50 protein-coding genes (2 of these 50 cut by a window edge) are annotated in these 57,168 nt (G+C 69.6%); 11 read left to right on the top strand and 39 right to left on the bottom strand.

What is annotated here, in order from left to right; all coding sequences use genetic code 11:
- From ACFWE1_RS01610 to ACFWE1_RS01640, 7 genes are all read right to left on the bottom strand, one after another.
- On the bottom strand, positions 1-871 hold the 5' portion of the coding sequence (locus ACFWE1_RS01610) for a chlorohydrolase family protein (protein ID WP_376931808.1). It extends 611 nt beyond the left edge of the window; the window shows 871 of its 1,482 coding nt (coding positions 1-871); the start codon lies at positions 869-871; the stop codon falls past the left edge of the window.
- Positions 868-1,734, bottom strand: a complete 867-nt coding sequence (locus ACFWE1_RS01615) for an ATP-binding cassette domain-containing protein (protein WP_376931809.1) — start codon at positions 1,732-1,734, stop codon at positions 868-870. Before ACFWE1_RS01615 ends, ACFWE1_RS01610 begins: the two co-directional genes overlap by 4 nt.
- Positions 1,731-2,585, bottom strand: a complete 855-nt coding sequence (locus ACFWE1_RS01620) for an ABC transporter ATP-binding protein (RefSeq protein ID WP_376931810.1) — start codon at positions 2,583-2,585, stop codon at positions 1,731-1,733. Before ACFWE1_RS01620 ends, ACFWE1_RS01615 begins: the two co-directional genes overlap by 4 nt.
- Positions 2,582-3,472, bottom strand: a complete 891-nt coding sequence (locus tag ACFWE1_RS01625; RefSeq protein WP_376931811.1) for an ABC transporter permease — start codon at positions 3,470-3,472, stop codon at positions 2,582-2,584. The genes ACFWE1_RS01620 and ACFWE1_RS01625 overlap by 4 nt, the downstream gene beginning before the upstream one ends.
- Positions 3,469-4,419, bottom strand: a complete 951-nt coding sequence (locus tag ACFWE1_RS01630; protein WP_376931812.1) for an ABC transporter permease — start codon at positions 4,417-4,419, stop codon at positions 3,469-3,471. The genes ACFWE1_RS01625 and ACFWE1_RS01630 overlap by 4 nt, the downstream gene beginning before the upstream one ends.
- A gap of 4 nt (positions 4,420-4,423) precedes the next feature.
- Positions 4,424-6,052 (bottom strand): ABC transporter substrate-binding protein, encoded by a 1,629-nt coding sequence (locus ACFWE1_RS01635; RefSeq protein ID WP_376931813.1) that lies wholly within the window; start codon positions 6,050-6,052, stop codon positions 4,424-4,426.
- A gap of 62 nt (positions 6,053-6,114) precedes the next feature.
- The gene (locus tag ACFWE1_RS01640) at positions 6,115-7,209 is read right to left on the bottom strand and encodes an amidohydrolase family protein (protein WP_376931814.1); all 1,095 of its coding nucleotides are present in this window, start codon (positions 7,207-7,209) and stop codon (positions 6,115-6,117) included.
- A gap of 104 nt (positions 7,210-7,313) precedes the next feature.
- Between ACFWE1_RS01640 and ACFWE1_RS01645 the strand changes: the two genes are divergently transcribed.
- From ACFWE1_RS01645 to ACFWE1_RS01655, 3 genes are read left to right on the top strand one after another with little or no spacing between them, the layout of a single operon-like run.
- A complete protein-coding gene (locus ACFWE1_RS01645) occupies positions 7,314-7,991 on the top strand; it encodes a FadR/GntR family transcriptional regulator (protein WP_376931815.1) in 678 nt (225 codons plus the stop codon).
- On the top strand, positions 7,984-9,240 hold the full coding sequence (locus tag ACFWE1_RS01650) for an MFS transporter (protein ID WP_376931816.1): 1,257 nt from the start codon (positions 7,984-7,986) through the stop codon (positions 9,238-9,240). Before ACFWE1_RS01645 ends, ACFWE1_RS01650 begins: the two co-directional genes overlap by 8 nt.
- Entirely contained in the window at positions 9,237-9,992 is a 756-nt protein-coding gene (locus ACFWE1_RS01655) for an ankyrin repeat domain-containing protein (RefSeq protein WP_376931817.1), read from the top strand. Before ACFWE1_RS01650 ends, ACFWE1_RS01655 begins: the two co-directional genes overlap by 4 nt.
- 39 nt (positions 9,993-10,031) lie before the next feature.
- Here the strand turns inward: ACFWE1_RS01655 and ACFWE1_RS01660 are convergent, their stop codons facing one another.
- From ACFWE1_RS01660 to ACFWE1_RS01670, 3 genes are all read right to left on the bottom strand, one after another.
- Positions 10,032-11,009 carry a cytochrome b/b6 domain-containing protein gene (locus ACFWE1_RS01660; protein ID WP_376933050.1) on the bottom strand — a complete coding sequence of 326 codons (978 nt, stop codon included), beginning with the start codon at positions 11,007-11,009 and terminating at the stop codon, positions 10,032-10,034.
- 88 nt (positions 11,010-11,097) lie between these two features.
- Positions 11,098-11,682, bottom strand: a complete 585-nt coding sequence (locus ACFWE1_RS01665; RefSeq protein WP_376931818.1) for a YdeI family protein — start codon at positions 11,680-11,682, stop codon at positions 11,098-11,100.
- 48 nt (positions 11,683-11,730) lie between these two features.
- Positions 11,731-13,221 carry a PLP-dependent aminotransferase family protein gene (locus ACFWE1_RS01670; RefSeq protein WP_376931819.1) on the bottom strand — a complete coding sequence of 497 codons (1,491 nt, stop codon included), beginning with the start codon at positions 13,219-13,221 and terminating at the stop codon, positions 11,731-11,733.
- A 65-nt stretch (positions 13,222-13,286) separates the two neighbouring features.
- Between ACFWE1_RS01670 and ACFWE1_RS01675 the strand changes: the two genes are divergently transcribed.
- Positions 13,287-14,231 (top strand): EamA family transporter, encoded by a 945-nt coding sequence (locus ACFWE1_RS01675; protein ID WP_376931820.1) that lies wholly within the window; start codon positions 13,287-13,289, stop codon positions 14,229-14,231.
- Here ACFWE1_RS01675 and ACFWE1_RS01680 read toward each other — a convergent pair.
- Positions 14,188-15,072 carry an endo alpha-1,4 polygalactosaminidase gene (locus ACFWE1_RS01680; protein WP_376931821.1) on the bottom strand — a complete coding sequence of 295 codons (885 nt, stop codon included), beginning with the start codon at positions 15,070-15,072 and terminating at the stop codon, positions 14,188-14,190. The genes ACFWE1_RS01675 and ACFWE1_RS01680 overlap by 44 nt on opposite strands.
- A 267-nt stretch (positions 15,073-15,339) precedes the next feature.
- Here ACFWE1_RS01680 and ACFWE1_RS01685 point away from each other — a divergent pair, with 267 nt between their 5' ends.
- On the top strand, positions 15,340-16,176 hold the full coding sequence (locus ACFWE1_RS01685) for a BtpA/SgcQ family protein (RefSeq protein WP_376931822.1): 837 nt from the start codon (positions 15,340-15,342) through the stop codon (positions 16,174-16,176).
- A gap of 120 nt (positions 16,177-16,296) precedes the next feature.
- Complete coding sequence (locus ACFWE1_RS01690) at positions 16,297-17,037, top strand: GntR family transcriptional regulator (protein WP_376931823.1); 741 nt, start codon at positions 16,297-16,299, stop codon at positions 17,035-17,037.
- Here ACFWE1_RS01690 and ACFWE1_RS01695 read toward each other — a convergent pair.
- The 16 genes from ACFWE1_RS01695 to phnD all read right to left on the bottom strand — a co-directional run bounded on the left by ACFWE1_RS01695 (position 17,034) and on the right by phnD (position 30,985).
- Positions 17,034-18,371 carry an MFS transporter gene (locus ACFWE1_RS01695; RefSeq protein WP_376931824.1) on the bottom strand — a complete coding sequence of 446 codons (1,338 nt, stop codon included), beginning with the start codon at positions 18,369-18,371 and terminating at the stop codon, positions 17,034-17,036. The genes ACFWE1_RS01690 and ACFWE1_RS01695 overlap by 4 nt on opposite strands.
- Before the next feature lie 86 nt (positions 18,372-18,457).
- Entirely contained in the window at positions 18,458-19,429 is a 972-nt protein-coding gene (locus ACFWE1_RS01700; RefSeq protein WP_376931825.1) for a nucleoside hydrolase, read from the bottom strand.
- 94 nt (positions 19,430-19,523) lie between these two features.
- Positions 19,524-20,201, bottom strand: a complete 678-nt coding sequence (locus ACFWE1_RS01705; RefSeq protein ID WP_376931826.1) for a substrate-binding domain-containing protein — start codon at positions 20,199-20,201, stop codon at positions 19,524-19,526.
- On the bottom strand, positions 20,198-20,863 hold the full coding sequence (locus tag ACFWE1_RS01710) for a class II aldolase/adducin family protein (RefSeq protein WP_376931827.1): 666 nt from the start codon (positions 20,861-20,863) through the stop codon (positions 20,198-20,200). Before ACFWE1_RS01710 ends, ACFWE1_RS01705 begins: the two co-directional genes overlap by 4 nt.
- A complete protein-coding gene (gene otnK, locus ACFWE1_RS01715; RefSeq protein WP_376931828.1) occupies positions 20,860-22,086 on the bottom strand; it encodes a 3-oxo-tetronate kinase in 1,227 nt (408 codons plus the stop codon). Before otnK ends, ACFWE1_RS01710 begins: the two co-directional genes overlap by 4 nt.
- A complete protein-coding gene (locus tag ACFWE1_RS01720) occupies positions 22,083-22,751 on the bottom strand; it encodes a hypothetical protein (RefSeq protein ID WP_376931829.1) in 669 nt (222 codons plus the stop codon). Before ACFWE1_RS01720 ends, otnK begins: the two co-directional genes overlap by 4 nt.
- On the bottom strand, positions 22,748-23,554 hold the full coding sequence (locus ACFWE1_RS01725; protein WP_376931830.1) for a hydroxypyruvate isomerase family protein: 807 nt from the start codon (positions 23,552-23,554) through the stop codon (positions 22,748-22,750). Before ACFWE1_RS01725 ends, ACFWE1_RS01720 begins: the two co-directional genes overlap by 4 nt.
- Positions 23,551-24,537, bottom strand: coding sequence for a phosphoglycerate dehydrogenase (locus ACFWE1_RS01730; protein ID WP_376931831.1), 987 nt, complete (start codon positions 24,535-24,537; stop codon positions 23,551-23,553). Before ACFWE1_RS01730 ends, ACFWE1_RS01725 begins: the two co-directional genes overlap by 4 nt.
- Entirely contained in the window at positions 24,534-25,319 is a 786-nt protein-coding gene (locus tag ACFWE1_RS01735; RefSeq protein ID WP_376931832.1) for an NAD-dependent epimerase/dehydratase family protein, read from the bottom strand. Before ACFWE1_RS01735 ends, ACFWE1_RS01730 begins: the two co-directional genes overlap by 4 nt.
- A gap of 25 nt (positions 25,320-25,344) precedes the next feature.
- Entirely contained in the window at positions 25,345-26,115 is a 771-nt protein-coding gene (locus tag ACFWE1_RS01740; RefSeq protein ID WP_376931833.1) for an MBL fold metallo-hydrolase, read from the bottom strand.
- 109 nt (positions 26,116-26,224) lie between these two features.
- Entirely contained in the window at positions 26,225-26,848 is a 624-nt protein-coding gene (locus tag ACFWE1_RS01745) for a GntR family transcriptional regulator (RefSeq protein ID WP_376931834.1), read from the bottom strand.
- Positions 26,849-26,988: 140 nt separating this feature from the next.
- Complete coding sequence (locus tag ACFWE1_RS01750; RefSeq protein ID WP_376931835.1) at positions 26,989-27,633, bottom strand: TetR/AcrR family transcriptional regulator C-terminal ligand-binding domain-containing protein; 645 nt, start codon at positions 27,631-27,633, stop codon at positions 26,989-26,991.
- Positions 27,634-27,647: 14 nt separating this feature from the next.
- Positions 27,648-28,409 carry a tyrosine-protein phosphatase gene (locus tag ACFWE1_RS01755; RefSeq protein WP_376931836.1) on the bottom strand — a complete coding sequence of 254 codons (762 nt, stop codon included), beginning with the start codon at positions 28,407-28,409 and terminating at the stop codon, positions 27,648-27,650.
- Complete coding sequence (gene phnE / locus ACFWE1_RS01760; protein WP_376931837.1) at positions 28,406-29,275, bottom strand: phosphonate ABC transporter, permease protein PhnE; 870 nt, start codon at positions 29,273-29,275, stop codon at positions 28,406-28,408. Before phnE ends, ACFWE1_RS01755 begins: the two co-directional genes overlap by 4 nt.
- Positions 29,262-30,077 (bottom strand): phosphonate ABC transporter ATP-binding protein, encoded by an 816-nt coding sequence (gene phnC, locus ACFWE1_RS01765; protein ID WP_376933051.1) that lies wholly within the window; start codon positions 30,075-30,077, stop codon positions 29,262-29,264. The genes phnE and phnC overlap by 14 nt, the downstream gene beginning before the upstream one ends.
- Before the next feature lie 5 nt (positions 30,078-30,082).
- On the bottom strand, positions 30,083-30,985 hold the full coding sequence (phnD, locus tag ACFWE1_RS01770; RefSeq protein WP_376931838.1) for a phosphate/phosphite/phosphonate ABC transporter substrate-binding protein: 903 nt from the start codon (positions 30,983-30,985) through the stop codon (positions 30,083-30,085).
- 670 nt (positions 30,986-31,655) lie between these two features.
- On the opposite strand from phnD, the gene ACFWE1_RS01775 reads away from it, so the two are divergent.
- The 5 genes from ACFWE1_RS01775 (at position 31,656) to ACFWE1_RS01795 (ending at position 35,856) form a co-directional block, all read left to right on the top strand.
- Complete coding sequence (locus ACFWE1_RS01775; RefSeq protein WP_376931839.1) at positions 31,656-33,404, top strand: sodium:solute symporter family protein; 1,749 nt, start codon at positions 31,656-31,658, stop codon at positions 33,402-33,404.
- Complete coding sequence (locus tag ACFWE1_RS01780; protein ID WP_376931840.1) at positions 33,401-33,529, top strand: putative transporter small subunit; 129 nt, start codon at positions 33,401-33,403, stop codon at positions 33,527-33,529. Before ACFWE1_RS01775 ends, ACFWE1_RS01780 begins: the two co-directional genes overlap by 4 nt.
- Positions 33,530-33,631: 102 nt before the next feature.
- Positions 33,632-33,928, top strand: coding sequence for a DUF2277 domain-containing protein (locus ACFWE1_RS01785; RefSeq protein WP_243568041.1), 297 nt, complete (start codon positions 33,632-33,634; stop codon positions 33,926-33,928).
- Between the two features lie 39 nt (positions 33,929-33,967).
- Positions 33,968-34,402, top strand: a complete 435-nt coding sequence (locus tag ACFWE1_RS01790) for a VOC family protein (RefSeq protein ID WP_376931841.1) — start codon at positions 33,968-33,970, stop codon at positions 34,400-34,402.
- A gap of 83 nt (positions 34,403-34,485) precedes the next feature.
- Positions 34,486-35,856, top strand: coding sequence for an MFS transporter (locus tag ACFWE1_RS01795; protein WP_376933052.1), 1,371 nt, complete (start codon positions 34,486-34,488; stop codon positions 35,854-35,856).
- A gap of 52 nt (positions 35,857-35,908) precedes the next feature.
- Here the strand turns inward: ACFWE1_RS01795 and ACFWE1_RS01800 are convergent, their stop codons facing one another.
- From ACFWE1_RS01800 to ACFWE1_RS01855, 12 genes are all read right to left on the bottom strand, one after another.
- Complete coding sequence (locus ACFWE1_RS01800) at positions 35,909-36,967, bottom strand: restriction endonuclease (protein WP_376931842.1); 1,059 nt, start codon at positions 36,965-36,967, stop codon at positions 35,909-35,911.
- 474 nt (positions 36,968-37,441) lie between these two features.
- Complete coding sequence (locus ACFWE1_RS01805; protein WP_376931843.1) at positions 37,442-38,401, bottom strand: nucleotidyl transferase AbiEii/AbiGii toxin family protein; 960 nt, start codon at positions 38,399-38,401, stop codon at positions 37,442-37,444.
- Positions 38,398-38,988 carry a hypothetical protein gene (locus tag ACFWE1_RS01810; protein WP_376931844.1) on the bottom strand — a complete coding sequence of 197 codons (591 nt, stop codon included), beginning with the start codon at positions 38,986-38,988 and terminating at the stop codon, positions 38,398-38,400. Before ACFWE1_RS01810 ends, ACFWE1_RS01805 begins: the two co-directional genes overlap by 4 nt.
- A 206-nt stretch (positions 38,989-39,194) precedes the next feature.
- Entirely contained in the window at positions 39,195-41,477 is a 2,283-nt protein-coding gene (locus tag ACFWE1_RS01815; protein WP_376931845.1) for an AAA family ATPase, read from the bottom strand.
- Between the two features lie 12 nt (positions 41,478-41,489).
- The gene (locus tag ACFWE1_RS01820; protein ID WP_376931846.1) at positions 41,490-42,956 is read right to left on the bottom strand and encodes a hypothetical protein; all 1,467 of its coding nucleotides are present in this window, start codon (positions 42,954-42,956) and stop codon (positions 41,490-41,492) included.
- Between the two features lie 5 nt (positions 42,957-42,961).
- On the bottom strand, positions 42,962-46,120 hold the full coding sequence (locus tag ACFWE1_RS01825) for a DEAD/DEAH box helicase family protein (RefSeq protein WP_376931847.1): 3,159 nt from the start codon (positions 46,118-46,120) through the stop codon (positions 42,962-42,964).
- Between the two features lie 4 nt (positions 46,121-46,124).
- Positions 46,125-48,224, bottom strand: coding sequence for a site-specific DNA-methyltransferase (locus tag ACFWE1_RS01830; protein ID WP_376931848.1), 2,100 nt, complete (start codon positions 48,222-48,224; stop codon positions 46,125-46,127).
- A 9-nt stretch (positions 48,225-48,233) separates the two neighbouring features.
- On the bottom strand, positions 48,234-48,887 hold the full coding sequence (locus ACFWE1_RS01835) for a DUF4391 domain-containing protein (RefSeq protein ID WP_376931849.1): 654 nt from the start codon (positions 48,885-48,887) through the stop codon (positions 48,234-48,236).
- A complete protein-coding gene (locus ACFWE1_RS01840; RefSeq protein WP_376931850.1) occupies positions 48,884-52,150 on the bottom strand; it encodes a helicase-related protein in 3,267 nt (1,088 codons plus the stop codon). Before ACFWE1_RS01840 ends, ACFWE1_RS01835 begins: the two co-directional genes overlap by 4 nt.
- Positions 52,151-52,360 carry a helix-turn-helix domain-containing protein gene (locus ACFWE1_RS01845; protein ID WP_376931851.1) on the bottom strand — a complete coding sequence of 70 codons (210 nt, stop codon included), beginning with the start codon at positions 52,358-52,360 and terminating at the stop codon, positions 52,151-52,153.
- Positions 52,361-52,476: 116 nt separating this feature from the next.
- Positions 52,477-55,911 (bottom strand): MobF family relaxase, encoded by a 3,435-nt coding sequence (gene mobF, locus ACFWE1_RS01850; protein ID WP_376931852.1) that lies wholly within the window; start codon positions 55,909-55,911, stop codon positions 52,477-52,479.
- A gap of 818 nt (positions 55,912-56,729) precedes the next feature.
- A protein-coding gene (locus tag ACFWE1_RS01855) for a tyrosine-type recombinase/integrase (protein ID WP_376931853.1) crosses the window boundary here: on the bottom strand, positions 56,730-57,168 show its 3' end. It continues 767 nt past the right edge of the window; 439 of the gene's 1,206 nt are visible here — the last part of the coding sequence; its start codon lies off the right edge, out of view; it ends in the stop codon at positions 56,730-56,732.

The following is a 57,168-nucleotide window of genomic DNA, read 5'->3' on the forward strand; positions in this document are numbered from 1 at the left end:
GCACGTCGAGGTAGACCCCGTGGGCGAGGATGAGGCGCTCGTTGAGCAGGCCGGCCCGCTCGATGAGGCCGAGCGGCGTCGTGCCGCTGGCCGCGGCGATGAGTTCGCGCTCGGCGTGGTCCTGGAAGGCGTGCACCCGGACCCGGACACCTCGTTCGGCCGAGACCCGGCCGGTCTCGTGCAGCAGCTCCTCCCGCACCGTCTCGATCCGGCACGGCGCGAGGATCCCGGTGACGAGCGGGTCGCCGAGACGCTCGACGGTGTCGAGGAAGCGCACCGCGTCGGCGAAGCCGGCTCGGCCGAGCTCGTCGTCCCAGTGGATCGCCGCCACGCCCCGCTCGTCGGTCACGTGCACCCCTGAGCGGTAGCTCGGGCCGAGGAAGGCGCGCAGCCCGAACTCCGAGGCGGTCCGCGCGACGTCGAGGAGATCGTCGTGGTGCTCGGCCCAGGCCGAATGCACCTCCGAGGCGATCGGCGCGAAGCTCGTGATGCCGTGCAGCGCGAGCTGGGCGAGCGCATACCGCCGCATCGTCGAACGGTCCGCTGCCGAGAGCACCTCGCGCCGGCGGTGCCTGGCGTAGTCGGCCGACCAGCCGAGGCGCTGCTCGTGGGCGGGGTCGCCCCAGGCGTCGAGCTGGAGGTGGTCGAGGTCGGCGAGCGCGTCGAGGTCGATGAGGCCCGGCATGAGGACGCTGCGGCCGAGTTCGATGCGCTCGTCGGCGGGGCCGGTCAGTTCGGCGTCGTCGGCCCGGCCGACGGCCGCGATCCGCTCGCCGACGACCAGCACGGCGCCGTCGCGCAGGATGGCGGTCCGCTCCCCCTCCCTGGTGACGACCCAGTCGGCGGTGAGGAGCGTCCGGCGCGCGCTCACGAGGCCAGCCGTTCGCGCCGCACCGGACGCCAGCCGGGGCGCGGGACCGCGGCCCGGAGCGAGCGCGTGTACGGGTGGACCGGCTCGGCGAGGAGCTGCGCGGTCTCGCCGTGGTCGACCACCCTGCCCTGCTCCATCACGATCATCCGGTCGGAGATCTGGTTCACGACGGCGAGGTCGTGGGAGATGAAGAGATAGCTGACCTCGCGGGCGGCCCTGATGTCGGCGAGCAGATTGAGGATCTGGGCCTGGATGGAGACGTCGAGGGCGGCGACGGCCTCGTCGAGCACGATGACCGCGGGGTCGGCGGCGAGCGCCCTGGCGATCGCGACGCGCTGGCGCTGGCCGCCGGACAGCTGGTGCGGATGCTTCGCGGCGAAGCCCTCGTCGAGGCCGACGCTCTCGAGGATCTCCAGCGCGCGCCGCGGCGCGGATCGGCGTGCCGCCGCATCGCCCGCGTGCAGCGCGACGCTCGTCGCGACGATGTCGCCGATGCGTTGACGGCCGTTCAGCGAGGAGTAGGGGTCTTGGAAGACGTACTGCACCTCGCGGGCCCAGCGTCGGCGGTCGGCGAGCCGCTTCACGCCGCCGGCGCGCGACTCCCCGCGCACCGTGAGCTCGCCCGCGGTGACCGTCTCGAGGCCGACGAGCATGCGGGCGACCGTGGTCTTGCCCGAGCCCGATTCTCCGACGATCGCGAGGCACTCGTTCGGGAAGAGCTCGAAGGAGACGTCGTCGACGGCGACGACGGGCTCGTCTCCCGCCCGGCCCGGGAAGATCTTGCGCAGCCCACGGGCGACGACGATGGGCTCGCCCAGACCGCCCGTCGCACGGTCGGTTCCCAGGGGCTCGTTGGGGGTCATGAGGCCTCCGCTTTCAGCAGTTCGTGAGTGGCTCGGTCGTAACGCAGCACCGGCAGCCGCTCCACGCGGCGCTCGATGCTCGGCCGCGCGCCGAGCAGTTCGATCGTGTACGGGTGCGTGGGCGCCTCGTAGACGTGCGCGCCCTGCTCGACGATCTCGCCGGCGTACATGACGGCGAGGCGGTCGCAGCAGGCCGCGGCGAGCTCGAGGTCGTGGGTGATGAACAGCAAGGAGAGGCCTCTGGCCCGCCGCTGCTCGTCGAGGATCGCCATGACGTCGGACTGCGCGGTGACGTCGAGCGCGGTGGTGGGCTCGTCGGCGAGGATGAGCTTCGGTTCGGCGAGCAGCACGCTCGCGATCATCACGCGCTGGAGCAGCCCGCCCGACAGCTCGTGCGGATACTGGCGGAGCCGCTGCTCGGGGTTTCGCACCCCGACCTCGTCGAGGAGTTCGACGGCGCGCCGCTCGGCCGCTCGCCGGTCGACGCCGCGGTCGCGCACGAGCGCCTCGGTCAGGAAGTCGCCCACCCGGTGCACCGGGTTCACGTGCGCCCTCGGGTCCTGGAAGATCATGCCGACATCCCGCTGCCGGTAGCGGCGGAGCGCCTGCGCGTTCATCCGCGGCACCGAGGCACCCTCGAAGGCGATCTCGCCCGTGACGCGGAACGCCGGGTCGAGCATCCGGGTGATGGCCCGGGTCGTGAGCGACTTGCCCGATCCGGACTCGCCGACGAGGCCGAGCGCCTCCCCCGCGCCGATCGTGAAGCTCACGCCGCGCAGCAGCTCCTGCTCGCCGCCGCGCAGGCGCAGGGTGGCCCGAACATCGTCGAGCCGCAGCAGTGGTTCGGTCATCGCATGCTCCTTGCACTCGAGGTCAGGCGGTCGCCGATGACGGTGACGCACCAGACGATCAGGACGATGAGGCTGCCGGCGGCGATCGCCTCGGTCGGCTGGCCGCGCAGCACCGAGTCGAAGCCGCTCTTGACCATGAGCCCGAGGTCCGCCGTCGGCGGTTGCACGCCGAGCCCGAGGAACGACACGGCGGCGAGGTCGATGACCGCGAAGCCGAGCGACGACACCGCCTGCGCGACCACGATCGGCTGCACGTTCGGCAGGATCTGCGTGAAGGTGATGCCGGCGCCCGACTGGCCCTGCAGCCAGGTGGCCGACACGTAGGGCATGTTCCGCTCGCGCAGCGCCGCGCCCCGGACCACCCGGGCGACGTAGGGGACGTAGGCGATCGCGAGTCCGCAGACCACGGTGATGAGGCTCGGGCCCCAGATCGCGACCGCGATGAGGCCGAACACGATCCCGGGCACGGCGAACAGCACGTCGAGCAGCCAGCTGATGGCCGTGTCGATGCGCCCGCCACGCCAGGCCGCGAGGAGCGCCAGCAGGGTGCCGACGACGGTCGCGATCAGGATTACGAGCCCCGGTCCGGCGAGCGTGATGCGGGCACCCCAGATGAGCCGGGACAGGATGTCCCGGCCGAGCGCGTCCGTGCCGAGCAGGTGCGCGGGGCTCGGCCCGGCCAGCGAGGCGAGCAGGTCGGGGTAGTCCGGGTCGTACGGGGCCACCACGGGGGCGAACGCCGCGGCGAGCGCGATGACGAGCAGCAGGGCGGCGGCGATGCAGCCGACGACGCCGAGCCGGTCCCGTGTGGACCGGGCGAGCCCGGCGCCGCGCCGCTCCCGCGCGACCCTGGCGACGGCCAGGCTGGTGGTCGATGGCGTGGTCATTTCCGGCTCCCCAGGGCGATCCGCGGGTCGATGAAGGTGTAGAGCACGTCGACGACGGCGTTCACGAGGACGAACGCGACGACGAGCACGAGGATGACGGCCTGCACGACGGCGAAGTCGCGCTGCAGGATGGCCCGGACGAGCAGCGAGCCCAGGCCGTCGAGGGCGAAGACGTTCTCGACGACCACGGCCCCCGCGATCAGCGTCGCGATCGTGAGCCCGAGCACCGTGACGATGGGCACGAGCGAGTTGCGCAGCACGTGGTGGCGCACGATGTAGCCCGGCGCGAGCCCGCGCACCGTCGCGGTCTGCACGTGCTCCCGGTCGCGCTCCTCGAGCACCGAGGCCCTGGTGATCCTCGCGAGGTACGCGGCGCTCGCCACGGAGAGCGCGATGGCCGGCAGGGTGAGGTGCACGAGCGTGTCCGCTCCCCCGGAGCCCGAGCCGAAGGTCGGGAACCAGCCGAGCGCGACGGCGAAGACGCTGATGAGCGCGACGCCGATCACGAACGACGGGGTGGAGAGCCCGATCGCCGCGAGCGTGGAGGTGAGCTGGTCGGTCCAGCCGCCGCGGAGCGCTGCGAGCGTCCCGGCCGCGATGCCGACGACCGCGATGATGAGCGCGGCCATCGACACCAGGGCGAGCGTGGTGCCGACCCGGCTCGCGATGAGCTCCGAGACATCCTGCCGGTACACGATCGAGTAGCCGAGGTCGCCGCGGAGCAGGTCGCCGAGCCAGGCGACGTACCGCACGAAGAACGGATCGTTCAGGTGGTACTGCGCCGTGACCGCCGCGATCTGCTCCGGGGTCCCGCCGCGGGGGCCGAGGATGAAGGCGAGCGGACTCCCGGGCGCGAGGTAGAGCAGCCCGAAGACGATGAAGGAGGTCACGAGGAGCACGAGCAGCAGGCCGCCCGTGCGTCGTGCCAGATAGCCGCCGAGGGACATCCGGCTACTCCACCCCGCCGATGGTGGCCGCCCACGGCGCGTAGAGGTAGGCGAACGAGGCGGTGGCGCCCGAGATCCGGTCGTTCTGCACGAGCGTCACGGGCTCGTAGGCGAGCGGGATCCACGGCAGCTGCTCGGTGATGATGCGCTGCGCCTCGATGACGAGCTCGGCACGGGCCGCGTCGTCGGTCTCGGCGCGGGCCGCGAAGAGCGGCTCGTCGGCCTGGTCCCAGCCCGTGTAGTTGTGGCTGTCGGTGCTCGCGAAGAACTGGTACACGTCGAGCGCGTCGGCGAAGCTGCCGTAGTTCGTCGTGAAGAAGCCGTCGATGCCCTCGCGTGCCGCGGGGTCGAAGTAGAGGTTGCCGAACTGCTCGACGGGGATCACCTTGGTCTGGATGTCGAGGCCGATCGCCTGCCCCGCGGCCTGGATGACGTTCGCCGTCTGCTCGTGCACGGCGGAGCTGCCCTGCACGGCGAGGACGATGGGGGCGACGGTGCCGGCCTCGGCGACGAGCGCCTTGGCCGCGGCGAGGTCGGGCTCCGCGGAGAACTCGCCGGCGGCTTCTTCGAAGGCCTCGCGCTCGTACCCCCAGTAGTCGGGGCCGGCGAGACTCGTGGCCGGGATTCCGGCGCCCTGGAACACGACCTTGGTGAGCGCCTCGCGGTCGATGGCGAGCGACAGCGCCCGACGGATCCGCTCGTCGCCGAGCGCGCCGTCGAAGTCGGTCGTCGTCATGGTCCAGAAGACGAGCGACTTGCCGTAGGTGGTGGTGACGTCGTCGCTCTGCTCGAGCTGGGTGAGGCCGGCCGGCGGCAGGTAGAAGAACTGGCCGTCCACGTCGCCGGACCGGAGGGCGTTCACCGCGGTCGACTCGTCGGCGATGAAGCTGAACTCGAGCTCGGCCGCCTTCGGCGCGAGTGCGGCGTCCCAGTACCCGGGGTTCGCCGCGAGCCGGAGGTTCTTGCCCGAGCTCCAGGACTCCAGCGAGAACGGGCCGGTGCACTGGAGGCCGCCGCTCGGCGTGCCGAACGCCTCGCCCGCCGATTCCGCAGCCTGCTTCGACACGATCGCGCCGGCGGCGGTCGCCATCGCCTGGGTGAACAGCACGTCCGGCTGGGTGAGCGTCACCGTGACCTCGTTCGGCGCGGTCGCGGTGATCGAGGCGACGTTCTGGAAGTAGCTCGCGAAGTAGCTCGTCGTGGTCTCGCCGGTCTGGCGCTGCAGCGAGTAGACGACGTCCTCCGCGGTGAGCGGCGTGCCGTCCCAGAAGGTGACGCCGTCACGCAGGGTGTAGACGACGGTGGTGTCGTCGGGCTGCGTGACCGCTGACGCGAGGCCGGGCTCGGTGCTGAGATCCGGCTTCATGCGCACGAGGCTGTCGCAGAGGTTGGCCACGACGGTGTTCTCGGCGTAGTTGAACGTGTACATGGGGTCGAGCGACATCGGCTCGTACGGGAGGTTCCACTTCACGAGCTCGACGGGCGCGGTGCCCGGCTCGGTCGTCGTGGCGAGGTTCGAGAGGTCGACCTCGAGGCCGCCCTCCCCGGTCGCGGGTTGCGCGGTGCAGCCGGTGAGGGCGAGCCCGGCGGCGGCCAGGGCTGCGGTCGCGAGGGTGATGCGGCGTCGGGACACGGGAACTCCTTTGTCGGTGTGTCGGTTTCGATGGGGGATGGAGCGAAACGGATCGCGCCGGCTCAGCTCGCGGGGACGGTCCGTCCGTCGCGGACGACGCGTTCTGGGGCCGGGCGGTCGACGACGAGCTGGGCGAGCGATTCGCCCGCGAACTCGAGGCGGGTCGGCGAGTCGGCGGTGGCCGGGACGGACAGTTCGGGGATGCCGAGGAGGCGGCCGCCGTGCTCGGAGGCGATGCGGTAGGCGCGCTCGAGTTGGGCGTCGGTCATGGCGCCGGTGCGGTAGGCGAACAGGTGGGCGCGATCGACCATGCTGCCGGTGCCGAACGGCGTCCAGGAGTCTCGGACGCCGTCCGAACCGAGCGCGAGCTCGACGCCGTGCGCGTCGAGCAGCTCGGGGTCGAGCACGGGGTCGTCGCCGAGGGCGCAGGTGGTGACCCAGAGTCCGGCCTCCGCGACCCGGTCGAGCGTCTCGCGGAGCGACGGGGCGTTCCGGTCGGCGAGCGCGAAGGCGTGGCTCACGGTGACGCGGCCCTGCATGCCCCGCGCGACGGTGCGCGCGGCGATCTCGCGGATCTGGGCGAGGCCGGGCTCGCCGCCGTCGTGGAGGTGGATGTCGAGGTCGCGACCGCTGCGCTCGGCGAGGCCGAACACCGCGTCGAGGTGGCCGGCGACGTCGCCCTCGAGCCCGAGCGGGTCGATGCCGCCGACGAGGTCGGCGCCAGCGTCGAGCGCGGCGGCCATGACGTCGAGCGTCCCGGGATTCGTCAGCAGGCCGAACTGCGGGAAGGCGACGATCTGCACGCGCAGCCACGGCGCGAGCCGGGACGCCGCAGCGCGCACGCCCTCCACGTTGCGCAGGCCGAGCTCGCTCGACACGTCGACGTGGGCGCGCATGGCGAGGGTGCCGTTCGCGAGCGCCGTGCTGAGCAGGGCGTGCGCACGCTCCTCGACGCTGCGGGCGTACCCGCGCTGCGTCGCGAGGTCGTTCGCGATGATCTCCGGCAGCCCCGCTGCCGCGGTCCGCGACATCCAAGGGCCGCCCCAGCTGGACTTGTCGGGGTGGATGTGCGCGTCGACGAGGCCGCCCGCGACGACGAGGCCGGGCGAGCTCGGGCGCGGCTCGTGCGCGTGGGGGCCGGTGGTGGCGTCGGTCATCCCTGCTGAACTCCTTCGTTCCCGCGATTCCCCGCGTGGCGGTCGCGAGCGTGAATTGTCAGATGTATGATAACCATACATTCACGAGAGAAGAGAATGGAATCGTGAAACCCATCCAGCGCCGCTCACTCGTCGACACCGTGGTCGACCGCCTGCACTCCGAGATCACCTCCGGGTCCTGGCCGGTCGGCACACGCATCCCGACCGAAGCGGAACTCACCGAGCAGCTCGGCGTGAGCCGCCCCTCCGTCCGCGAGGCGGTGCGCTCGATCGTGCAGCTCGGCCTACTCGAGACCCGCCAAGGCGACGGCACCTACGTCGTCGCGGACGATCCCACCGAGGTCGCGCTCCGCCGCACCATCGACGTCGCCGACGCGCGCGAAGTGCTCGCCGTCCGCCGCGCCCTCGACATCCTGGCTGCCCGCGAAGCGGCCAGCCATCGCGACGACGACGACCTCGCCGCGCTCGCCGACGCCCTGGCCGGGCGCCGCGCCGCCATCCAGGCGGAGGACGTCGACGCCTTCGCCGACCACGACGTCGCCTTCCATCTCGGCATCGCCGGCGCCTCCCACAACCGACTCCTCGTCGGGCTCTACGCGAGCTTCGACGCCTCGCTGCGCCACTCGGTCGCGCAGAACTCCTGCCTCTCGAACAATGCGGACCCGAACACCGCCGACCTGCACGAGGCGCTCTTCCTCGCCATCGAACGGCGCGATGTCGACGCCGCGTCGGCGGCGGCCGTCGGCGTCCTCGACCAGAGCGAGCAGTCGCTCGATGGCTGAGCGGCGCGCCGGACTCGGCGCGCCGATCGCGGCCGGCGCCCTCGTCGTCGGCATCGGCCTCTCCGTGCGCTCGCCCATCACGAGCGTCGCCGCCCTGCTGCCCGAGCTCGAGCACGACTTCGAGCTGGGCGCGAGCGGCACGGCCTGGCTCAGCACCATCCCCGTCCTGCTCTTCGGACTCGCGGCGCCGCTCGCTCCCCCGCTCGCCCGCCGCTTCGGCGCCGACCGTGCCGCCGCCGGGCTGCTGACGACGCTCGCGATCGCGATGCTGCTGCGCCCGCTCGGCACGGCCCCGCTCCTCATCGGCACCGTCGTCGTCGGCGCGAGCATCTCCCTGCTCGGCATCCTCACGCCGCAGCTCGTGCGCACCCACCTCGTCCGACGCCAGGGACTCTGGTCGGGCGTCTACACGGCGGCCTTCGGCGCGAGCGCCGCGCTCGGCGCCTCCCTCGCCGTGCCACTGCTCGGTCCGAGCGGCGGCAGCGCTGCCGTCGCGGTGGGCCTCTGGGGACTGCCCGTCGCCGCCGCGGCCCTCCTCGCCTGGGCGGTCTCGGGGCGACTGGCCCGCGCAGCCGGACGCCTGCCCGAGCTCGCGGCCCCACAGCTGCCCGGCTCGATCCTGCGCGCCCCACGGATGTGGTCCGTGACCGGCTTCTTCGCCGCACAGGCGCTCATCTACTTCGCCTTCACCGCTTGGCTGCCCACCATCGCCGTCGACCGCGGGCTCGCTCCGGCCCAGGCCGGCCTCCTGCTCGCCTGGTTGAGCGTGGCCGGCATCCCGGCGGCGCTCGTCGCGCCCGCCGTCGCGGCCCGGTTCCGCAGCCAGTCCGGGGTCATCGCGGTCGTCTCCGGCTGCTCGGTGTTGGGCGTCCTCGGCCTCGCCGTCGCCCCCATCGCACTGGCCCCCGCCTTCGTCGCCGTGCTCGGCGTCACCCAGAGCGCCGCGTTCGGTCTCGCCGTCGGCCTCATCGTCGCGCGGGCGCCCGACATCGCCCGCACCTCCGCGTTCTCCGCCGTCGCCCAGGGGGTCGGCTACGCGGTCGCAGCGCTCGGCCCGCTCGTCCTCGGCCTGCTCTCCTCCGCCGGGGTGCCCTGGACGCCGCTCATCGCGGGGCTCGCCCTCGTCGCCCTGGCGCAGCTCGCCTTCGGGGTCGTCGCCGGCCGTCCGGCTGTCCACCGCCCGACCCTGCCGGCCGAACCGCCGGATCCGTCCATCGAACGGGCCACGACCCGGAGGTCCCTGACATGACGCGCACCCGTGCCGCAGTGGGCGCCGCCGTCGCGACCGCGGCCGTGCTGGCGCTCGCCGGCTGCACAGCCCCCGCGGCGAGCCCGACGACTCCCCCGCCCACCATCACCGCACCGACCGAGGAGGCCACGCCCATGCCCACGACCCCGACCCTGCCGCCCGCCGAGGCGACCGCCCTGCTCGTCTCCGCGACCGCCGCCGGCGACCTCGCAGAGGTGCAGCGCGCACTCGAGCAGGGCGCCGACCCGAACTCGCGCGACGCCGAGTCGCGCCCCGTGCTCGTCACCGCGACCCGGGCGGAGCGCGCCGACCTCGCCGAGGCGCTGCTCGAGGCGGGCGCCGACCCGAACGCGAAGGACGCCATCGAGGACTCCGCCTTCCTCTACGCCGGCGCGGAGGGCCTGAACGAGATCCTCCGGCTCACCCTCGAGCACGGGGCGGATGTGGCGAGCACGAACCGCTACAACGGCACGGCGCTCATCCCGGCGAGCGAGCACGCGCACGTCGAGACGGTGCGCATCCTGCTCGCAGCCGGAGTCCCGGTGAACCACGTGAACCGCCTCGGCTGGACGGCGCTGCACGAGGCCATCGTGCTCGGCACCGGCGGCGCGAAGCACGTCGAGACCGTGCGCCTGCTGCTCGCCGCGGGTGCCGACCCCTCGATCCCCGACGGCGACGGGGTGCTGCCCCGCCGGCTCGCCGAGCAACGCGGGTTCACCGCGATCGTCGCAGAACTCGACGCGGCCGGCTGAGCGGCCGGCCAGGGCGCGCGAAGCCGTGCTCGCCGCACGTCAGTCGCGCGGCGGCGCCGGCTTCGCGGGCGGGGGCGGCGGCATCCGGCGCAGTTGACCGAAGCGGCCGGCGACGCCCGCCAGCAGGAGCGGGCGCGCGAGCACCCAGGCGCCGACGAGAGCAAGCACCGAGACCGCGAAGATCGCGAAGCCGAGCCAGTCGCTCGCGTCCCGCGAGGCGTACATGTGGTTGAGGTTGCGCAGGGCGCCGGTCGCGAGCACGAGCACGACGTGCACGAAGGTGAAGAGCAGGAAGAACAGCATCACCGGGAAGTGCAGCGCGCGCGCGAGCTTCTCGGGAAACGCCCGGGCGAGCCGGCCCTGCATCGGCCAGACCGGCGAGAGCCGCAGCCCCGTGAGCACCGCGAGGGGCGCGGCGAGGAAGACGACGGCGAAGTAGGAGAGCACCTGGGCGTCGTTGTAGGCGACCCAGGAGTTCTCGACGGGCCAGTCGAGCGAGAGATACTGCAGCACGACGGAGATCGTGTTCGGCACGACGTCCCAGCTCGTCGGCACGATGCGCAGCCACTGCCCGGTCGCGAAGAGCAGCACGACGTAGACGAGCCCGTTGAGCACCCAGAGCGCATCGACGACGAGGTGCAGCCACACCGAGATGCCGAGCCGGCGCGGCGCGCCCTTCGTGCGCGGCCAGCGCGTGTTGTCCCGCGTCCAGAACGCCGGCGGTCGCGCCTTGGACCGGATGATGAGCCCGGTGCGCACGAGCAGCACGAGGAAGAACGCATTGAAGAAGTGCTGCCAGCCGAGCCAGGCGGGGATGCCGACCGGCGCGCCCTCCGGCAGCGGGCTGTGACCCGGGTAGCTCGCCACGAAGGCCTCGACCTCGGGCAGCGTGCGCAGCCAGCGTGCGAGGAGCACGGCGAGCCCGAGCAGCACGACCGCGCCGACGGCCACGATCACGAGGCGCTTCGGCGAACGGAGATCGAGCGCGGAGCGCGGGGAGGACGGCACGGTACTCAGCGTGCCGAAACTGCCCGGCGGGTGCAACTCGGTCGCGTCACACGCCGCCCCGATGTCGCGGGCCGGCCAGGACGCCCCCAGGGCCGGCTCACTGCGGGTACGGTGTCTCGCCGCGCGCGAGCATGCCGACGAGCTTCTCGAGGCGGTTGCGCCGGCTCGTCTCGCTCGGGGCGGTCGCGATGCGGTGCAGCACGGCGAAGCGGTTCGTGGCGTTCAGCCGGGCGAACAGCTCGGCGGCCGCCGGCTCCGCGTCGAGCGCCGCCCGGAGATCGGGCGGCACCTCGGCGGTCCGGGAACCGGCGTAGGCGCGGTCCCAGCGGCCGTCGGCCTTCGCCCGCGCGATCTCGGCTTCGCCGCGCGGCCGCATGCGGCCCGCCTCGATGAGCGCGGCGACGAGCCCGATGTTGCGCTGCGACCAGAGCGAGGCGCGCCGCCGTGGGGTGAAGCGCTGCAGGAAGGTGGCCTCGTCGTAGCTGCGCTTCTGTCCGTCGATCCACCCGCTGCAGAGGGCTTCGTCGAGCGCGTCAGCGTAGCTCAGCGAAGTGGGATGGGTCGTGCCCTTCTTGGCGAGCAGGAGCCACACCCCGTCGGACTCGTGCTCGTTCGCATCGAGCCAGGCGCGCCAGGCTGCGGCATCGGCGACGACGAAGGGCTCGGGGGTCTCTGCTGGCACGCCCCCACGATAGCGACGACCGCCGACGTGATTCCGATATCGAGGGGGTCACTTTCCGGCATCCGCGCCCGCGACCCCCCGATCGGATGTCGGAATCCGACCCCCTCGGAGGGGGCGCAGCACCCGGGCGATCGTCGCGACCGCCTGTTCGAAGCGGGCGGGATGCTCCGCCGCGTAGTGCACGATGAGGCCCGGTGGGCCGGGGCGGTGCCGCTGGGCGCTGAGCGGCTGCACGAGCACGCCCAGTTCGCGCGCCGAGGCGGCGACCCGGGCATCGTCGACCCCGTCGGGCAGCTCCAGCAGCAGGTGGAGGCCCGCGGCGACGCCGCGCACGCGAACCCCCGGCAGCTGCGCGCGGACCGCCGCGACGGCCGCGTCCCGCCGGAGCCGGTGCCGTGCCCGCATCGCCCGCAGATGCCGTTCGAGCGCGCCGGTGTCCAACAGCCGCGCCAGCGCGAGCTGCGGCAGCGCCTGTGAGCCGAGTCCGCTCGCCCACTGCCGTTCGACGAGCTCCTCGACGAGCCGCGCGGGCGGCACGAGCCAACCGAGCCGGAGGGCGGGCGCGAGCGTCTTCGACAGGCTCGAGGTGTAGGCAACGCGCTCGGGCGCGAGCGGCTGCAGCGCGCGCACGGGGCGCCGGTCGTAGCGGTACTCGGCGTCGTAGTCGTCCTCGATGATGAGCCGGCGGGCCTGTTCGTCCGCCCACGCCACCAGCTCCCGCCGCCGCCCGGGGGCGAGCACGACGCCGCTCGGGTACTGGTGCGCGGGCGTCACGAGGACGACGTCCGCGTCGCGCCGCCGGAGCTCGTCGACCACCAGGCCGTCCGCGTCGACGGACACGGGCTCGACCCGCGGCATCCAGTACTCCAGGATCAGGCGGTTGCCCGTCGCGCCCGGATCCTCGAGCGCCACCGAGACGTGCCCCTCGCCCAGGAGCGCCCCGGCGAGCAGCGCAAGCGCCCCGGTGACGCCGGCGGTGACGATGACGCCGCCCGGTTCAGCGACCACCCCGCGCGAGCGGGCGAGCCACGCCGAGAGCGCGGCGCGGAGCGCCGGGGCGCCGGCCGGGTCCTGATAGCCGAGGGTGCGCCGGGACGCCTCGGCGAGCACCTCGCGCTCCGCGCGCAGCCAGGCCGCGCGGGGGAACGCCGTGAGCTCGGGCAGGCCGGCGGCGAGGTCGATCGGCTCGTGCACCGTGCCCTGCGGCGAGTGCGGCGATGCGACGCGCCCGGCGCCGCGCGGTGAGGTCGTGCGCGGCGACGCCGTGCGCATGCTGCGCGCGCTCGCGGCGGCGACCACCGTGCCGACGCCGACGCGGGGCTCCACGAGGGCCTCCTCCGCGAGCCGGCGGTACGCCTCGGCGACGGTGTTCCTGGCGAAGCCGAGTTCGCCCGCGAGCACCCGGCTCGCCGGCAGCCTGGACTCCGCGGGCAGGGCGCCGCCGGCGATGGCCGCACGCAGTTCGCCGGCGAGCCAGTCCGCCCGACGTCCGCGCGGCACCGCGGTCGAATCCAGCAGGAGGAATCCGTCGCCCGGCATTGGCCCAATCTATCCATCATCGATCGCACCTGTCGATGGTCCATTCGAGCGGGCAGGCTCGCGGTATGACCGCCGCCTCTCCCACTGCGACCGTACCGTCCCGCACCGCCGGGCTCGGCTGGTGGGCGCTCTGGCCCGGGCTCGCCGCGATGGCGCTGCTCGGCAGCAGCGTCGCGGTCATCGACGCGACGCGCACCCTGCCGGTGTTCGCCCTGCAGTCCGCCCGCTACGCCGTCGCGGTCGCGGCCATCGTGGTGTTCGCGCGGATCCTCCGGGTGCGCCTCGTGCTGCCGCGACTGCGCGATCTGGGCTGGGTACTCGGCGGGGCGGCGACCGGCCTCGTCGGCTTCAATCTCGCGACGATCGTCGGCACCGCCCACGCCGAGCCCGCGTTCCTCGGCGCCGCGGTCGGCTGCATCCCGCTCGTGCTCGCGCTCGCGGCTCCGCTCGCAGCGGGCCGGCGGCCGTCGTCCCGGCTCGTCGTCGGCGCCGTCGTCGTCAGCGTCGGAGCGATCGCCGTGACCGGCTGGGGCCGCGCGGACCCGCTCGGGGCGCTGATGGGCCTCGCCCTCGTGGCGGGCGAAGCGGGCCTCACGCTGTTCGGCGCCCGGGCGCTGCCGCGGATGGGCGCCTGGAGCTACTCGGCCGCGACGTGCGCCGTCGCCGCGATCGCGTTCGGCGTGCTCTCGTCGTTCACCGAGCATCCGGAGCCCGCAGTGCTCGCCTCACCGACCGCGCTTGGCGCGATCGCCTACCTCGGCGCGATCGCCACCGCGCTCGCCTTCGTGCTCTGGTTCACGGGGGTCGACCGGATGGGCGCCGCCGCGGCCGGCCTGTGCGCGGGCACCGCCGCCCCGGCCGCGGCCCTCATCGCTGCGGCGCTCGGCGCCCCGCTCCCCTCGCCCGGCGCCTGGCTCGGGATGACGGCCATCGCCGCCGGTCTCATGATCGGCTTCGCCCCGCGCCTCAGCACGCCTCGAAGACGTACGCGGCATCGCCCGGCACGGTGAGCTGCCGGTCGCGCAGCACCATCGAGCGCGGTGCGCTGGGCGCGCGGCAGAGCTCGGCGAAGGGCAGCGGCAGCTCGTCGCGGTACTCGATGTCGATGACCTGGTCGCCGTAGACCGCGGTGTAGGCGCCGCACTCCTCGTACGCCGCGCACTCCTCGGTCACCGCGAAGTCGAAGCCGGCGCGCTCGCGGAGCGCCGCGGCATCCTCGGCGGCGTTCTTCTGCCCGGCGGCGAGCCCGGCGTCGTGCGCGGCGGCGACCAGCAGCCGGGCGAGCTCGACCGCCCCGTCGAGCGCGAGCGCACCGTGCGAGCGGGTGTAGCTGTCGAGGTTGTCGAACTCGACGGCGTCGTAGCCCGCCGCCGCGCAGCCCGCGATCCAGGGCGCGACGATGGCCGCGATGGCCTCGCGACGCTCGGGCGTCGAGTGGTCGAGCAGCGCCTCGTCGGGCCAGTCGGGGTCGAAGACGGGGGCGCCGTCCCGCTGCAGGAGGAGCTCGGCCGGCCAGTCCTGGAGCTCGCCGGGCTGCGTCTGGAAGCCGTTGACGTAGCAGATCGAGTACCGGCCCTCCGCCGGAGGAGCGCTCCGGTCCCGCGCGACGATGCCGACCTCCTCCATCGGCTCGTACGCCCCGCCGAGCTGGTAGTCGGGCAAGGCGCCCGCGGGCGGCAGGGCGATGCTCCGCGCGCTCGATCCGACCGCAGGAGCGGATGGCTCGGCATCCCCTGCCCCGTCGGCTCCCCCGCTCGGCGCGCAGGCGGCGAGCAGCAGCAGCATGCCGGCCGCGGCGAGCGCGCTGCCCCGACGACGCCACCGCCCGCGCCCCGGCGCCCCTCCTCGCATGCGCTCACCTTAGCCGCGATCCCCGGGAGAACACGGCCGCTCACAGGCCCCACCACTGCTCCACCGCCGCACCTTGACTCCGCCCACAAATCCAATATTATTTGAAGTAGCAGGGAGAGAACGGCCGGTCGACCGGCCTTTCGCCCCCGAGGCCGCGCCCGCGGCCGCCTTCGGCGCGCCTGCGCCGAAGGGAAGACCCCCGTCGACGCAGCGTCGCCCGGCCGATGGCGGCTGCGCGCCCGCGTCCCATCCCCTAGGAGCCCTCCCATGAGCTACCCCTACCTCGACCGCTTCAACGGCATCTTCGGCGGCAAGGCGCCCGTTATCGGCATGGTGCACATGTACGCCCTGCCCGGCGCCCCCGCCTTCTCCGGCGACCTCAACGACGTCATCGACCGCGCGGTGCAGGACGCGAACACCCTCGCCGAGGGCGGCGTGGACGCCCTCCTCGTCGAGAACTTCCACGACTACCCGTTCTACCCCGTCACCATCGAGCCGGAGACCGTTGCCGCGGCCGCCGTCGTCGCCCGCGAGGTGCGTCGCCAGACCGAGCTGCCCATCGGCATCAACATCCTGCGCAACTCGTGGAAGGCCTCGCTCGGCATCGCCGCCGCGGTCGACGCGCAGTTCATCCGCCTGAACATCCTGACCGACGCCTCGGTCACCGACCAGGGCATCATCAACAGCGAGGCGCACCTCGTCGCCCGGTACAAGAAGCACATCGGCGGCGAGCACATCCTCACGCTGGCGGATCTGCTGACCAAGCACGCGCGCCCGCTCGTCGAGCGCCCCGTCCCCGTCATCGCGGCCGACATGCTGCACCGCGGCGGCGCCGACGCGATCATCCTCGCCGGCGACGACACGAGCATGCCGCCGAGCCTCGAGCGCCTGCACCAGATCAAGGACGCGATCGCGGACGCGCCGATCATCCTCGGCTCGGGCATGACGGCGAAGCACGCCGCCACCTACGCCGAGGTCGCCGACGGCGCCGTGTTCGGGTACGGCTCGAAGCCGAACGCCGACATGGACCTGCCGGCGAGCGGCGAGATGACCCGCGAGTTCGTGCAGCTCTGGCGTTCGAGCCAGGCCGCGAAGGCGGCCTGAGCCGTCCGGCTCCCGCCCGCACCATCTCGGGGCCCGCGCCGCTACGGCGCGGGCCCCGAGCCGTGCGCCGTCGACGCGATAGGTTCGAGCAGGCACGACCGACCACCCCGAGGAGCCCGAGTGAGCGAAGAGCGCGTTCCGCCGTCGCGACGGCGGTCCACCCGCGTGCCGTACGCCGACCGCGCCTACGACGAGCTGCTGCTGCAGATGATCGGCGGGCGACGCGAGCCGGGCGACCGGCTCAACATCGGCGCACTCTCCCGCGAGATGGGTCTGTCGGCGACCCCGATCCGTGAGGCGCTCGCCCGGCTCGAGCCGACCGGCTTCGTGCTGCGGCATCCACTCCGGGGCTACGAGGTCGCGCCGCTGCTCTCCCCCACCGAGATCGTCCAGCTCATGGACGCCAGGCTGCTGTTCGAACCGGGCTTCGCGGGCGAGGCGACGACGAAAGCGGATCCGGAGTTCCTGGGCCGGCTGCTCGAGACCATCGAGACGATGGAGCGGGCGGGCGAGCTCGCCGACCCCGAGACGCTGAAGGCGAGCTGGATCGCCGACGAGTCGTTCCACACGCTCATCAGCGCCCAGACCGGCAACCCGTTCACCCACCGCGCGTTCGCGGCGCTCGGCAGCCAGCTGCAGCGCTTCCGGCTGAGCGGCCGGGCCGGCCGCACGCACGCCCTCGAGGCGGCGGCCGAGCATCGCGGGATCTACGACGCGATCGCGAGCGGTGACGAGGAGGCCGCCGTGCGGCTGATGCGCGCGCACATCGAAGAGGCCAGGCGCCGCACGCTCACCGACGAACGCGCCGCCGACCCCCGCGGTTCGCGGCGGGCCGACGGCGCGGTCGGGACGGATGCCTAGTCGGCCTGCTTGCCCCTGAAGACGCCGTTCTTGCGCTTCGCGACGAGGTAGAGCACGACGCTGATCGCGCAGAGCGTGGCCACGTAGAACGGGAAGACGTTCCCGAGGCCGATGCTCTGCAGGTAGACGAAGAGGTACGACGCGGTGCCGCCGAACAGTGCGACGCCGATGCCGTAGCCGAGGCCCACGGCGGTGCCGCGGAACTGCTGCGGGATCATCAGGTTCGCGACCGTGCTGAAGATGGTGAGGTTCAGCAGCAGCACGAGCGAGCCGCCGAGGAGCACGGCAGCGAGCGGACCCACGCCGTTGCCCGTGTAGAGCAGCACCAGGAAGATCGTCGGGATCGCGAGCAGGCGGCCGAGCACGAACCAGCGCGAGAGGTCCCACTTGTCGAGCACGCGGCTGAGCACGAAGGCGCCGACGGTGAGAATGACGCCGAGCGAGGTCGACACCGCGAAGACCCCCGTGGGGTCCTCGCCGTAGGTGCCGGTCGCGATCGACGGCAGCCCCGAGAGCCAGGTGTAGTTGTATGCCTGGATGGCGCCGACGATGAAGACGACCGCGAGGATGCTGAGCCAGTACTTCCGGACGCCCTTCCAGACGGCGCCGGTCTGCTGCCGGGTGGTGATGCGGCTGCCCTCGGTGACGCTCGAGGCGGCGGGCAGCGTCTCCGGCAGGGTGCGGCGGAGCCACAGCACGATGAAGCCGAGCAGGCCGCCCAGGATGAACGGCACGCGCCAGCCGTACTCCGCCATGCCCTCGGGGCCGATGAGCGAGCTCGTGACGAACGCGGTGAGCGGGGCGAGCATGTTGCCGAGGTTGTTGAACGTCGCCATGAAGCCGGCGACGTAGCCCGGTCGGTCCGGCACGAGTTCGACGCCGTAGGCCGCGCCGAGCGAGCCCTCGATGCCCGTCGAGAAGCCCTGCATGATGCGGCAGAACAGCACGATGACGCCGGCCCAGATGCCGAGCGTCTCGTGCGTCGGCAGAATGCCGATCACGAGGCTCGCCGCCGCGGTGACCGCCACGGCCCCCACCATGACGGGCTTGCGGCCGAGCCGGTCGGCGACGAGGCCGAAGACGACGCCGCCGATCGGGCGGACCACGAAGCCGACCGCGAAGACCGCGAGCGAGTTCAGGGTCGCGGCGACCGCGTTCTCCCCCGGGAAGAAGGCCTGTCCGATGTACACGGACAGGAGCCCGAACATCGCCCAGTCGTACCACTCGAGCGCGTGGCCCGCGCTGAGGGCGAACAGCTGCTTGGCGTGCCCGGGCTTCCGGACGGGCGAGGCCTCGGCGCGCGACGCGGGCGCGGGGTCTTGGAGTTTCGACATCGGGGGGAGCTCCTTCGCTCGATGCCACCTTCGCAGAAGCGGGGTGAGGTTGTCGGTAATAAAATAGTATAGCGGGCGCTATAGGATTAACGCCAGGGCAGCGGGCGGCGGAGCGTCTCCCCGATGAGCTCCAGCACGCCGTCGAAGTCCATGTCGAAGATCACCCGATGGATCGGGCGGGTCTCGCCCTTCACCGGGTGCACGCCGGCGAGGAACCGCTCCCCCGTCGCCTCGTCCTCGAAGGTCTGCAGCGGGCGCTGCACGGCCCCCGCGACGAGCTCCGGCCGCAGCAGCGTCGCCACTGCGAGGCTGTCGTTGATGCCCATCACGCGCGCGGTGTCGGGCCGGCCGTACGAACGGGAGTAGAAGCCCGCGTAGTCGTGGCTGATCGCGGTGATGAGCTCCGCGGGCGGCGACTTCGTCTCGGAGGCGAGCTCGAGGAAGAAGTCCTCGGGCACGAGCGCCTGTCGGGTCACGTACGGACCGCACCAGGTCACATTGCCCTCGTGGCTCGCGACGATCTCGGCCGCGTCGATGTCGAAGGACACGTTCGGGTCGCGCGAGACGCGGAAGCGGCGGTCGGCCCACGGCTCCGTGTCGTGGTAGAGCGCCGGGCCGAGCGTGCCGACGATCGTCGTGCTGCGCAGCCGCTCGAGCAGCCGCGGCTCCTGCTGGAGCGCCTTGGCGAGGTTCGTCTGCGGACCCAGGGCGAGGTAGTCGATCTCGCCCTCGTGCTCGGCGACGAGGTCGAGCAGGATCGGGATGCCGTTCGGCTCCGCAGGCACGCTCGTCTCGGGGCGCAGCCCGGTGTTGCCGAAGCCGTCGTCACCGTGCACGCCGGAGGAGAGCTTCAGCTCCTGCTTCAGCGGCAGGTCGGAGCCCCGGTACACGGGTACGTCTTGACGCCCGCAGGTGTCGAGCACGTAGCGCGCGTTGTCGGCGGCGCGGTCGCCGTGACAGTTGCCGAAGACGCTCAGCACCGCGAGGATCTCCACCTCGGGGTCGGCGGCGAGCAGCATCAGCGCGAGGGCGTCGTCCACACCGGTGTCGGTGTCCACCACTACTTTCCTCATGGTCTGTTCCGTTCCTTCTGTTCTCTCGTTCTCGTTCGGCCCGGGGCCGTGGTCGGATGCCGGCGCGGGCCGGCTCGGTTCAGGGGGCGCTGAGCCCGACCGCTTCGAAGGCGGCGAGCGCGCGCTCCCCCGCGAGCGAGGCGGCGAACTCGCGCGCGGCGGCCGGCGCAGCGATGCGCGCGCCGATGGCGAAGCGCGCGTAGGACTGCAGCTCGTGCGGGATCGGCTCCACGAGGTGGGGCCCGTCCACCGAGCGCAGTTCGCTCAGCTGCTGGATGGCGAGCTCGGCGCGGCCGTCCACGACCGCCTCCGCGGTGAGCCCGGCCGGGAAGCGCACCGCGCGCTCGTCGAGGCGTTCGAGCAGCCCCCGTTCCCGCAGGAGCCCGGCGAAGTGCAGCCCGCTCGCGCCGGAGAGCGAGTAGGCGACGGCCCGGGCGTCGAGCAGCCGGTCGAGGAACGCCTCGGCCGAGGCATCCGCCAGCGACGGCGTCTCCGGCAGGCGCGCGACGCCGATCGCCGAGACGGCGAGCTCCGTGACGGTCTCGGGGTCGAGCACGCCCTGCGCGGCGAGCTCGCCGACCGAGCCGGCAACGCCGAGGAGGAGGTCGGGGCGCTCGCCCGCGGCGATCCGATCGAGCAGCACCGTGGTCGGCTCGAAGGTCGCCTCGATGCGCTCCCCCGTCTGCGCTTCGAAGGCGGGGATGAGCGAGTCGACGAGCGGCTGGCGTACGACGAGGCCGCTGTAGAGGGTGATCATGCGGCGGGGGTCCTTCCGTCGACGGGTGCCTGGGCGGGCGGTTGGGCGAGCGCCGCGACCCGCTCCGCGGTGAGCGGAGCGGTGCGGTGCCCGGCGGTGAGGAAGAAGAGCTGGGCGGTGTGCTCCAGCTCCTCGAGCACGTCGAGCGCGCCGTCGAGGTCGCTGCCGGCGACGACGGGCCCGTGGTTGCGCAGCAGCAGGGCGTGGCTCGCGGCGGCGGCCTCCTCGACGAGGGCGGTGCCAGAGGCATCCCCCGGCGCGAGGTACGGCAGCAGGCGCAGCGCGCCGACCCGCATGGCGAAGTAGGCGGTGAGCGGCGGCAGCGGCGCCTCGGGGTCGAGCCCTTCGAGGCACGAGAGCGCGGCGGTGTACGGCGAGTGGGTGTGCACGACGGCGTTCAGCTCGGGCCGGGTGCGGAGCACCGCGAGATGCAGGAACGCCTCCTTCGTCGGGCGGGGCCCGTCGAGCCGGCGGCCCTCGGCGTCGAGCACCGAGAGCGCCCCCGCCTCGACCTCGCCGAGGCTGACGCCGGTCGGGGTGAGCAGGATGTGCTCGCCGTCGCGCACGGCGAGGTTGCCGGTGCGCCCGTGACTGAGGCCGCGCCGGTGGATGGCGTGCGCGACGCGCTCGACCGCGAGGGCCGCGGGGCCGGCGCCGCTCACGAGGCGCCGCCCGCTCCGGCGACGTCGACGAAGAGCTCGGGATCGCCGAAGTTCCCGGACTTCAGCACGAGGTGCAGGTCTCGCTGCGGGTCGTGGATCCAGGGCGCGCCGAGCGCGGCCTCCTCGCCGACCACCGCGGTGCCCATGCCGAGCGCGCGCACGACCTCGCCCGACGTCTCGCCGCCGGCGACGAGGAGCCGCTGCACGCCGCGCTCCGCGAGCCCGTCGGCGACGAGCCCGGCGGTGCGCTCGTAGAGCTCCCCCGCCTCGGGGAACTCGGCGTCGCGCTCGGCCGTCGGGCTCGAGGAGTAGATCAGGGCGGAACCGTCGCCCGAGTGCGCGTCCCACCAGGCGAGCGCCTCGGCGGCCAGCGCCTCGGCGGTGTCGCCGCGCCCCGCGCGCAGTCGGTAGCTCGGCGCCCCGGACTGCTGGAAGCGGTCGATCTGCTCGAGCGTGCGGCGCGAGCAGCTGCCCGCGATGATCGCGGTGCGACCGGCGGGCGGGGCGCTCGCCGCGCGCCCGCTCGCGGGCCGACGTCGGGCGAGTGCGCCGACGAGGCCCGCCGAGCCCGCGACGAGCGGCGCGCCCTCGATCGCCTCCGCGATCACGTCGAGGTCGGTGTCTTCGGTCGCGTCGGCGACGAGCTGGACGACGCCGGATGCCTCGGCGGCCGCGACCTCGTCGCGCACCGCCGCGGCGCCCGCGCGGACGACGTCGAGCGGCAGCAGGCCGACCTCGCCGGTGATCTGCGGCGCGAGCAGCCGCGGCACCGAGGAGTCCCGCATCGGCGTGACCGGGTGCTCGCGCATGTGCGTCTCGTCGAGCGGAACTCCGCCGACGAAGAGCCGCCCGCCCGTGACCGTGCGCCCGTGCAGCGGCGCCGCCGGGGTCGTGACGACCAGGCTCGCGCCGAGCTCGGCGGCGAGCGCCTCGGTGACCGGCCCGATGTTGCCCTCGGGCGTGGAGTCGAAGGTGGAGCAGTACTTGAAGTAGGCGCGCTCGGCGCCGGCCGCGCGCAGCGCCGCGAGCGCCGCGAGGCTCTGCCCGACCGCGTCGGCGACCGGGATCGAGCGGGTCTTCAGCCCGATCACGATTGCGTCGGCTTCCGTCTCGCCCGGCTCGAGCTCCGTCGTGAGCGAGAGGAGGGTGCGCAGGCCGGCCCGGCTGAGCGCCGCTGCGACGTCGGTCGCGCCCGTCACGTCGTCGGCGATGACGCCCATCATCGGCCGCGCCCCGCGATCTCCGCCGCGAGCCGCGTCGCCGCCGCCGTGGGCGCGTCGAGCACCGGCACGCCGAAGCGCTCGGCGAGGGCGGCGGCGGCCGGGGCGAGCGAGAACTGGGCGAGCACGACGGCGTCGTACCCAGGCGCGGCCCCCTCGATCGCGGTGGCGAGCGCCGCCGTGAGCTCGGCTTCGGACTGCGGCTTCGCGGCGGCCGGTACGACGAGCGTGTCGAGCTCGGTCGCGACGCCGGCCGCGTCGAGGGCGGCGGCGAGCCTGGCCGAGCTGTCGGCGGCGGCCGAGTCGAGCGAGGCGACGAGGAGCACCCGGGCGGCGCCGAGCGCCACGGTGGCGTCGAAGAGCGGGCCGTCCGCGGCGAGCACGGCGACGCCGTCGGCGGCCGGGTCGCGCAGCTCGGCGCGCGCACCGTACTGCGAGCAGGTGAGCAGCACGCCGTCGGCGCCGCCCTCGATCGCGAGCTCGATGAGCCGGTCCATCCGGGCGGCGAGCGGTGCGGTGATGCCGCCCTGGCCCTGCGCGTCGGCGAGCAGGCGGTCGTCGAGCAGGTTCCAGACCGTGCCCTCGGGGAACTGCGCGGCGATGGCCGCGGCGGCGGGCGCGATGGCGAGCGGCGTCGCGCTGATGAGCGCGATCCTCGGGTCGGTCATCCCTTGATCCTCTCTGTCCAGCCGAGCCCCTCGACGGTGCCGGCGACCGGCCCGTACTCGAGCCCGATCCAGCCGTCGTAGTCGCTCCCGGCGATGCGCGCGAGCACGCGCTCGTAGGCGATCTCCCCCGTGCCGGGCTCCCCGCGGCCGGGGTTGTCGGCGATCTGCACGTGCCCGATGCGCGGCACGAGGCGTTCGAAGCGCTCGATCACGTTCCCGCCGTCGATCTGCGCGTGATAGACGTCGAACAGCACGCCCACCGTCTCCGGGTCGACGGCCTCGGCGACCGCGGCGGCCGTCTCCATCGTGGCGAGGCCATAGCGGGGCTGGTCGCGCTTGTTGATCGCCTCGAGGACGAGACGGACGCCGGTGCCGCGGGCCTGCTCGGCCGCCCAGCCGATGCGCGCGACGTACCCGGCGAAGGCGAGCTGCGGGTCGACGCCTTCGGGGCGGAGTCCGGCCATGACGTGCACGACGGGCGCACCGATGGCGGTCGCGTACTCCAGCGCCTGCCGCACGCCGGCACGGAACTCCTCCCCCGCGCCGGGCACGAAGCCGGCGCCCATGACGGTCGCCGAGCCCACGGGCCCGGCCGGGGTGTTGATGAGCGCCTGGGCGAGCCCGGCGCCGTCGAGGAGCTCGCGGATCCGCTCGGCGGGCAGCTCGTACGGCGAGGCGTACTCGACCGCGGTGAAGCCCGCCGCGGCGGCCGCGTCGAAGCGCTGCTCGAACGGCAGCTCGGTGAACATCCACTTGAGGTTCGCGGCGAGGCGCACGGGCCCCGAGGCCGTGTCGACGATCATGCGGGCACCCCCTCGTAGCCGGGGTTCACGACGAAGCGGGGCGCCGCGGAGCCGCTGAGCACGTCGATGACGTTGGCCGCGGCCATCCGCCCGGACTCGCCGCGGGCCTCCCGCGTCGCGCCCGCAACATGCGTGGTCGCGAGGATGCCGGGGGTGCGCAGCAGCGGGCTGTCGGCGGGCAGCGGCTCGGTGGCGAAGACGTCCAGCGCCGCTCCCCCGATCAGGCCGTCGCGGACGGCGGCGACGAGCGCGTCCTCGTCGACGATCCCGCCGCGCGCCGTGTTCACGAGCACCGCGTCGCGCTTCATGGTGCGGAGCCGTGCGGCATCGATGAGGTTGCGGGTGGAGTCGTCGAGGAAGAGGTGCAGGGTGACGAAGTCGGACTCCGCGAGCACCTCGTCGAGCTCGGCGCGGCGGATGCCGTTGGCGGCCGCGAACGCCTCGTCGAAGTACGGGTCGTAGGCGACGACCGACATGCCGAAGCCCGCGGCGATGGTCGCGACGGCCTTGCCGATCGATCCGAGGCCGAGGATGCCGAGCGTGGCACCGGCGAGTTCGCGACCGGTGAGCTGCTGCCAGCTGCCCGCCGCGAGGTTCTGGATGTTCTCGGGCACCCGGCGGGCGACGGCGAGCATGAGGGCGAAGACGTGCTCGGCGACGGCCTGCCGGTTCGCTCCGGCCGTGATGCAGACCGGGATGCCGCGGGCGGTCGCCGCGTCGAGGTCGACGCTGTCGTAGCCGACGCCCGTGCGCACGATGAGCCGGAGACGCTCGGCCGCGGCGAGGTGCTCGGCGGTGAGCGGCAGGGTGCCCGCGATGATCGCGCGGACGTCGGCGAGCAGCTCGAGCCGCTCGGCGTCGCCGAGAGCGGCGAGGTCCGGCACGTGCCGGGTGGAGAGCCCGGCGGCGCCGAGCATCAGGTCGACCTCGTCCCCCGGGCGCAGGAATGCGGTGGTGATGAGGACGTCGGCGGTTCCGGTCACCAGATCCCTCCCTCGTAGTCGGCGGCGGTGAAGGCGCCGCCGTGGAAGGCGGGCACGGCCTTCGCCCGGTCGACGGCGTCGGCGTGGTCGGCGGCGTCGTCCTTCGGCCGGTAGCCGATGGCCGCCCAGCCGGCGTCGGCGTTCCACCAGCGCTCCGAGTTCGCCGAGGTGCCGTAGACGACCTGGCAGCCGACCGGGCCGCCCTCGATGGCGCAGCGGACGAGCTCGACGCCGTCCGGCCAGCTGAGCCAGAGCGCGAGTTGGCGGGTGTCCTCGGGCGCAGGGCGGAAGGTGCCGATGCGCAGCAGCACCGATTCGACGCCCCACTTGTCGTGGTACAGGCTCGCGAGCGCTTCGCCGAAGGCCTTCGAGACGCCGTAGTAGGTGTCGGGGCGGAGCGCGGCCGACTCTTCGAGCAGCTCCGAGGAGGGGTGGAAGCCGACGATGTGATTCGAGCTCGCGTAGACGACGCGACGGACGCCGGCCCGGCGTGCGGCCTCGTAGACGTGGTACGTGCCGTCGATGTTCGCGGTGCGGATGGCCTCGTACGGGGCTTCGTCGGCGACGCCGCCGAGGTGCACGATCACGTCGACGCCCGCGGCGGCCTCGGTGAGCCGGTCGAGCTCCGCGAGGTCGCCGAGCACGAGCTCCTCGCCGGGGAACAGCTCGCCCTCCGGGGCGCGGCGGGCGAAGAGCACCACCCGGTCGTAGCGGCCGGCGAGGCCCTCGCGGATCACCTGGCCCATGCGGCCGGTGCCGCCGGTGTAGAGCACGGTCGTCATCGTCGTCCTTTCATTCGCAGCGGCGTCAGCCGATGCTCCGGTCCTGTTCGCCCTCGGCATCCGCGAAGTAGCCGATCTCGGCGTGCTGCGGGCGCACGCGGTGCACGGCCCCGTCGGCGAGCGCGAGCCCGACGTCGTGGCCGGGCACGAGCAGGCCCGCGGTGTCGCCGAGGAGCGAGCGCAGCCGGTCGATCGTGGCGGTGCTCGCCTCGTCGTCCAGGCTCGAGTCGGCGCGGAGCGTGGTGAGCTCGTGGAGGTTCTTCACCGCGTCGCCCGCGAAGAGCAGGCGCTCGTCGGTGCGCTCGGCGAAGAAGGCGAGGTGGTGCGGGGTGTGCCCGGGGCTCGCGAGGGCATGGATGCCGGGGACCACCTCCTGCCCGGCGCGCATCCGCTCGACGCCCTGCCTGCGGCGCAGCAGCTCCTGCACGTGCAGGTCGGGGATGAACTTCGTGCCCGCCGGCTGCTCGGCGGCCCAGGCGAGCTCGTCCTCCCCCACCCAGGTGGTCGCGTTGGCGAACATCGTGAAGTTCGCCACGTGGTCCCAGTGCAGGTGGGTGATGAGCACGTCGGTCACGTCGGCGGCGGTGAGGCCGATCCGAGCGAGCCCCTCGTGGATGAGCGGGATGTACGCGGGCTGGCCCGCGTCGATCAGCACCCGGCGCTCCCCGTCGTCGAGCAGCCAGAGGCTGCTCCAACCGAAGGCGCCGTGCGAGGCGGACTTGCCCGGGAAGCCCTCGACGAACGGCGTGGCCGTGTAGCCGCCGACGGCCACCGCCCCGGTTCCTTCGCGCTCCATCGCCCGCCTCCTCGAAATAGTATGGACTATAGTATTGCACAATGTCGGCTGTTGAGCCGACGGCTGCCCCACAGGCACCGCCCGACCCGCTCGGTCGCCGAGCGCTCGCTCAGTCGCCGAGCAGTCTCTCCGTCGCCCCGATCACGTGGGCCCGCATCGCCTCCGCGGCCGCCGCGCCGTCACCGGCCGCGATCGCCTCGAAGATCGCCGTGTGCTCGGGCGCCGCTCGCCGCGCCCCCGTGCGACCGAACTTCGAGAACAGCCGGAAGCGCTGGATCTGTCCCCCGAGGGCGCCGTACGCCATCTCCAGGAAGCGGTTGCCGGCCTGCGCCGCGATGCACATGTGGAAGCGGTCGTCCGAGCGCCAGTACAGGTCGAAACCCTCGGTCTCGACGTCGGCGAGCTCGGCGGACTGGTGGAATTCGTCGACCGCCTCGCGCAGCTCGGCGATGAACGCGTCCGTCTTGCGGAGGGCGGCCTGCTCGGCGAGCTTCGGCTCGAGCAGCAGTCGCGCCTCCATGAGCTGCTGCACCTCGGTGCGGGTCATCATCGGCGCGACCCGGTAGCCGCGCAGCGCCTCGCGCTCGACGAGGCCCGTGTGTTCCAGCCGGGCCAGGGCCTCGCGCAACGGCGTCTGGCTGACGTCGAGCTCGCGCGAGAGCGCGCCGATGTTCAGGCTCTGGCCGGCGCCGCGCTCCCCCGACATGAACTGCTGCAGCAGGACATCGTACATCTGATCGGCAATCGGCCTCTTCGTGGGTGTCCGCTCGATCATCCCCTCAGTGTAGGGCCACGCCCCCGGTCCGGAGCGCGATCTCCGCGGGGACGCGCCACCCGCCGAGCGGCCGCTCGCCGCCCCGCGCACCGCGCCGCTCAGGCCCGCATCCCCCGCCAGACCAGCTCGATCGCCGCGCGCATCCGCGCCACGACCGCCGGCTCGTCGATCCGCTCCCCGCGCACGACGAGCTGGTAGTAGGCGACGCCCGCGATGGCGTCGAAGGCGGCCTCGACGTCGAGATCCGCGCGCAGCTCTCCGCGTGCGACCCCTGCGGCGAGCGCGCGTTCGAGCGGCACACGACGGCGGGCGACGTGGGAGCTCCAGTACGCCCGTTGCAGCGCGCGGTCGGCCATGACGAGGCGGATGCGCTGACGGAACCGTGCTTCCGGGTAGCCGGGGGCCGAGGGGGCGACGCCGTCGGCGCCGAGGCCGAGCCCGGTGAGCAGCAGCTCGTGGAGGTCGACCGCGTCGCCCACGTCCGGCGGCACCTCGCGGCCGACGTCAAGGGCCGCGGCGATGAGGGTCGTGAGCGAGGGCCAGCGGCGGTACAGCGCGGCTCGGCTCACCCCGCTGCGGGCCACGACCCGGCCCACCGTCACCTCCTCACCGGCGTCGATGAGCGCGAGCGTGGCCGCGACGAGCTGCCCGTCGAGCTCCTCGTCGCGCGGCCGGCCGGGGCCGCGGCGATGCGCGGCCCCGGCCGGAGCGTCGGCCGGCGCATCGGCCGGACGCTCGGCCACCGGCGCGAGGCTCGTCACGCGGCGAGCGCCCGCGCGCGGAGCCGGCCGACGGTGTCGGCCGAGAGCCCGGCGTCGCGGAGCGGCGTCAGCGGGTCGCCGTAGCGGCCGCGGAGCGTGCCGAGCAGGATGCGCATCGAGACGTCCATCGGCCCGTCGGGCAGTGAGGCGCGCAGCCGCTCCTCGTCGACGCCGAGCCGAGCGAGCAGCGGACCCATCACGCCCTGCGTGCGGCGCATGATCGCGGGCATGTTCTCGCCGGTGCGGGCGTAGTCGGCGACGATGTCCTCGTCGTCGGCGCCGAGGGCGAGCAGCAGCATCGCGGCGAGCACGCCCGTGCGGTCACGGCCCGCCGCGCAGTGGAACGCGGTCGCCCCGGGAGCGTGCGCGACGACGTTCAACGCGGTGACGAGCTGCGGCGCGGCGGTCTCGACCATCGCGACGTAGGACTCCCCCATCGATTCGTGCGTGAACGGCAGCTGCGTCTGCATCGAGTCGCCCACATTCGCCATGAGGGCGAGGTGGTGGTACGCGACCGGGCGGGAGCCGAACGGGCCGCGCCCGCTGATGGCGACCTCGTCGGCCGAGCGCAGATCGATGATCGCAGCGAGTCCGGCGGCCACCAGTTCGTCGGCGGCCTCCTCTGTCACGAGGGCGAGATCGTCGGTGCGGATCGCGAGCCCGGTGCGCAGCACTCCCCCGTCGATCGGGATGCCGCCGAGGTCGCGGAGGTTGACCGGGGCGCTCAGGGCGAGCGCGGGTGCGTCGGTGATCGTCATGTGATTCTCCTTCTGATGAGGGCGCTGCCCTGGTCGATGGCCGTCACCAGCACGATGATGCAGATGATGATGGCGCTGAGGTGGCCGTAGTCGTACATGCGCATCGCCGTCGTGAGCTCGAGTCCGATGCCGCCCGCGCCGACGAGGCCGAGGATGGTCGCGCCGCGCACGTTCCCCTCGAACAGCAGCAGGCTGTACGAGGTGAGCAGCGGCGCCGCCTGCGGCAGCACGCCGTACTGCACGACCTGACGCTTGGAGGCGCCGACGGCCTGCATGGCGACGACCGGGCCGCGGTCGACCTGCTCCATCGCCTCGGCGAAGATCTTGCCGATCGAACCGATGGAGCCGAGCGTCATCGCGAGGATGCCGGCGAAGGGCCCGAGCCCGACGGCCGAGACGAACATGAGCGCGAAGACGAGGTCCGGCACCGAGCGGATGATGTTCATCACCCAGCGCGTCGGGTAGTACAGCCACTTCGGGGCGATGTTCGAGGCGGCGCAGACCGCGACGAAGAGCGAGAGCACGGCGCCGAGCACGGTGCCGACCACGGCCATCTGGAACGTCTCGAGCAGCAGCGCGAGGATCGTGCCGAGCTTCGAGAAGTCCGGCGGGAACAGCCGGGAGAGGAACTCCCCCATGTTCACCGCGCCCTCGCCGAGCTTCACGAAGTTGAACTGGGCGCCGTTGAACGACCAGATCAGGAGGAGCGCGGCGACGGGCAGTCCGATCAGGAAGCGGGTGCGCGGCAGCCGGAAGGCACGCTCCAGGCGCTGCCGCTCGGCGGCGGCGAGCACCGGGTCCACGGCTGACGAACCACCGGCCGAGGTGCCGGCCGCGACCCGGCTGCGCGGCTCAGTGCTCGTCATCGCCGGGCTCCTCGTCCTCGTAGAGCGGCGCGAGCGCCGAGGCATCCAGCTGCGACGTCCGCCCCGAGACGAGGATCTCGCCCCGGCGCAGGCCCACGATGCGGTCGCTGTGCGCGAGCGCGAGGGGCAGCACGTGCAGGCTCACGAGCACGGGGATGCCGTCCTCGCTCGCGATCTCGCGCAGCAGCTCCAGCACCGAGTCGGCGAGCTTCGGGTCGAGCGAGGCGACCGGCTCGTCGGCGAGGATCACCTTCGGCCGCTGCATGAGCGCCCGGGCGATCGCGACGCGCTGCTGCTGCCCGCCCGAGAGCGATCGGGCGGGCTCGAGCGCCTTGTGCGCGATGCCGACCCGGTCGAGCAGTTCGAGCGCCCGGCGGCGGTGCGCGCTCGAGAAACCGCCGACGAGGTTGATGGGCCCGGCGTCGTGCAGCGCGCCCGCGAGCACGTTCGTCAGCACGCTGAGCCGCGGGATGAGGTTGAACTGCTGGAACACCTGCCCGACCTCGCTGCGCAGCGTCCGCAGCTGCCCGCGGCGGAGGTTCGTGACGTCGTGCCCGGCGACCCGCACCGCTCCGCCCGTGATCGGGGCGAAGCCGGTGAGGCTCCGCATGAGGGTCGACTTGCCGGAGCCGGAGGCGCCGAGGAGCGCGACCATCTCGCCCGGGAACAGCTCCAGGTCGACGCCCGCGAGCACCCGCTGCGCGTCGTAGGCGACCTCGAGCCCGCGCACGGTGACGAGCGGCAGCGCCTGGCGCAGTTCGGCCGTCGTCACCCGCGGCTCGACGTCGTGCGCGTCCGTCATGAGCGTCACTTCAGGTCCTTGAGCTCGACGCCGGCGACGGCCGCGATCTCGGCGAAGCCGGCGAACTCCTCGGCCTTCGGGTCGACGGTCTGCGGGGCGGCGGCGAAGGAGCCGTACGCGCCGAGCCGCTCGGCGTTCTCCGGCGAGAAGACCTCGGCGATGCCGTCCTGGATGACCTTGCGGGTCTCGGCGTCGAGCGACTGGCGGCCGAGCACGGCGCCCGCGATCGGCATGGCCGGGCTCTCGCCGACCGCACGCCACTCGCCGTCCTCGAACGGGAACATCGGCTTGCCGAGCTGAGTCAGCATGACCGCGGTGCAGGCGGCGTCGACCTGACCCTGCGCGAGCGCGGCGAAGCTGCCCTCGTGGCCGCCGGCGAAGATCGCGTCGTAGTCGACGTCGCGCTCGAGCCCCGCCTCGTGCAGCATGTAGACCGGCATGAAGTAGCCCGAGCTCGACGCCTGGTCGGCGAAGGCGACGGTCTTGCCCGCGAGGTCCTCGACCTCCTGGATGGGCGAGTCGTCGAGCACGACGCAGGTCGACACCGGCGCATCGTCGCCCTGGAACGCGACGAGCGCGTCGACCTCGCCCGTGTTCACGGCGAGCGCCGAGGGGAAGCCGCTCATGATGCCGATATCGACGTGGTCGGCGCGGATCGCCTCGACGACGCTCAGGTAGTCGGGCACGTCGGTGATCTCGACGTCGCGGCCCGTCGCCTCCTCGAGGAGCTCGGCGAACACCTCGACGGGGTTCTCGGCGGTGGGGTCCTCGCCGACGGGGATCGTCGCGATCGTGATGGGCGCGTTCGGGTCGGCGGCGGCCGGCTCGCCCGCGGTGCTCTGGCAGCCGGTGAGGGCGAGGGCGGCGACGCCGAGGACGCCGACGGCGGGCAGGGTGAAGCGGCGCATGATGACCTTTCGGAAGGGGGATGCCTCGGCATTCCGAGACCATCGGTATTCCAACTCGCGAAGGTGTCCGGCAATTACGAGACCGGCGGACTCCGAATCGAACGGATCGTGAACGGCCGGTGACGTCGCTCGGGGAGCTTGCCGGCATGGGAGCCCGCGACACGCTGCTGCCCGATGGGCGGCGACGTCCGCCCGCACCGGAGACTGGCGAGTGACGTCAGTATTCGTGGGTCGGCGAGGCTCCGCACCCGCAAATCCTGCCGTCACGCGAACGCAGGAGCAGGCCTAGCCGACTGGCCACTCGGCGCGGGGTCCGCTACGGTCGAACGAGGCTGCGCCGGGCTTCCACGGGAGTCCGGCCTCGTCATGGCGGAGCCCAGGAACCCCGTTTCCGGCATCCCGATTCCCGCCGTCTCGCCAGCCGGTGCGTCAGCGATCCCCCGGATCGCCCGCGCGTTGCCCGCGCCCGCACCTTCCCGACCACCGACGAAAGGGACCGCGTGCTCGTAGCTGCACGAACGTTCTTCCCGCCCTGCGGGAGCCGCCTCGAGACCACCGGGCGGCACCCCGAACACTCTGCAGCCACCCGCATCCCTCCCGACTGACCGCGCTCGTCCCTGCCTCCCGCGTCCCGCATCGACGCGGGACGCCCTGACGAAAGCGAGTCGAAATGGATCAGCTCCAACAGCTGTCCGGACCCATCGTGGTCACCCTCATGCTGCTGTTCTTCGGCGGCAGCCTCTACATGTCCATCCGGATCAGCCGGAAGCGCGAGAACGCCGACGGCTACATGACCGGCGGCGGCAAGATCGGCTACGGCATCTCGGCCGCGTCGATGACCGCGACCTGGATCTGGGCGTCGTCGATGTACGCCTCGGCGACCTCCGGCTTCACCTACGGCATCTCGGGACCCATCCACTACGGGCTCTGGGGTGCGCTGATGATCCTCCTGATCTACCCCTTCGGGCGACGGATCCGGCAGGTCGCGCCGCGCGCGCACACCATCGCCGAGGTCATGTTCGCTCGGCACGGCAGGTCGAGCCAGCTGACGCTCGCCGGCTCGAACGTGCTCGGCAGCGTGATCAGCCTCACCTCGAACCTCATCGCGGGCGGCGCGCTCATCGACATGCTGTCGCCGTTCACGTTCACGCAGGGCATCATCGCGATCGCCGCGGGCGTGCTGCTGTACACGCTGTGGTCAGGATTCCGCGCCTCGGTGCTGACCGACTTCGCGCAGGTCGTGGCGATGCTCGGTGCGGTGGTCATCATCATCCCGGTGGTGTTCTTCGCCGCGGGCGGGCCGTCGCTGTTCGAGACGGGCGCGCACAACCTGACGCCGCAGCAGCAGGACTTCTTCTCCTCCGACGCGTTCTTTAACCAGGGCGCGCCGTACATCGCGGCCGTGCTGGCGTACGCGATCGGCAACCAGACGATCGCGCAACGCCTCTTCGCCGTGCGCGAGGACCTGATCAAGAAGACCTTCGTGACCGCGACGGTCGGCTACGGGGCGACGATCATCGGCGTCGGCATGCTCGGCGTGCTGGCGCTGTACGCCGGCATCCAGCCGCTGAACGACGACGTGAACAACCTCATCCCCCAGCTCGCGGCGAACTACCTGCCGCCGGTGCTGCTGTGCGTGTTCTTCGTCATGATCATCGGCTCGCTGTCATCGACGGCGGATGCCGACCTCACCGCCCTGGCCTCGATCATGATGGCCGACATCTATGGGCAGAACATCGCCGGCAAGAAGCGGGCGAACCCGCAGACGATGATCTGGGTCGGCCGCATCACGATGATCATCGCGACCGCCGCCGGGCTGTTCTTCGCGAGCTCGCAGTTCAACATCCTCGACCTGCTGGTGTTCGTGGGCGCGCTCTGGGGTGCGCTCGTGTTCCCGGTGATCTCGAGCTTCTACTGGAACCGGGTGACGAACCTCGCCTTCACCGCCGCGGTGATCGCCGGGCTCGCGTGCTTCCTGCCGGTGCGCTTCGAGTGGATCGACCTCTCCGGCGGGATCGGCATCGCGAGCGACGTGCTCGCGACGATCGGCATCGGCGTGGTGCTCGGGCTCATGGCGTTCGGCTTCTTCGGGCGCCGGGTGGCGCTCGTCGTTGGCACCGTCTCGACGCTCGCCGCGGCGCCGTTCGCGATCGGCTTCCTGCACACCTACCCGGTGCTCTCGGGGTCGCTCGTCGCCTACGCCGCGTCGACCATCGTCTGCGTGGCGCTCACGATGGCGAACACCACCAGGCGCTTCGACTTCGCGCTCATCAAGGAGCGCACGGGTGACTTCGACACCCGCGACGGCGGAGCGGATGCCTCGGCCGATGCCGGCGTTGCCGGCGCGGCCGATTCGGCTGTCACGGCCGAGCTGGATGACCGGCTCGAACTCGCGAACGACGGAAAGGACCGCGCATGACCACCCTGCTCACCCTGTACGTGCTGATCTGGCCCGTGATCGTGCTCGGCGTGCTCGCCGTCATCGTGCGCGCCTTCGTGAAGGAGTGGCGGCAGGCGAAGCGCGAGGGCCGCAGCATCATTTAGGCCCGGCTCCGGGTGGGCGCGGCATCCGGGTCGCGTCCACCCCTCGCCTGCCGTGCATTCCACCCCTCGCCGCCGACGCAGGCGGGGCGTATCGTGGCGCGCATGTGCCGGAACATTCGCGTGCTCCACAATTTCGAACCGCCCACGACCGACGACGAGGTGCGCGAGGCCGCCCTGCAATTCGTGCGCAAGGTGAGCGGTTCGACGCATCCCTCCCGGGCGAACGCCGAGGCGTTCGAGCAGGCGATCGAGGAGATCGCCGTCGCGACCCGGCGGCTGCTCGACGGGCTCACGACGAACGCACCCCCGAAGAATCGTGAGACCGAGGCGCTCAAGGGCCGCGAGCGTCACGAGAAGCGCATGGAGCGCGAGGTGCGCATCCGCACGGCGGTCGGATGACCCGCGCCGCCGTCGGCCGTGCTGAGTAGCATGCGCAGTATGGCCATCAAACTGGAGAACGTCGCCATCGCCGTGCGCGACCTGGAACAGACGATCGCGTTCTTCACCGACCTCGGGCTGAGCGTGATCGGCCGCGACACCGTCAGCGGCGAATGGACCGACACCGCGGTCGGCCTCGACGGCAACCACGCGAAGATCGCGATGCTGCAGACGCCCGACGGGCACGGGCGGCTCGAGCTCTTCGAGTACCTCCACCCCGACGCGATCGAGACTGAGCCCACGCTGCCGAACGAGATCGGCATGCACCGCGTCGCGTTCTCCGTCGACGACCTCGACGCGGCGCTCGAGATCGCGGCGACGCACGGCTGCTTCCCGCTGCGCGGCGTCGGCACCTACCAGGACATCTATCGGCTCACCTATCTGCGCGGCCCGAGCGGCATCATCGTGATGCTCGCCGAGGAGCTGCAGAAGTGACGGGCGCGGAGCCCACTGGCGCCGACGTTCCCGGCGACGGCGCTGCGACCCCGGCCTCGGCCTCCGGTGGCAAGGATGCCGCACTGCCGCCGCCCTCGCGGGCGCAGCGGCTCGTGCTGCTGATCGCGATCCTGGCGTCGTTCGTCTCGTTCCTCGACGGCACGGTCGTGAACGTCGCGCTGCCCGCGATCCAACGGGAGCTCGGCGGCGGGCTCATCACCCAGCAGTGGGTCGTCGACGCGTACCTGATCACGCTCGGCGCGCTCATCCTCGTCGCCGGGTCGCTCAGCGACGTCTTCGGGCGCATCGTGATCCTGCGGGTGGGGTTGATCGGCTTCGGCCTGACCTCCATCGCGATCGCCGCCGCCCCTGACCCGCTGTTCCTCGTGATCGCGCGCGGCCTGCAGGGCATCGCCGGGGCGCTGCTCGTGCCGAGCTCGCTCGCGCTCATCACCTCGAACTTCCGGGGCCCGGCGCAGGCGCGCGCGATCGGCATCTGGACGGCCTCGACGACCGCGGCCATGCTCGTCGGGCCGGTCATGGGCGGACTGTTCGTCGACTACCTGTCGTGGCGCTTCGTGTTCCTCATCAACGTGGTGCCGATCGCCGTGACGCTGTGGCTCCTCGTCGTGCTGCGCCAGCGCGACGTGCGTCAGCCTGGCGCGACGATCGACTGGGCCGGTGCCGTGCTCTGCACCGTCGGCCTCGGCGGCACCGTGTTCGCGCTCATCGAGCAGCAGAACCTCGGTTGGTCGAATCCGGCGATCTGGGGCACGCTCACGCTCGGCATCCTCGCGCTCATCGGCTTCGTCGTGCGCCAGGCGACCGCGAAGCAGCCGATGCTGCCGCTGTCGCTCTTCAAGGTGCGCAACTTCTGGTCGGGCAACATCGCGACGATCTTCATCTACGGGGCGCTGTCGCTGAACGGTCTCGTCGTCGCGCTGTACCTGCAGCAGGGCGCCGGGCTATCGGCGACCCTCGCCGGGCTCGCGAGCCTGCCAACAACGCTCATCATGATGGCGCTGAGCTCGCCGATCGGCACGCTCAGCGGCAAGTGGGGCCCGCGCCTGTTCATGACCGTCGGCCCCGCGATCATGGCCGTCGGCTACCTGCTGCTGCTCACGGTGACGCCCGAGTTCAACTACTGGACGCAGGTGCTGCCCTCGGTCGTGCTCACCGGTTTCGGCCTCGTCATCACGGTCGCGCCGCTGACCTCGGCGATCCTCGGCTCGATCGAGCCCGCCCGCTCCGGCATCGCCTCGGCCGTGAACAACGCCGTCGCGAGGATCGCCGGCCTCATCGGCGTCGCCCTGCTCGGCGTCGTCGTGGGCGGCGTGCTCGACCTGGAAGGTTTCCACCGCATCGCGATCTTCACCGCAGCACTCATGGCGGCCGGGGCGCTGGTCTCGTTGCTCGGGATCCGGAACTCGGCGGTGCTCGACTCGGAGGAGTAGCCGACGTTGCCAGAAGGTTGCCTGCGCATCAGGTGCAGCAGCGAGCCAGTGTTCAGGCCGAGGGTTGCTCGGCGAGCATCCAGACCTGGCGCAGACCGAGTTCAGCCCGAATGTCCTCCGGGAGCTGTTCGTAGACGCGGAGAACCGCGTCCACGACGTCGTCCGCTTCCCAGCATCGCAGTCGGAAATGCTCGTTCTGAATCGTCATGCGCGCTGGCTTGGTGACGCCGCCCCACGCCACCAGCAGCCCCTGCTCGGCATCTTGAATCGACAGGACTCCGAGCAGATCGCGCACGACCGGGTCCCCGACCTGTGCGCCCGACTTCACCTGGACGATGAGCCGAGGAGAGTCCATCCCGAGAAGTCCTCGTCCGGCGACGATGTCGATCCCGCCGTCGGCCCCGCCGAGGGAAGATCGACAAACGAAGCCCTCAGCCTCGAGCACCGCTTGCACCAGCACCGTCAACTGGTGGCCGCTGAACTTCGCGGCGATGTGGGCGAGGATCTGCGTGCGCGCGAGATCGGCGATGTCGGCATGCAGTTCGGGCTCATCGACGTCGTCCTCGTCGGCGATCACCGGGCGGGTCGCGAGCGGAGTCGTGAACGGAACCGGTCCAGGATCGGTGCCCGTCGCCAGCAGCGATTCGAGCCGGGCCACCGCGTGGCCCTTCGTCGGGGCGAAGATTGAGAGCGCGGAACCGAGCGTGTAGAGCAGATCCTGCTGCACCGCCGAGCGCGGCAGGTCGGTGCGCTCCCATTCCACTCGAACGACATGACGACAGTTGGGGTCAGCTTCGTCGGCGAGATACTCGTACCCGCCAGTCACCCGACCGATCGCGATCTGACGTGTCGTCTTCAGCGGCATCGCGAGCAGGTCGCCGACCTTGATGCGTCCGCGAAGCGCCCACACCTGGCCGGTGTAGTTCGCTTGCGCGTTTGGGGTGAAGTCCGGATAGGTCGCTTCGATCACCGCCGCGATGTCTTCACGCGAAGTGCAGGCGCTCAGATCTGGAACTTCGCCCCATCCCCCACCTGAAACCCCGTTCGCCAGAGCCCACTGATCGCGTTCGCCATAGCGCCCCGACCGAACCACCCACGCTGCTGCGCTCATCGCACCTCCTCACCTGAGGATGCCAGATCGCCGCCGCGAGTGGCGCCGCGTGCAGGGCCGGGCCGCGAACAGATCGCCGCAGCCTGGGGAGCTAAGTCTGACTGGCTCGCCTTCGCCGCGACAGCTGGCACCGTGAGCGCAACCGCACTCGCCTTCCGGCGCGTGGATACGCTCGCGTGGAGCGCCAGTTGACGGCACCAATGAGAAAAGCCCCGGAAAACCGGGGCTTCATTCACTTCAAAACTTGCTGGGGTACCTGGACTCGAACCAAGAACAACTGAGAGCCGCCTGGCCCGTCCGAGCGAAGCCCCGAATCGGTGGAGTTCCCCGTAATTTCAGGGATCTCATGCGGCTCAGTCTACCGCGGGCTACCGACAGCTACGCGGTGATTCGGGCTGATTCGCGCCTCTCGGGCAGGTTTCTGGTCACCAATCTGGTCACCAGATCGGATAGGGCCAGATCCGACGAAAGCCGTCACAGGTCAGTCTCACCTGTAGCGGATTCTGTCGGCTCGGACGGCGTGACGGGCGCAGTACTCCAGCTCCGTTCGGCGGGGCTCCACACAGCCTCGGCGTCGAGCCCGTCGAGCACTGGGTCGACGAAGTCAGCAGCCGCAGCGACGGTGTCGGAGAACGTCTCCGGCAGACTCGCGCCCGCCTCGCCGAGCCTCGTCCGGTAGGCGACATAGGTCGAGTTGCGCAGCACTGCGAGCCCCTCGGTGGCCTGCGCCAACGGAATCAACGTGGTTCCGCGGAAACCTGCAGTCGCCGTGAGCGCCTCGCGCAGTTCCCCGCACTGGAGAGCCTGTGTGCCAGTCAAGAGGTGGATGTCCGCGAAGTCACGCACGCGCGTGTTCGCTCGTCCCAGTTCGATCGCGGTGACGAGTTTCTCTGCGAGCACCGTCTCGATTGGGTAGCCCAGGATGCGGATCGGCGGAGCGTCCGGCCGCAGCGACGGCAGCTCAACTGTTCGCGGGGCCGGCGTGACGGGGTCGCCGAAGTTGATGTCGAGCCGCAGCTTGACCTGCGCTGTCGCGAGCCGTGCCGTCATCGTGACCCGCACGCCGGAATACAGCGCGTCATCACGAATCACCGCAGTGGTGACTGTGTCTGGCAGGAACTCCACGCCGTCGTCTGCATCTTCGATCGCGGCAATCTCAGCGACGCGGCGAGCGACGGTCTCCTCGTCGGAGGCCATGTTGCGCGCGAGGGCGTCAGCGTCGACCGTGGGACGGCGGGTGCCGAAGGAAGCGAGCAGCATCCCGCCCTTCAGGATGAAGTCCTCGGCGTACGGTGAGCGCGACATCCGCGACAGCCACCGCTCAACAATGTACATCGTGAGCAGCTCCTGCGTGCCACGCTTCTGGCGGCGAGCCTGGTTCTGCAGGTCGAGGTATGCGCGCCCTGCGGCGCTCTCTCGCGTGGGACGACTCATCGGGCACTCGCGACATCGAGCGCAGCGCGCATCGGCCCAAACGTCCCCAGCGCCTCCGCATACTCCAGCAGCAGTGCCGGTTTCGAGTTCGGTGATGCCAGATATCGGTGAAGCGCGGCATGCGCAATCGGCTCACCAAGGCGTCTCCGGAATCTCATGAGATCCACCACCGTCCTCGCCGCATCGTAGATGCACACGGGCTCCCCCGGCCCCGCCTCGAACGCGGTCACACCGAGTTCGAACGTGGCCTCATCGAAGCGGAATACCGTTACGGGCGGGTAAGCGATCACCGGCGTATGCGACCGCTTAGGAACCGCGATCTGCACCGACGCCGGCATCTCATCCGTCAAGTCGTGGATCGCTGCCGCCGAGACGCAGCACACGATCGCGCGAGGAGCGCGGTGTGCCACGGCGATCACGTCGGGGTACGACGCCGGGGGCGCGTCTGCCCGGCGGAAGACCCCGCGCGAGAGTTCGATGATCCGCCCGCCATCTCGCCAGGCATACAGATCTCGCGGATGCACACCGTGCGCCCGCGAGGTCTCCGTCGTGAACGTCGACGGGAGCGACTCGTCCAACTCCTTCATGGATATAATCCTTGCACAGGACGCTCAATGATGTGCGGTTTTTATCCATCTCGGGTCACGCGCTCTTCTTGCTCTGGTCAACAGTTTTGCTCTGGCTTCTGCGAAAGCTCCGAAGAGGAGTGCGTCGCGGATCGACCCGCTGAGTCTGTCGAAGATCTCGGCCTCAGCCATCTCCTGCCGCGAGGTCTCCGCCGCGGGGATGTCGGTCATTCGGTTGCCTCGCTCCCGGATGCCACCTCGACGACCTGTTCCTCCGCAGAGACTTCTTCGGCGCGATCTCCCATCATCATGCGATAGTGACCGATCTGGCCGTGCTCCTCGAAGATGCGACGAAACACGCGGAGGTTAGATTCCACGGTGCTCGGCGTCGGCGAGTAGTCAAGGTCGTCGAAGATCGAGTGGGAGCCAGCATTGACCCAAGTGAAGAGCGAGCGACAGATGACTTGCTCGTCTCCCTCGAACTTGGCGATGATGGCGGGGTCGTCGACGCCGCCAAGCACCTTGAAGTACGTCTCTAGGATGCGACGCAAGGTATTCTGGAGGCCGACCGCGCTCTCCGCGGGACGCGCGGCCGACCTCTTGACCTCGTCCCACAGTGCTCCGTAGGCGGTCTGGATCGGGTTGTCGTCGCGCAGTTCGACTTCGCTCGACTGTCCGTTTCGCTTGCGCACGACGCCGTACTTCCAAGACCCGAGCTTTGGGCCACCGTGCGGGCGATACGTGACGTCCTTGTAGAAGTGCGCGTTGTGCGTCATGAGCAGGAGCTGCCGAACTCGACCAGTGCCTGCTGCGACATCCTCGACGATCCTGCGGACAAGGGTGGAGACGGCGTACAGCACGTCGCTGTCGAGGCTTGAGATCGGGTCGTCGATCACTGCCAGGAGGTCATTCGGCTCGGATTCATCCTGCGGCGAGCCCTGTAGAGACTGGGCGAAGTAGAGAAAGGTGATGAACGTCCGCTCGCCTTCACTGAGCGTTTCCGTGGCGACATCGCCGTTTGAGCGGACGAGGGTGTAACCGTCCTGAACTGCTGTCGACTCCGCGAGTGAGAAGGAATGGAAGCCGACGGAGTCCAAGAGGCGGTTGATGCGGTCGATGATCGGCTTGCTTGACGTGACCTTCGCCTGCAGCTCGCGGAGGCGCGACTCTTTGGCACGAACGTCAGTCTTCGCCGACTCAATCCGGCCTTCGAGGTTCTGCTTTCCCGCCAGATGTCCGGGCATCGCCCCCTCGTAGCGGCTCAGCTCCGCCAAGAGGGTCGCCCGTGCGAACACGACCCAACAGCGGTCGAGAAGCGACTTCTTCGCCGCTGATCGGTTTCTGAGGAGAAGGTTGAAGCCTTGGATGGCCTCGTTGGCCTCCCGAACGACGGCGTTGACACCTTCTACCTGCGGCGAGGGATCAGGCACCGACAGGATGCTCGAAGGCCCCGACAACTTTGCGTTGATCTGCGCTCGGGCGTCAGCGATCACCCTCTCCAGCGCCATCCTCGCAGCTGCTAGCCGTTCGGCGTTTATGTGCTCTGTGACTCCCGCTCGCGCCGTCAGATCGTCGAGATAGGTTGCCCACTGCTGTGCCCAGGTGTCGAAGTGCCGGTTGAGCGCCGACAGTTGCTCCATCTGCTCGACGTAGGTGCGGTCGAAATACGCCTCCAACTGCTCACCGAGGTCGGACGGAATGGCCTGCTGGCAGAACGGACAGACGCCGTTCGCGTGTTCAAGATGTGTGCGACCGTGCTGCACCCAGTCGGCATTGCCGAGCTGCTGGATAAGGGGCGCGAGGTGCACATCGCCGCTACCCACGACCGCCACCCCCAGGAGCCAGTGGCCGGGCGCGTCTTCGATCCTGATGTCACGTCCAAGCGGAAGTTCCTGGAGGGGTTGCGCATCGTCGGCGAGAACCGCTGCCGCTTCGGAGGTGAGTGCCGCGAAGTCCTCGGATGCGGAGAGGTTCGCCGCAGCAACTTCGAGCAGTCGGTCGACAAGCCGGTCCTTGCTGTTGTTGTACCCCGTGAACATCTCGCGCAGTTCTGCGGGGACTTCGCTGCGTTTGGCCCATGCCGCATCCTTCAGCGCGGTACGGACGCCCTCGATCTCATCGTTCTTCGCTTCCAAGGCGGACTGAAGTCGCGCAAGACCTTCCTTGGCTGTAGCGATCGAGCCTCGCGGACCTGTCAACGATTCGATCTCGGTCTGGATCTCAGCGTTCGTCTCTCCCAGGAGGAACACGCCCGCGAGGTGGCCTGCGGGCGTGAGCGTCGCATTGACGTAGTCGCGGTTGTAGACCTTGATGCCTAGTTCGCTGGCGGCTGGGAGCCACTCCAGAGACGTTCCAGCGAATCGCGTCGAGTCAGCCAGAGCGCGGCTGATCGTTGTCTTACCGGAGCCGTTCGGCCCGAAGAAGAAGTTCACCGGCTTGAGTGGGCCGATGTCAGCGCCAGAGGCCGGGTCGAAGGCGGGGGAACCGCGCAACCGAATGTACTGGAGCATCGCTGGGCCGGCCTATGCCTTCGAGCCGGAGGGCTTGTTGTCGGCACGTGCGTCGATGACGACGATGGACTTCTCGCCGCGAAGATCCAGCTCCTTCAGAACGGCATCGACTTTCGCCACGTCCGCGTCCGTGTAGCAGACGATCATCTTGACCGATGTGCGCGTGCCGTTCGCCTTCTCGTAGACCTCGACCTGGTTCTGGAGGTTGCGCTTCAGTTGGCTGTTGCTGGCGAGCTTGATCTCGATCAGCGACTTGTCGACGGCCCCCTTGCTCACCTTGAAGTCCACAGGACCGCGCCCGTTGTTGACCTCACGATTCACGTCGAACTCGCTACCGAAGAAGATGAGGCCGAAGAAGAGTTGGACCTCCTTCTCCGTAGCGAGAGGGCGTTCCCGGCCCGGCTTGTTGATGAGCCGGTAGCCGTCCTGGTTCTCGACGTACTGCTTGAAACCGTTCGCGCGGATCAGTGCCTCGTCATAGCTATTGACTGGCGTCAAGTACAGCGAGGTGTTGGTGCGGATATCTTCGACGACCTTCTGCACCATCTGCACGAGAATCTCGAAGACCTCCTGCCGCCGTTGTGCGCTGAGGCCGGCTGCCTGCTCCCCGGTGTCCTCCTTCTGACGGATGTAGTAGTCGATGAGCTCTGGGAACTGGCGGATCGCCGCAGCCGCCAGGTCCGAGTACTCCTTCTTCGTGGGGCTGTCGCTCAGCTTCTTGAAGAGGTAATTGTTAACCTGTGCGCGAAGCTGATCATCTTCGATGGCGTCGGGGATGCTGCTGAACTCGCGAACGAAGTCCGAGCGGCTGATCCAGGTGTCATCCTTGGTGAGCATGTCGGCCGGGGTGAGCAGGACGTAGTCCCCACGAAGCACGGGAAGCTCGTACTGGCGCGACTCCCACGTCTCGGTCTCGTAGTTGAAAGCAGCGCGGGTGACCAAGAACGTCCCGCGTTGATCGGCCGACAGATGCTTCTGCGCGAACGCCTGCGTGTACTCCAGCAAGTAACCCTTGATCAGGTTCGTGGTGAAGTCGCTGATGTTGTCACGTCCGACACCCTCCTTGATAAGCGCGAGCTTCTCCAAGTGAGCACCCTTAGTGATCGCCTCTGACCCGAACCCTCTCAGAATCGAGCCGAGAGAGCTGTGGAGCGCACGGGCGAAATCCTTGCCGAGCCCGCTCCCCGAGTTGCCGAGGACGGTGAACCCGAGCCAATTCTGCTTCACCTCCTGGAACATGTACCAGGACTTGATGAGCCCAGGATCGAGATCGGGTATGGCCCGGTCGCGGAGGAACACGAGGTAGCGGATCATGCTGTCGTGGAGATCGCGGTACTCCTGCTTCTTACTGTTGAAGAGCAGGAATGGGTCGACGAAGAGCGGCAGATCGGAGGCAAGACTGATGTCGAACGCGCCGTAGTCCTCCAACGCCTTCGGCGAAACCCCGAAGTGCTGCGAGAAGTACAGCTCGATGGCCACCCTCGCTACGCCCCCACGAGCTGCAGGAGATGGTCGTAACTGGTCACGCCGTGGTACCTGATGCCCGGAGTGCCGGCCACCTGATCGAGCTTCTCGAAGAGCTTGTTGGCACAGTCGATCTTCGCCTTCTCCGCGCCGCGCAGTTCCAGCGATGAAAGGGAGAACTTCGTTTCGGCGACGAAGTAGACGTGCTTGACCGATCCCTCCTGAAACGCGATCGCCCAGTCGGGGTTGTAGTCATCGAGCGGGGTCGGGATCTTGAACCCACGCGGGAGTTTGGTGAAGACCGACACCTCCTGACTGATGTCGAGTGCTGCACCGAAGTCGCGCTCGACCTGTGAGTCGTCGAGGACGTACTCGTAGACGTTCTTGTTGGGCGTGTGCACGGCCTTCGAGAGATCCTGAGCGGTCTGGTTCTCGGTGAAGATCGAGGCGTCGTAGCGGTCATCGAGGACGTCGTACTCGATATGCTCGACCATCGTCGCTGCGGCTTGCTCACGGATGAGTCGAGCGGCTTCGGTGATGAACTGCTCAGGGTTTTGCTTGAACTTCGCGAACGTGTTGGGCGTGACGCCGCGGAGGATTGTCGCCACAGTGCGGCGGGTGAGCTTGGTCTTCTCAGCGATCTCGCCGATCAGGTCATAGGGCACCGTGGAGCTAGCGCTAAGGGTCGACTCCGACGACTTCGTGCGCGTCATCTTGAAGCTCTCGCCCGACTCCAGGTGCTCCGCCTCGATGACATCACGCTGCACGCCTTCGGTCACGACATACTGGAGTCGAGCCACTTCGAGCGACGTGTCGAGGACGCGGATGCAGTTGTCGATGAGTTCCTGAGAGTCGAACGCGACTTGGTACACGACGCGGTGGTTGATTCGCTCCCAGAGCTCCTGGAACTCCTTCTTGTTGAAGTTCACCTTGTTCATCGGCACGACCTTCGCCTTGCGCCCGTCGTCGACCTTCGGGGCCTGAACGTGCAGTGAGTCAATCAGGTCAGCGACCTGGTAAAAGTACGGCTGGAGTGCGGGCGGCATCGCCGGGATCTCGGGCAAGTCGGCGCGGCCGAGCCATTGGTCGGTGAGGTGCTGGTCGTAGTCGATGAAGTCGTGCTTGATGAGCCAGTGCTGGAGCTGCTTCGCTTCATCGAGCGTAATCTTGTGCTCGGTGCCGGCGATGGCGTCGCGCAGGATCGCCCCGACGAAGAACTCGGGCGTCGCCTTCCGCGGCCGTGCGCTGAGGAGGCCCAGCGTCTCCTTCTGGAACCCTGCGACGAAGTCGACGTAGGACTCCTCGGTCACGACGGTCAGGACGTTGATGTCGTGGACGGTCACCGGGTTGTCGGTTCGGTCACCATTGTGGCCGACGGCGAGACGGAGACCGCGCCCGACTTCTTGGCGGCGTGAGTCCCCCGCGGTGGCCTTCTTGAGGAATCCGAGCGTGAACACGTTCGGGTTGTCCCAGCCCTCGCGTAGAGCGGAGTGGCTGAAGATGAAGCGGAGCGGGTAGTCGCGGTCGAGGAGCTTCTCCTTGTCCCGAAGGATCGCGTCGTATGCCTCCGCGTCCTTCGAGAGCCCTTTGCCCTTCTCGTCGGATGCGTCAGAGGCGTCGCTGTCGACCCAGCGCCCGGTCTTCTTGTCCACGGAGAAGTAGCCGTTGTGGATATCGCGTACCGCGTCACGCTCCAGGAAGGTCCGGTATGCCGCCCCGGATTCGTCAAGGTCGAGCTCGCCGAGCCGCTCGGTCTTGAGGGCTTCGTACTCCTGCTCGAAGACACGGGCGTACTCCCCCAGCCGGTCGGGCTGGTCATAGTCGCGGTACTTCAGCACCTCGTCAATGAAGAAGAGGGAGAGCACCTTGATGCCAAGGCCGAAGAGCTGTCGCTCCTTGTCGAGGTGGGCTCGGATGACCTCGCGGATCTGGAGCCGCCGCTTCTGCTCGTCGGTGACGTCGTTGGTGACCTGACCGCCCTGAAGCACCTGCCCGTCGAGGAGGGTGACGGTGTTGGCGATCGCGTCGATGTCGTCGATGACGAGCCCCTTGTACGCTTCGATCCCACCGGAGATGTCGTGAAGCCGGTCACCCTGCTTGACCTTGACAGTCTTGAGCCCGATACTCCCGTTCTTCGGCTGGTGTTGGATCTCGATTCGAGCCTTCGGGAAGTCTGCGCCTTTGCCGAGTTCGAGACCATCGACGTACAAGTAAGCGCTACTCCCCGCGAGTCCCTTCACGCTGATACCGCGTGCGGCGATCTTCTTGACGAGCTTCTTGTTGTAGGCGTCAAGGGCATCGAGTCTGTGGACCTTGTTGTGCTCGATGGCGTGGGTCGCGGAGTACCGGAGCGCGAAGAGCGCGTTGAACCGTCCGAGCGCCTTCAGCGTCTCACTGGGCTTCGACGGGTTGCTACCGAGACGCTGCGGCTCATCGATGATGAGGATCGGGCGGTTGGCGGCGATCACGTCGATGGGGCGACGGGACTTGAACCCGTCGAGTGTCTTGAACATCTTCAGGCCCGACGACTTACCGCGTTTGGCAGAATCCTGGTCGGCCTTCTTCGCGTCGCGGTTGAAGTTCTGCGCGTTGATGATCATCACCTGGATGCCCGTGTCGGACGAGAAGGTCTCAACGTCTTCGAGATGCTCGGAGTCGTAGACGAAGGCCCTGGCCTGCGCCTTGTACTCGGCGAGGAAATGGTCGGCGGTGATCTCGAAGGACTTCTTCACGCCCTCACGGATCGCGACGCTCGGGACGACGACGACGAACTTCGACCAGCCGAACTGCCGGTGAAGCTCCATGATCGTCTTGATGTAGACATAGGTCTTCCCGGTGCCGGTCTCCATCTCGATATCGAGGTTCAGCCCAGCCGCCGGGCTCGCAATCAGCTCGCCCGAGAGCGGGAGCCCGCTCGTGCGACGCTGCACCGCCTGGATGTTGTCGAGAAGCTGTGCGGGGTTCAGGAGCATGGCACTGTTGCCGTAACCCGTCGCGGCGGCGGCCTCATCGACGCCATGATCCAGTTCGGGAAGGCCGCGTCGGCCGGTCGTGCGACCAGGGTCGATCTTGTAGGTGATGTTGTCGGCGAACGGCTGCCGGTGCACGGCCCGGAAGCAGTCCACGACGGCGTGCACGGCGGCGGTCTGATACTCCTGAACCTTGAATTGCAGCTTCATCTGTTCAGATCACCTTGACCGTCGTGTCAGGCGAGAGCTGCTCGAACACCTGGTGCGCGTTGATCGCCGCGTCGTCCGAGGCGAATCCGGTGTCCTTGAAGACAACCTTTTGCGTGGTGTCCGCTGCCGCGCGCAGCGCGAGCGCGCGGATCAGCGCCTCATCGAGCTGGTCATCGAAGCAGGCAAGCAGAGCACCGTCCTCGACGGAGTAGACCTCGTGGCCCCAGATGGACTCAACGCTGATCGGCGCGGAGAGGTTAAGCCCCCAGGCGATCAGCACCTCGAACAGCACGTCCAAACCACTGCGGTCGGGCTTGACGCTTTCCACGAGGCCCAGCAGCGTCTCCTGATCGGCCGCGTCCGGGGTCGTGGTGATGTCCGTGAAGTTGCTCGTGTCGATCGAGAACGCGCGGAAGCCGGTGTCGCCGTTCCATTCCGAGGGCTTGCGATCCGCCAGAATCTGCGCACCGGCCTTCTGGATGCGGATCTTGGTCAGCTCGGCGATGTTCAGCGGCTTGTCGAGCTTCTGAAGTAGCTTGATCGCGTTCTGGATCGTTGTCTTCGCCGAACCGGTCGCCGACTTGAGATTGTCCTCCAGCAGCTCCGGGAGTTGCACGAGGATCACCGGGCAGTTGAGCCCGGTTCGGGCGCAGAGGTCGAAGACGGCTTCGGCAGTGGTGCCAGAACCAGCGAAGAAGTCCATCACGATGCCTCCCTTGCCGCCAAGGACATACTCGAACAGGCGGGACAAGACCTCGTGGTCCTTGGGGTTGTTAAACACTTGGGCACCCATCAACGCCCTCAAGTGCTTTACAGAGGTCTGCGACTGACGATAGAAGTAGGTGCCTCGGACCTGGACGGCAAGTTCGACGTCATCTCCGGCATCCTGCTCGACACCCTCAGAATCCTCTTCGCCCACGATAGGGCGGAGATGCGATTTCCGGAGGGGTGGCTCTGTGTGATCGTCCCGGAACACGACGATCCCGAGCCGGATCTTCTCCTTCATCGTCTCCGGATCAGGCCAGATCCATCCGCGCTCTGGCACCTTGCACGGCTGGCCTGTGACGGGATGGATCACGTCGTATCGAGGGCCTCCGCCACCGGGCCAGGAGATGTTGTCGTCGCGCCACGGCCCGTTCGCATCGACCCGCTTGTAGCGCGCCCACTTCTTTGAGGGATCTGTGCGGGGCAGCGCGGAGAACCATGCCGAAAGGTCATGCTCGATGGCGGAGTCGTCTGCACCATGGATCTCACGAAGCCGGAGGTACTCGTCCCAGATCTCGCGCGCACCCGGCTTCTCCTCGCGCCAGGTTGTCTTGCGTTCACGGAGCGTCGACTTGGACTTTGCATAGACCATCACGTACTCGTGACCATTGGAAAAGAGCTTCGCGTCGTTCTTACGTCCCTTCTCCCACACGAGTTGCGCGATGAAGTTCTGTTCCCCGAAGACCTCATCCATCAGGCGGCGCAACGATGCCTGCTCTGCATCGTCGATGCTGACCAGGATGACGCCGTCTTGGGCAAGGAATCGCTTGGCCAGTCGGAGCCGCGGGTAGATCATGCTCAGCCAGTCCGAATGGAAGCGCCCGTTCGCCTCGGTGTTGGACACGAGCTTCTCGCCGGCCTCGTTCACCTGGCGCGACTTCCAGAGGAACTCCTGCGTAGAGGACGAGAAGTCGTCCCGGTAGACGAGGTCGCCACCCGTGTTGTATGGCGGGTCGATGTAGATCAAGCGAACCTTGCCGAGATAAGGCTCCTGAAGGAGCTTCAGCGCTTCCAGGTTGTCACCTTCGATGAAGAGGTTCTTCGTCGTGTCGAAGTCAACGGAGTCAGCGAGATTGGGCCGCAGGGTCTTGGCGATGGGCGCATTGGACGCAAACTCGGCGGCGAGCTTGCCCGGCCAGTCGATCTGATAGACCTCCTTGCCCTCGACGACGAAATCGCTCAACTCCTGCCGCAGTGCCTCGAAGTCGATCGCGTGGATGAGGTTGCCGTCGTCATCGAGGCCCTCGGTGACGATGTGGGGGAACAGCGCCGCCATCGCCTCGACGTTCTTGCGGGTCACGTCGGCTGACCGCAGCTCCAGCTTGTCCGGCTTCGTCATCTCTCCCTCTCACACCAGCGCCGCGAGCGCAGCCTGGTGTTCCTTCAGTGCTTTGCGTAGCTCGACCTTGCGGTTGAGCTGGGGCTCATTGCGGAGCTTCCGCTCCAGCGCGGCGATCTCACGTTCGAGCTTCCGGGCCCTGTCCATTCTCCCGGTGGCATCCGACACAGACTCCCCTCGGCGTGTCGCCACGGGCAGGAGCGAGGTGAGTAGCGACTCGTAGAGTGCAGGCAGGTCGATGGCTGCCGGGAGCGGCTGGCGGTCAGTAGCGATCGGGAGCCACGCAGTCGAGAAGTACGAGCCGACCTTCGGCGTGCTGCCGCCGAGCGTCTTCAGCGCGGCGACTGTGCGCACCATCTCGCCTGTGCTGATCTCGAAGACGATTGGAAAATGCACGGACTTGTCGATCGCCGCGAGCACATCGTCGGGGACATCGCTGCCCTTCGTTTCGACGGCGAAGACCTGGATCTCCGGGACAGCCTCCGTGCCCTTCAGCCGAATGGTCGACTCCGCGAGCTTGTAGTCCCAGGTGATGCGCTGGACGTCCTCGATGAACTTCTCGCGCAGCGCCGTGCGGACGTTGCCGTGCTCGTAGAACTTGGTCTTGGGCACGGTGCGGCCGAATGCCGCACTCTGCGGCCAGCGGTAGAGGACATCTCTCACTCGACGGGCTCCTCGACGATGGCGAGGAAAGCGATCAGCTCGAAGTCGTCGAGGCCGGTGATCGTCTGCTGCAAGGCGGTGGTGTGGCCCGGGCTGAAGAGGCTGTCGAGGTCGCGCTCTTCGGTCAGGTCAATCATGGAGCGGATCGCCTCGGTGAGCAGGCTGCTGTACTTGCCCATCTCGGCACCGTCGCGGGTGGCAGCGTTGAAGACGCGGCACACCTCCCAGGCGGGCTCGTCACGATTGCGGCATCCGGCGCGGATCAGGTCGAGCAGGTACTTCACCTCCGTGTGGTCGGCGATGACGTTGCCTTCGGTGTCGAGGTACACGAGATAGTGCGGGTGAAGGCGATTGCCCCGGTGCAGCATCTCGTCGGCGTTGATGTTTCTCAACGCGAAGAGCGCGCCGGGCTTCAGCCCCTTGTCCGGCTGAGCGGGAACGACCGCGTGAATCCCCTTCGGGGAGGTCGCAATGGTCGGGTCGTCCTTGATGTAGCCGAGGAGGTCCATGCGGAAGTCGTTCAGCCCAAGGTCGGTGATCGAGATGCCCGTGCGCACGTCCTCCATCTCGATTACTTCGTCCTGAAGACGGCGGAGCTGCTCCTTGCGGAAGGCCGCGTCGCTGGCCTCCTGCGTGAGGATGTTGTCGTCCGCCGTCGCCGTGATATCGGCGATGACCATCCGGTTCTCCACCCGCTCCTTGAGGTTGATGTACTCGTCGAGCGAGATATCGGGCCAGAAGTTGACGAGCTGGATGCGCTCGTTCGTCGAGCCGATCCGGTCGATACGGCCGAACCGCTGGATGATGCGCACCGGGTTCCAGTGAATGTCGTAGTTGACGAGGTAATCGCAGTCCTGGAGGTTCTGGCCTTCGCTGATGCAGTCGGTGCCGATGAGCACCTCGATCTCCGCGGTCTCGTTTCGCATCGTCAGGTGCCGCTGCTTCGAACGCGGCGAGAACAGGGTCAGGGTCTGCTGGAAGCCGTAGCCCTTGCCGAGGGTCGTCTTCGGATTGCCCTGGCCGGTGACCAACGCACTGTCAAAGCCACCCTGCTTCAGCAACGGTGAAAGCTCCCGGTACAGATACTCAGCCGTGTCAGCGAAGGCCGAGAAGATCAGCACCTTCCGGTTGCCGGGATTAATCGGGTCGGCGAACTTCGCCTCGATTCGCTCCTTCAGCGTGCGGAGCTTGAGGTCGTGCTCGGCGGTGATGCCGGAGATCGACGTCAGCAGGTTCGCGATGATCTGGCCGTCGTGCATCAAATCGCGGCTCCACGACTCGACGTCCACGTCGGCCAAGTCGACCTGCACCTTCTTGCCAACCGTGCCACTCGTGGGCACGTCGAAGTCGTCGTCATCGGCCTCCACGTCGTCGAATCCTGCGGCGACATCGGTGATCGCGCTCGCGCGGCTGTCGATCGCGTCGAGCGCCTCCTCGACAGTGGACTCCAGGCGGCTGAGGGTCAGCCGGAACGCCTCGATGCTCGACTCCAGGCGCTTGAGCAAGTTCACCGTCATGAGCTTCTGGATGCCCTTTTCGCGGTTCGCCGCGCCGAGGTTCTCCGTGGAGCCTCCTGCCCGGTTCTTCGCACCGCCGACGTTGCCGTACAGCACCTCGTACTTCTCGATGCGGCTCGGGAAGACGTAGGACAGCGGCGCGTAGACCGCGAGGGTGAGCGACTGGAGCTGGTCGAAGATCTCGTTGAAGGTCGGCGTGCCCGGCAGGTCGGTGAGCGGCGACCTGATCGAGACGGGCTGGAGTCGCTCGGGGAACGCTCCGATGTCGGCGGTGTCGTAGAACGCCTGGATGTGCTTGCGGGATCGGGCGATCGTGACCGAGTCGAGCAGCTCGAAGAAGTCGAAATCGAGCCGGGCGAGGATCGCCTCGGGGGTGCGCTCCTCCGGGGGCAGGTCCGACCATTCGTTGAAGACGCGCTGCGCCTGCCGGAATACCTCCTCGACGCTGGTGGAGAGGTTGAGCTTGGAGGCGAGCTGGGCGGACTCACCCTCGTAGGCGAGGGCGAGCTGGTTGCGCAGGTCGTTGAAACGGTTGTTCACCGGTGTCGCTGACAGCATCAGCACCTTCGTCTTCACGCCCTCGCGGACCACCTTGCGCATCAGGCGCTGGTAGCGGGTCTCGCGTTCCTCCATGAAGTCGGCGTTGCGGAAGTTGTGCGACTCGTCGATGACAACGAGGTCGTAGTTGCCCCAGTTCACCCGGTCGAGCGGGATGCCGAGCGACTCCCCCGACTCGCGAGAGAGATCGGTGTGCGCGAGCACGTCGTAGTTGAAGCGGTCCTTGGCGAAGATGTTCGTGGTCAGGTTCGCGTTGTAGTTCGTCCAGTTCTCCGCCAGCTTCTTCGGAGCAAGGACGAGCACAGACTTGTTCCGCAGCTCGTAGTACTTGATGACGGCGAGCGCGGTGAACGTCTTCCCGAGGCCCACGCTGTCGGCGAGGATGCAGCCGTTGTAGGTCTCCAGCTTGTTGATGACCCCGGTCGCCGCGTCCTTCTGGAAGTTGTAGAGCGCGTTCCAGATCGCGGTGTCCTGGTAGCCGGTCAGGTCGTTCGGCAGCACGTCCTCGTTGAGGTCGTCGAGGAACTCGCTGAAGAGGTTGTAGAGGATCAGGAAGTAGACGCGCTGCGGCGAGTTCTCGGCGTAGACCGACGCGATGTGGTCGTAGACCGTCTGCGTGACATCGTCGAGCTGCTCGGGGTTGTGCCAGATCTGGTCGAAGAGCTGGACGAACTGGCGCGTCTCGTTCGCTCCCTCGAATTTCGTGACGTAGTTTGAGGTGGCCGGGCCGCGCTCATAGCCGAGGTCGGCGGTGGTGAAGCCCTGGATCGGGAAGTACGCCGTGGTGTCATCGACTGCCGCCAGCGGCTGCATCGGTGCTCCAGTGCGGTTCGAGCGGAACGTCACCTTCTGACGCACCCACTCCGCGCACTCCCGCGCGATGGCGCGCTGCGTGAGCTTGTTCCGCAGTCGGATCTCGAACTCCGAGCCATACAGGCTCGACACGTCACCGTGACGCACCTCGAACTGTCGGCGCTCCGGGGCCGGCTTGTCCGTTGCCTTCGCGGTGTTGAAGGACGGAGCCGTGAAGATGAACTCCAGCTCCTTGATCTGCGACAGCTCTCGTTTGAGTGCCTCAAACGCGAAGATCGAGAACGTCGACGCCGCGATGCGCAGGCGCGACCCTGCCTTCACCTCTGCCTTCAGATCGTCGCCGAGCAGCTCGTTGACGTTGTCGATGATGCGCACTCAGCCCCGCCCCCGCGTTGAGTCAGAACTGTCGGTATCCGACGCGCCCGCACGCCGCACCCACTCATCGACCTCGGAAGCCTGGAACTTCCACAGACGCCCCACCTTGTGCGCGGGCATCCCCTTGTCGGCGATCCAGACGTAGACCGTCTCTTTGGTAACGCCCAGGTGAGCGGCGATGTCGTCGGCAGACAGCCAGGGCTCGCTCATGAGAGCACCGCTGAGACGAGTTCGGACGAGGTCATAGCTCAGAGCCTAGCGGCGCAACCATCTTTTGGCCGGTTTCTCCCGGTTTAGTCTTGCTCAGCTCGGCTGCCGCGCCACGACTAAAGTGACGGGCCGTCGCTATGTGGGGAGCGACCGCGGTCCCGTTCAAACGCCGGGGCGTCGAGCCGCGTCGCCCGTGCTTCCGCCGCTCTGCGGGTTTCCTCGGCGACGAGGCGCTGCGCCTCGGCTTGCGCTGCACGCTCGTGGACAAGCCGCACTGCGTCATCTTGTGGAAGCACATCAAGTTGGGCGAGGTAGCGGCGATCCTGCGCTGCCTGCTCGCGCAGGGCATTCACCCGCGCGGCAATCGCGCTCGGACGCCGGTTCCCGAGGGCGCGCTCGTACATCGCCGTGTGCTCCCGCGACTGCCGTGCGGTGATCTCTCTGACGATCTGGCGCGCCTGCGTGGCTTCCGCGCGTGCTTCGACGACCGCGGGCACGTGGCTGGCTTCGTGCTGGGCGACTGACTCGGACCACGCGGGCAGATTGCTCTCGCTACCGGGGGCGCTCTGCCACCGGCCGCGCATAACCCGCTCTGTCTCCGCACGCCGGGCGTCGGCGTTGTTCGCGGTGCGGGTGGCAGAGCGCTTGCGGAACCGAGACGCGCTTTCCTTGGCCCGGCGTGCCGCGATCGCGTTCTGCTGCGCAGCCAGGAACGTGGCGCCATCCGCGACTGCCTCCCGTGTCAGCGACTCCACAACGTTCGCGAGCACGGCAGCAGCCTTCGCATCGGCGGCTTCCGCCAGCTCCCGCTGCGGCTCGTACTCGGCCTTGTGCCGCTGGGACTGGTCGTGCAATCTGGCGGCTGCCGAGAGCCAGCGCTCGCGCTCCGCGTCAGCCTTCGCGATCCGTTCGAGAATCCGGTCGCGCTCCGCGCTCACGATGGACATCGGCCCGTCTGCAACGAGGTCCGCGACGGCCTCGCGGGCGCGTTCGGTGGCGTCTTCCAGGCCGCGGTCGGCGCGGTCTCGGGCGAGCGCATCGACGAACTGCTGCTTCGCGTCTGCGAGATCACTGGCGACGATGTGCAGCTTGTTCGTCCCGCGCCCGCGGGTCATGCCGACATAAACGCCTGCCGCATCAAGCGCGTCGGAGAGCAACGTGTGTGCCGCGTTCACCGTCGAGCCCTGGACGCCGTACGCGGTGACCGCATAGGCCAGGTGCGCGTCTTCGGTCACGTACTCTGCGGGCAAAGTCACGGTGCGCTGCTGCTTACGGCCGTTTCCGGTCTCGATAACGCTCAGCGCGCCGTCTTCGCCAACGTACTGCACCGTCCAGGTCTGCCGGTTGGCAACGCCGAGTGCGGACTCGTTGCGGCGAGTCTGGATCACGTCCCCAGCACCGATGGGCAGGCCATCGCTGCCGAACACCGTCCGCGCGTCATCGACCTTGCCGCGGTCGACCCTCCCGGCGCGGATGCGTTCGTTCAGCGACCGGGCCTCGTCGTTCGTCGCCGCGGTGATCGCATCCGCTGTACTCGTCGTCGTGGCGATGGCCGCCTGCACGTCCTCATCGGTGTCGTGCAGGATGATCAGACCGTGCTCGTTCAGCCGATCGAAGATCGCGACGGGGTTGCGGGCATGCCGCAGCTCGAGCGTGAGCGCCGCATACGCGGGGTCGGTGAAGCGGTGCAGGCTCGTCATATCCACGACTGCTGGGGTGAGTTTAATGGCGATGTCGAGCACACCTCCGCGCCCGACCGCAGCGAGTTGCGCCGGGTCTCCGACGAGCGCGACAGTCGCCCCGGCCTCGTCCGCGACTTGCAACAGGGCGAGGGCGGAGTCCTGGTCGAGCATCCCTGCCTCGTCGACGACGATCCGCTCACCTCGCGCGAGACGCGCCTCATACACCGGCCCCCGGTAGGTACTTCCGGTTTCGGGATCGGCATCACCGGGCCGCAGGCGTGTCCACACGCCGTCGCTGTTCCACCGGAACCCGTGTGCATAGACGAGCGCGGCCACGGAGTCGGTCGGGATGCCGAGTTCCTTCGCAGCGACGTCGGCGGCCTTCTTCGTCGGCGTGACGACCCGCGTCCCACGGCCCGCCGCGGCTTCGATGGCCGTCTTGAGCATCGTCGTCTTACCCGACCCCGCGGCGCCTTCGACCACGACGAGCGGGTTGGCGGATGCGACGGCTGCGGCCGCCCGCTTCTGGTCCTCGTCCAGACCCGCCTGTGCCGCAAGCTCGTGTACGTCCGGGATGCGCTGGTTGGACTTCTCCGCGCGTGCGGTGAGCAGGTCGCGCAGTTCCGTCTCGGCAGCGACGACGCGCAGCGATGTCAGATGCGCGACGTGCTCCGGCTTCGGCACACCGGGTGGGAGGACGGAGAGGCAATCCGATGCTGCGAGCTGCGTCGCCAGTTGCAGGAACTCTCGCAGCTCCTCGGGTGTGGCTTGGACGCCGTGCTCGGTGGTGATGCGGGTGACGTGCTCGCGCACCGTGTGCACCGTCCACGCCGATGCGCCCGCCGCCGCACGGTCAAGTGCACGAGATGCGACTTCCTCGATCCGCAGCTCGTCGAGCGCGACCGGTACAGGCCTGTGCGCCCGTGGCGCACCCGGGCTGTAGCCGGCGTCTTCGAGCTCCACGCGCCAGCCGGCCTCGCTGCCGAGCACCGTGGGCTTCTTCCCCGGGCGTTCGTGCTCCCACGCCTTCGCTTTCAGCCGCGCCCGCACCACCGGCCCCGGCTCCTCGCCGGGATGCGCAGCTTCCCACTCGGCCTCGAAGGTGGCGAGATTGCGTTCGACCTGCGCACCGCGCTTCGACAGGGCCGCGTTGAACGGCTCCAGCTCCGCGACCCCTCCCGTCACCGGATCGAGCGTGAGCCCGTGCTTCCCGAGCACGGCCGCAAGCTGCGGGTGCGCGGCGATGATCGCGGTGCCGAGAGCGCGAATCGCACCCTGCTGCTTGAACAGCGCGGCGGTGTCCAGACCGCGCCACTTCCCCGCGGCGTAGACGCGGGTGCCGATCTGGAAGTGGATGTGCCGATGCGGATCACCCGCACGGCTGGTCTTGTGCGCGACCGCGACGGTCTGCAACTGCTGCACCGACACAATCTCTCGGGCGTGCCGAGGCCCGATCCGGGTAACCGAGTGCTGGGCGAGCCAGCGTCGGATCTCCGCCGCCGCATCCTGCTGCGCGACGTCGAGCACGTCAGAGACCTCCTGGTGCAGGGCGGCGGCGATGGAGAGGGACTTCGGCGCGTTGATCACCATCTCCGCGAACCGCGGCGAACCCCGCATCCCCTCGCCCGCGCCGCGCGGGGTTCCCATCGATGTGCCGCTGATCGGGTCCGTCCAGTCCACCCACGCGGCGTACTGCACCGGGTCGAGCATCCGTGCCTCGATGACCTCGCCCGCGGAGTCGGTGACAGCGAACTCCGCGAGCGCGGTGCCGCCCTCCAGGTAATACTCGTCCGCGGTCGACCTGTCCGCCTCCAGGTATCGGCGCGCGGCCGCGCCGATACCGCGGAACAGAATCACACCGCCCTTCACCCCGGGCCTCCTCACGAGTCGTCTCATGAGGGAGGTGCGCACGCCCCACCCGCGGTGGCATACGTCCATGAATGAATCTGAGGAGATGCGCGTGGCGCGAGCGTCTGCGCCGGGGCGCAGATGAGCGGTCGAGACGGTTGGGGCAGAGTGGCGACGATGGTTCCTGGAGCGCCGTACATGGTCGCGGCGCGCTGGTGACGCGCGGGCATCGTTGAGCCGAACGATGCAGCCGAGCGGCTCTATGACGACCTCGGGGGCTCATCTGTTTGCGGACGCGAACCGGCAGCACGGCCGGACAGCGCGAAGCGGTCGTTCATAGCTCCACGAGGTGCGGAGGCGACCGCTTCAGGGTCCGATGCGACGGTCCCGGCAATTTTCCGGGACCATCAGCGAAGGGCGTGCGCGCCGTCCATCACGTTTATCCGCGTCGTCCACGGTGCCGCCAAATTGACGGAACCGTCCGGCCTCCAAAATTCTTGGCTGGCCGACTCCTCGTACGGCGGTGGCAAATTGACACCGCCTGCAATTCCGGAGCTCGGGCTTCGCGGTGGTGCAAGATCTGCACCACGACGGTGGTGTCGATTCGGCACAACCGGAGGCCGTTCACGGGGGTGCCGAATCGACACCCCCATCGCCGAGCGTCGACCCGGCACCGCGGCGCAGCCATCCCCGGCCGACCTACGGCGGTTGGGATTCCGCACCGCCGCCGCACGCTCATGGACTTGGGGTGCAGGTACGTTACCTCTCCTCTCGCACAGGCGCAAGGCTTCGTTGAGAAGGTACGCGGCTCGTCCCGCGAGACCGGCGAGCCGCATGACTCACGTCCCAAGGATCGTGTCGAGGATGTCGGCGGTGACAACATCGACTTGCTCGGCGGTGATGACGTAGCTGGTGCGGGTGACCATCTCGTTCGCGTGCCCGAGCAGCCGTGACGCGATCGTGAGTCCGGCCGCGCGCTCCACGAGTGTCGCGGTGGTGCGCCGGTAGATGTGCGTCGAGTACTCATCGACCTCGACACCGAGGCGCACGAGTTGGTCGCGGTTGTCATCGATGAACGATCGCAGCAGGCGTTCGTAGTTCGAGACACTCATCGGCTTGCCGGTCTTCGTCGGAAACAGCAGTGCCTCAGGTCCTCCCTCTGCGAGCGCGAGTCGGCGTCGCACCGCGTCAGCTGCGAGAGCTGGCAGCGCGACGCGGCGACGCTGTCGGGTGCGTTTGGGTGCGTTCTTGCGCTGGACGCCCTGCACCTTGTTCTGG

Origin of the sequence: Agromyces sp. NPDC060279 (assembly GCF_042726785.1) — a bacterium.
Lineage (GTDB): Bacteria > Actinomycetota > Actinomycetes > Actinomycetales > Microbacteriaceae > Agromyces.

Bases quoted from the DNA above. Each gene is read 5' to 3' on its own strand.
- ACFWE1_RS01615 (WP_376931809.1), bottom strand. From the start codon at position 1,734: ATGACCCCCAACGAGCCCCTGGGAACCGACCGTGCGACGGGCGGTCTG.
- ACFWE1_RS01620 (WP_376931810.1), bottom strand. From the start codon at position 2,585: ATGACCGAACCACTGCTGCGGCTCGACGATGTTCGGGCCACCCTGCGC.
- ACFWE1_RS01625 (WP_376931811.1), bottom strand. From the start codon at position 3,472: ATGACCACGCCATCGACCACCAGCCTGGCCGTCGCCAGGGTCGCGCGG.
- ACFWE1_RS01630 (WP_376931812.1), bottom strand. From the start codon at position 4,419: ATGTCCCTCGGCGGCTATCTGGCACGACGCACGGGCGGCCTGCTGCTC.
- ACFWE1_RS01640 (WP_376931814.1), bottom strand. From the start codon at position 7,209: ATGACCGACGCCACCACCGGCCCCCACGCGCACGAGCCGCGCCCGAGC.
- ACFWE1_RS01650 (WP_376931816.1), top strand. From the start codon at position 7,984: ATGGCTGAGCGGCGCGCCGGACTCGGCGCGCCGATCGCGGCCGGCGCC.
- ACFWE1_RS01655 (WP_376931817.1), top strand. From the start codon at position 9,237: ATGACGCGCACCCGTGCCGCAGTGGGCGCCGCCGTCGCGACCGCGGCC.
- ACFWE1_RS01670 (WP_376931819.1), bottom strand. From the start codon at position 13,221: ATGCCGGGCGACGGATTCCTCCTGCTGGATTCGACCGCGGTGCCGCGC.
- ACFWE1_RS01675 (WP_376931820.1), top strand. From the start codon at position 13,287: ATGACCGCCGCCTCTCCCACTGCGACCGTACCGTCCCGCACCGCCGGG.
- ACFWE1_RS01680 (WP_376931821.1), bottom strand. From the start codon at position 15,072: ATGCGAGGAGGGGCGCCGGGGCGCGGGCGGTGGCGTCGTCGGGGCAGC.
- ACFWE1_RS01685 (WP_376931822.1), top strand. From the start codon at position 15,340: ATGAGCTACCCCTACCTCGACCGCTTCAACGGCATCTTCGGCGGCAAG.
- ACFWE1_RS01695 (WP_376931824.1), bottom strand. From the start codon at position 18,371: ATGTCGAAACTCCAAGACCCCGCGCCCGCGTCGCGCGCCGAGGCCTCG.
- ACFWE1_RS01705 (WP_376931826.1), bottom strand. From the start codon at position 20,201: ATGATCACCCTCTACAGCGGCCTCGTCGTACGCCAGCCGCTCGTCGAC.
- otnK (WP_376931828.1), bottom strand. From the start codon at position 22,086: ATGATGGGCGTCATCGCCGACGACGTGACGGGCGCGACCGACGTCGCA.
- ACFWE1_RS01720 (WP_376931829.1), bottom strand. From the start codon at position 22,751: ATGACCGACCCGAGGATCGCGCTCATCAGCGCGACGCCGCTCGCCATC.
- ACFWE1_RS01725 (WP_376931830.1), bottom strand. From the start codon at position 23,554: ATGATCGTCGACACGGCCTCGGGGCCCGTGCGCCTCGCCGCGAACCTC.
- ACFWE1_RS01735 (WP_376931832.1), bottom strand. From the start codon at position 25,319: ATGACGACCGTGCTCTACACCGGCGGCACCGGCCGCATGGGCCAGGTG.
- ACFWE1_RS01740 (WP_376931833.1), bottom strand. From the start codon at position 26,115: ATGGAGCGCGAAGGAACCGGGGCGGTGGCCGTCGGCGGCTACACGGCC.
- ACFWE1_RS01745 (WP_376931834.1), bottom strand. From the start codon at position 26,848: ATGTACGATGTCCTGCTGCAGCAGTTCATGTCGGGGGAGCGCGGCGCC.
- ACFWE1_RS01755 (WP_376931836.1), bottom strand. From the start codon at position 28,409: ATGACGATCACCGACGCACCCGCGCTCGCCCTGAGCGCCCCGGTCAAC.
- phnE (WP_376931837.1), bottom strand. From the start codon at position 29,275: ATGACGAGCACTGAGCCGCGCAGCCGGGTCGCGGCCGGCACCTCGGCC.
- phnC (WP_376933051.1), bottom strand. From the start codon at position 30,077: ATGACGGACGCGCACGACGTCGAGCCGCGGGTGACGACGGCCGAACTG.
- phnD (WP_376931838.1), bottom strand. From the start codon at position 30,985: ATGCGCCGCTTCACCCTGCCCGCCGTCGGCGTCCTCGGCGTCGCCGCC.
- ACFWE1_RS01775 (WP_376931839.1), top strand. From the start codon at position 31,656: ATGGATCAGCTCCAACAGCTGTCCGGACCCATCGTGGTCACCCTCATG.
- ACFWE1_RS01780 (WP_376931840.1), top strand. From the start codon at position 33,401: ATGACCACCCTGCTCACCCTGTACGTGCTGATCTGGCCCGTGATCGTG.
- ACFWE1_RS01785 (WP_243568041.1), top strand. From the start codon at position 33,632: ATGTGCCGGAACATTCGCGTGCTCCACAATTTCGAACCGCCCACGACC.
- ACFWE1_RS01790 (WP_376931841.1), top strand. From the start codon at position 33,968: ATGGCCATCAAACTGGAGAACGTCGCCATCGCCGTGCGCGACCTGGAA.
- ACFWE1_RS01800 (WP_376931842.1), bottom strand. From the start codon at position 36,967: ATGAGCGCAGCAGCGTGGGTGGTTCGGTCGGGGCGCTATGGCGAACGC.
- ACFWE1_RS01805 (WP_376931843.1), bottom strand. From the start codon at position 38,401: ATGAGTCGTCCCACGCGAGAGAGCGCCGCAGGGCGCGCATACCTCGAC.
- ACFWE1_RS01810 (WP_376931844.1), bottom strand. From the start codon at position 38,988: ATGAAGGAGTTGGACGAGTCGCTCCCGTCGACGTTCACGACGGAGACC.
- ACFWE1_RS01815 (WP_376931845.1), bottom strand. From the start codon at position 41,477: ATGCTCCAGTACATTCGGTTGCGCGGTTCCCCCGCCTTCGACCCGGCC.
- ACFWE1_RS01825 (WP_376931847.1), bottom strand. From the start codon at position 46,120: ATGAAGCTGCAATTCAAGGTTCAGGAGTATCAGACCGCCGCCGTGCAC.
- ACFWE1_RS01830 (WP_376931848.1), bottom strand. From the start codon at position 48,224: ATGACGAAGCCGGACAAGCTGGAGCTGCGGTCAGCCGACGTGACCCGC.
- ACFWE1_RS01845 (WP_376931851.1), bottom strand. From the start codon at position 52,360: ATGAGCGAGCCCTGGCTGTCTGCCGACGACATCGCCGCTCACCTGGGC.